The organism is Corynebacterium sp. p3-SID1194 (genome assembly GCF_025144155.1).
In the GTDB taxonomy this organism is placed as follows: Bacteria; Actinomycetota; Actinomycetes; order Mycobacteriales; family Mycobacteriaceae; genus Corynebacterium.
Genome location: NZ_JALXWY010000004.1, coordinates 57,099 through 114,769, shown reverse-complemented (window position 1 = coordinate 114,769; position 57,671 = coordinate 57,099). Strand labels below are relative to the sequence as shown.

The 57,671-nt window shown below is 60.9% G+C and carries 47 protein-coding genes and 1 pseudogene (2 of these 48 cut by a window edge); 26 read left to right on the top strand and 22 right to left on the bottom strand.

The features are described 5' to 3' along the window. A protein-coding gene (locus M3G19_RS04855) for an NAD(P)/FAD-dependent oxidoreductase (protein ID WP_259901075.1) crosses the window boundary here: on the bottom strand, window positions 1–1,324 show its 5' portion. 173 nt of this gene lie to the left of the window's left edge; the window shows 1,324 of its 1,497 coding nt (coding positions 1–1,324); the start codon lies at window positions 1,322–1,324; the stop codon falls past the left edge of the window. Window positions 1,325–1,437: 113 nt separating this feature from the next. On the opposite strand from M3G19_RS04855, the gene M3G19_RS04850 reads away from it, so the two are divergent. After that, window positions 1,438–2,112, top strand: coding sequence for a TetR/AcrR family transcriptional regulator (locus M3G19_RS04850; protein WP_259901074.1), 675 nt, complete (start codon window positions 1,438–1,440; stop codon window positions 2,110–2,112). 6 nt (window positions 2,113–2,118) lie between these two features. Here M3G19_RS04850 and gabT read toward each other — a convergent pair whose 3' ends face one another. Then, window positions 2,119–3,447, bottom strand: coding sequence for a 4-aminobutyrate--2-oxoglutarate transaminase (gabT, locus tag M3G19_RS04845; RefSeq protein WP_259901073.1), 1,329 nt, complete (start codon window positions 3,445–3,447; stop codon window positions 2,119–2,121). Between the two features lie 142 nt (window positions 3,448–3,589). Between gabT and M3G19_RS04840 the strand changes: the two genes are divergently transcribed. From M3G19_RS04840 to M3G19_RS04830, 3 genes are all read left to right on the top strand, one after another. Beyond that, window positions 3,590–5,143: a PucR family transcriptional regulator gene (locus tag M3G19_RS04840; RefSeq protein ID WP_259901071.1), complete on the top strand. Its 1,554-nt coding sequence runs from the start codon at window positions 3,590–3,592 to the stop codon at window positions 5,141–5,143. A gap of 153 nt (window positions 5,144–5,296) precedes the next feature. After that, window positions 5,297–6,787 (top strand): NAD-dependent succinate-semialdehyde dehydrogenase, encoded by a 1,491-nt coding sequence (locus M3G19_RS04835; protein ID WP_396121746.1) that lies wholly within the window; start codon window positions 5,297–5,299, stop codon window positions 6,785–6,787. A gap of 104 nt (window positions 6,788–6,891) precedes the next feature. Beyond that, window positions 6,892–8,136 carry an amino acid permease gene (locus M3G19_RS04830; protein ID WP_259901062.1) on the top strand — a complete coding sequence of 415 codons (1,245 nt, stop codon included), beginning with the start codon at window positions 6,892–6,894 and terminating at the stop codon, window positions 8,134–8,136. Between the two features lie 68 nt (window positions 8,137–8,204). Here the strand turns inward: M3G19_RS04830 and M3G19_RS04825 are convergent, their stop codons facing one another. Continuing rightward, window positions 8,205–9,977: an acetyl/propionyl/methylcrotonyl-CoA carboxylase subunit alpha gene (locus M3G19_RS04825; RefSeq protein ID WP_259901061.1), complete on the bottom strand. Its 1,773-nt coding sequence runs from the start codon at window positions 9,975–9,977 to the stop codon at window positions 8,205–8,207. 60 nt (window positions 9,978–10,037) lie between these two features. Beyond that, entirely contained in the window at window positions 10,038–10,910 is an 873-nt protein-coding gene (locus M3G19_RS04820; RefSeq protein WP_259901060.1) for a sulfurtransferase, read from the bottom strand. A gap of 277 nt (window positions 10,911–11,187) precedes the next feature. On the opposite strand from M3G19_RS04820, the gene M3G19_RS04815 reads away from it, so the two are divergent. Continuing rightward, entirely contained in the window at window positions 11,188–12,249 is a 1,062-nt protein-coding gene (locus M3G19_RS04815) for a Cj0069 family protein (RefSeq protein WP_259901059.1), read from the top strand. Window positions 12,250–12,346: 97 nt separating this feature from the next. On the opposite strand, the pseudogene M3G19_RS04810 reads toward M3G19_RS04815, so the two are convergent. Then, window positions 12,347–12,664: pseudogene (locus M3G19_RS04810) on the bottom strand (GMC oxidoreductase); the annotation flags it as partial. Between the two features lie 162 nt (window positions 12,665–12,826). Between M3G19_RS04810 and M3G19_RS04805 the strand changes: the two are divergent. Next, window positions 12,827–13,786, top strand: a complete 960-nt coding sequence (locus M3G19_RS04805) for a DUF4282 domain-containing protein (RefSeq protein WP_259901057.1) — start codon at window positions 12,827–12,829, stop codon at window positions 13,784–13,786. A 118-nt stretch (window positions 13,787–13,904) separates the two neighbouring features. Further along, window positions 13,905–15,716, top strand: coding sequence for a sodium:proton antiporter (locus tag M3G19_RS04800; RefSeq protein ID WP_259901056.1), 1,812 nt, complete (start codon window positions 13,905–13,907; stop codon window positions 15,714–15,716). A gap of 35 nt (window positions 15,717–15,751) precedes the next feature. Here the strand turns inward: M3G19_RS04800 and M3G19_RS04795 are convergent, their stop codons facing one another. The 8 genes from M3G19_RS04795 to M3G19_RS04760 all read right to left on the bottom strand — a co-directional run bounded on the left by M3G19_RS04795 (window position 15,752) and on the right by M3G19_RS04760 (window position 21,665). Then, on the bottom strand, window positions 15,752–16,129 hold the full coding sequence (locus tag M3G19_RS04795) for a hypothetical protein (RefSeq protein WP_259901054.1): 378 nt from the start codon (window positions 16,127–16,129) through the stop codon (window positions 15,752–15,754). 20 nt (window positions 16,130–16,149) lie between these two features. Further along, the gene (locus M3G19_RS04790) at window positions 16,150–16,740 is read right to left on the bottom strand and encodes a nucleoside triphosphate pyrophosphatase (protein WP_259901052.1); all 591 of its coding nucleotides are present in this window, start codon (window positions 16,738–16,740) and stop codon (window positions 16,150–16,152) included. Window positions 16,741–16,769: 29 nt separating this feature from the next. Then, window positions 16,770–16,988, bottom strand: coding sequence for an acyl-CoA carboxylase subunit epsilon (locus tag M3G19_RS04785; RefSeq protein ID WP_259901050.1), 219 nt, complete (start codon window positions 16,986–16,988; stop codon window positions 16,770–16,772). A 49-nt stretch (window positions 16,989–17,037) separates the two neighbouring features. After that, on the bottom strand, window positions 17,038–18,555 hold the full coding sequence (locus M3G19_RS04780) for an acyl-CoA carboxylase subunit beta (RefSeq protein WP_259901048.1): 1,518 nt from the start codon (window positions 18,553–18,555) through the stop codon (window positions 17,038–17,040). A 168-nt stretch (window positions 18,556–18,723) separates the two neighbouring features. Then, window positions 18,724–19,200 (bottom strand): carboxymuconolactone decarboxylase family protein, encoded by a 477-nt coding sequence (locus M3G19_RS04775; protein ID WP_259901046.1) that lies wholly within the window; start codon window positions 19,198–19,200, stop codon window positions 18,724–18,726. 117 nt (window positions 19,201–19,317) lie between these two features. After that, window positions 19,318–20,028 carry a hypothetical protein gene (locus tag M3G19_RS04770; protein WP_259901036.1) on the bottom strand — a complete coding sequence of 237 codons (711 nt, stop codon included), beginning with the start codon at window positions 20,026–20,028 and terminating at the stop codon, window positions 19,318–19,320. Between the two features lie 73 nt (window positions 20,029–20,101). Continuing rightward, window positions 20,102–20,839 carry a hypothetical protein gene (locus M3G19_RS04765; protein ID WP_259901034.1) on the bottom strand — a complete coding sequence of 246 codons (738 nt, stop codon included), beginning with the start codon at window positions 20,837–20,839 and terminating at the stop codon, window positions 20,102–20,104. Window positions 20,840–20,870: 31 nt separating this feature from the next. After that, the gene (locus M3G19_RS04760; protein ID WP_259901033.1) at window positions 20,871–21,665 is read right to left on the bottom strand and encodes a hypothetical protein; all 795 of its coding nucleotides are present in this window, start codon (window positions 21,663–21,665) and stop codon (window positions 20,871–20,873) included. Window positions 21,666–22,036: 371 nt separating this feature from the next. Here M3G19_RS04760 and M3G19_RS04755 point away from each other — a divergent pair, with 371 nt between their 5' ends. The 11 genes from M3G19_RS04755 (at window position 22,037) to M3G19_RS04705 (ending at window position 38,896) form a co-directional block, all read left to right on the top strand. Beyond that, window positions 22,037–23,440, top strand: coding sequence for an aromatic amino acid transport family protein (locus M3G19_RS04755; RefSeq protein WP_259901031.1), 1,404 nt, complete (start codon window positions 22,037–22,039; stop codon window positions 23,438–23,440). Window positions 23,441–23,526: 86 nt separating this feature from the next. Beyond that, window positions 23,527–23,886, top strand: a complete 360-nt coding sequence (locus M3G19_RS04750; RefSeq protein WP_259901029.1) for a DUF2200 domain-containing protein — start codon at window positions 23,527–23,529, stop codon at window positions 23,884–23,886. Between the two features lie 206 nt (window positions 23,887–24,092). After that, window positions 24,093–24,308 carry a helix-turn-helix transcriptional regulator gene (locus M3G19_RS04745; protein WP_259901027.1) on the top strand — a complete coding sequence of 72 codons (216 nt, stop codon included), beginning with the start codon at window positions 24,093–24,095 and terminating at the stop codon, window positions 24,306–24,308. Window positions 24,309–24,486: 178 nt separating this feature from the next. Next, window positions 24,487–27,372 carry a DEAD/DEAH box helicase gene (locus tag M3G19_RS04740; protein ID WP_259901026.1) on the top strand — a complete coding sequence of 962 codons (2,886 nt, stop codon included), beginning with the start codon at window positions 24,487–24,489 and terminating at the stop codon, window positions 27,370–27,372. Window positions 27,373–27,385: 13 nt separating this feature from the next. Continuing rightward, window positions 27,386–31,996 (top strand): DNA methyltransferase, encoded by a 4,611-nt coding sequence (locus M3G19_RS04735; protein ID WP_259901024.1) that lies wholly within the window; start codon window positions 27,386–27,388, stop codon window positions 31,994–31,996. A 98-nt stretch (window positions 31,997–32,094) separates the two neighbouring features. Next, window positions 32,095–33,153 carry a CHAT domain-containing protein gene (locus M3G19_RS04730; protein WP_259901023.1) on the top strand — a complete coding sequence of 353 codons (1,059 nt, stop codon included), beginning with the start codon at window positions 32,095–32,097 and terminating at the stop codon, window positions 33,151–33,153. A 109-nt stretch (window positions 33,154–33,262) separates the two neighbouring features. Then, window positions 33,263–33,610 (top strand): hypothetical protein, encoded by a 348-nt coding sequence (locus M3G19_RS04725; protein WP_259901021.1) that lies wholly within the window; start codon window positions 33,263–33,265, stop codon window positions 33,608–33,610. A gap of 173 nt (window positions 33,611–33,783) precedes the next feature. Next, window positions 33,784–34,005 carry a hypothetical protein gene (locus M3G19_RS04720; RefSeq protein WP_194559883.1) on the top strand — a complete coding sequence of 74 codons (222 nt, stop codon included), beginning with the start codon at window positions 33,784–33,786 and terminating at the stop codon, window positions 34,003–34,005. Next, window positions 33,992–34,711, top strand: coding sequence for a hypothetical protein (locus M3G19_RS04715; RefSeq protein WP_259901018.1), 720 nt, complete (start codon window positions 33,992–33,994; stop codon window positions 34,709–34,711). The genes M3G19_RS04720 and M3G19_RS04715 overlap by 14 nt, the downstream gene beginning before the upstream one ends. A gap of 25 nt (window positions 34,712–34,736) precedes the next feature. Continuing rightward, a complete protein-coding gene (locus M3G19_RS04710) occupies window positions 34,737–35,138 on the top strand; it encodes a hypothetical protein (RefSeq protein ID WP_259901017.1) in 402 nt (133 codons plus the stop codon). Further along, on the top strand, window positions 35,135–38,896 hold the full coding sequence (locus M3G19_RS04705) for a hypothetical protein (protein ID WP_259901016.1): 3,762 nt from the start codon (window positions 35,135–35,137) through the stop codon (window positions 38,894–38,896). Before M3G19_RS04710 ends, M3G19_RS04705 begins: the two co-directional genes overlap by 4 nt. Window positions 38,897–39,110: 214 nt before the next feature. Here M3G19_RS04705 and M3G19_RS04700 read toward each other — a convergent pair whose 3' ends face one another. Continuing rightward, window positions 39,111–39,884, bottom strand: coding sequence for a TIGR02391 family protein (locus M3G19_RS04700; protein ID WP_259901014.1), 774 nt, complete (start codon window positions 39,882–39,884; stop codon window positions 39,111–39,113). Between the two features lie 72 nt (window positions 39,885–39,956). On the opposite strand from M3G19_RS04700, the gene M3G19_RS04695 reads away from it, so the two are divergent. From M3G19_RS04695 to M3G19_RS04680, 4 genes are all read left to right on the top strand, one after another. After that, a complete protein-coding gene (locus tag M3G19_RS04695; protein WP_259901013.1) occupies window positions 39,957–46,307 on the top strand; it encodes a DEAD/DEAH box helicase in 6,351 nt (2,116 codons plus the stop codon). Window positions 46,308–46,312: 5 nt separating this feature from the next. Further along, window positions 46,313–48,703, top strand: coding sequence for a 3'-5' exonuclease (locus tag M3G19_RS04690; protein WP_259901010.1), 2,391 nt, complete (start codon window positions 46,313–46,315; stop codon window positions 48,701–48,703). A gap of 117 nt (window positions 48,704–48,820) precedes the next feature. Beyond that, the gene (locus tag M3G19_RS04685) at window positions 48,821–49,045 is read left to right on the top strand and encodes a hypothetical protein (RefSeq protein ID WP_259901009.1); all 225 of its coding nucleotides are present in this window, start codon (window positions 48,821–48,823) and stop codon (window positions 49,043–49,045) included. 12 nt (window positions 49,046–49,057) lie between these two features. Further along, window positions 49,058–49,864, top strand: a complete 807-nt coding sequence (locus tag M3G19_RS04680) for a hypothetical protein (RefSeq protein WP_259901008.1) — start codon at window positions 49,058–49,060, stop codon at window positions 49,862–49,864. A gap of 33 nt (window positions 49,865–49,897) precedes the next feature. Here the strand turns inward: M3G19_RS04680 and M3G19_RS04675 are convergent, their stop codons facing one another. Together M3G19_RS04675 and M3G19_RS04670 are read right to left on the bottom strand one after the other, a co-directional pair. Further along, window positions 49,898–51,187 (bottom strand): hypothetical protein, encoded by a 1,290-nt coding sequence (locus M3G19_RS04675; protein ID WP_259901194.1) that lies wholly within the window; start codon window positions 51,185–51,187, stop codon window positions 49,898–49,900. A 241-nt stretch (window positions 51,188–51,428) separates the two neighbouring features. Further along, window positions 51,429–51,776, bottom strand: a complete 348-nt coding sequence (locus M3G19_RS04670) for a helix-turn-helix transcriptional regulator (protein WP_259901007.1) — start codon at window positions 51,774–51,776, stop codon at window positions 51,429–51,431. Between the two features lie 81 nt (window positions 51,777–51,857). Here M3G19_RS04670 and arsB point away from each other — a divergent pair, with 81 nt between their 5' ends. Continuing rightward, the gene (gene arsB / locus M3G19_RS04665; RefSeq protein WP_259901003.1) at window positions 51,858–52,961 is read left to right on the top strand and encodes an ACR3 family arsenite efflux transporter; all 1,104 of its coding nucleotides are present in this window, start codon (window positions 51,858–51,860) and stop codon (window positions 52,959–52,961) included. A gap of 12 nt (window positions 52,962–52,973) precedes the next feature. After that, a complete protein-coding gene (locus M3G19_RS04660; RefSeq protein ID WP_259901193.1) occupies window positions 52,974–53,396 on the top strand; it encodes a low molecular weight phosphatase family protein in 423 nt (140 codons plus the stop codon). Here M3G19_RS04660 and M3G19_RS04655 read toward each other — a convergent pair. The 3 genes from M3G19_RS04655 to M3G19_RS04645 all read right to left on the bottom strand — a co-directional run bounded on the left by M3G19_RS04655 (window position 53,393) and on the right by M3G19_RS04645 (window position 54,727). Beyond that, a complete protein-coding gene (locus M3G19_RS04655) occupies window positions 53,393–53,797 on the bottom strand; it encodes a hypothetical protein (RefSeq protein WP_259901002.1) in 405 nt (134 codons plus the stop codon). The genes M3G19_RS04660 and M3G19_RS04655 overlap by 4 nt on opposite strands. 54 nt (window positions 53,798–53,851) lie before the next feature. Then, window positions 53,852–54,286, bottom strand: a complete 435-nt coding sequence (locus M3G19_RS04650) for a DUF488 family protein (RefSeq protein WP_259901000.1) — start codon at window positions 54,284–54,286, stop codon at window positions 53,852–53,854. A gap of 87 nt (window positions 54,287–54,373) precedes the next feature. After that, window positions 54,374–54,727, bottom strand: a complete 354-nt coding sequence (locus tag M3G19_RS04645; protein ID WP_259900998.1) for a hypothetical protein — start codon at window positions 54,725–54,727, stop codon at window positions 54,374–54,376. A 223-nt stretch (window positions 54,728–54,950) separates the two neighbouring features. On the opposite strand from M3G19_RS04645, the gene M3G19_RS04640 reads away from it, so the two are divergent. After that, window positions 54,951–55,682, top strand: coding sequence for a biotin--[acetyl-CoA-carboxylase] ligase (locus tag M3G19_RS04640; protein ID WP_259900996.1), 732 nt, complete (start codon window positions 54,951–54,953; stop codon window positions 55,680–55,682). 10 nt (window positions 55,683–55,692) lie between these two features. Further along, window positions 55,693–56,136 (top strand): hypothetical protein, encoded by a 444-nt coding sequence (locus M3G19_RS04635; protein ID WP_259900988.1) that lies wholly within the window; start codon window positions 55,693–55,695, stop codon window positions 56,134–56,136. A 25-nt stretch (window positions 56,137–56,161) separates the two neighbouring features. Here the strand turns inward: M3G19_RS04635 and M3G19_RS04630 are convergent, their stop codons facing one another. The 3 genes in view from M3G19_RS04630 to budA are tightly spaced (at most 35 nt apart) and all read right to left on the bottom strand, a layout consistent with a single transcriptional unit that may run on beyond the window. After that, window positions 56,162–56,581, bottom strand: coding sequence for a hypothetical protein (locus M3G19_RS04630; RefSeq protein WP_259900987.1), 420 nt, complete (start codon window positions 56,579–56,581; stop codon window positions 56,162–56,164). 4 nt (window positions 56,582–56,585) lie between these two features. Beyond that, on the bottom strand, window positions 56,586–57,005 hold the full coding sequence (locus tag M3G19_RS04625; protein ID WP_259900984.1) for a YbjN domain-containing protein: 420 nt from the start codon (window positions 57,003–57,005) through the stop codon (window positions 56,586–56,588). A 35-nt stretch (window positions 57,006–57,040) separates the two neighbouring features. After that, window positions 57,041–57,671 carry the 3' portion of an acetolactate decarboxylase gene (gene budA, locus M3G19_RS04620; RefSeq protein ID WP_259900982.1) on the bottom strand. 95 nt of this gene lie beyond the right edge of the window, so the window shows 631 of its 726 coding nt (coding positions 96–726); the start codon falls outside the window, past its right edge — the gene reads right to left on this strand; its stop codon occupies window positions 57,041–57,043.

Genomic DNA, 57,671 nt, shown 5'->3' with positions numbered 1-57,671 from the left:
AGGCACCACGGGTCCACTCCTCAGCAGCCATGTCGGAGAGGTAGAACGCGATCGGCTCCATGGTCTCCGGCCCCAGGTACTCGGCCATGGCGGACAAAATGCGCTGCTTGCGCTCTTCCTCCGGCAAGTGCCACATCTCCTCGGCGTAGACATCGGAGACGAAGCCCACGAGCGTGCCGTAGGTGTCCTCCTCGCCAGCGGTGCCACCAGCGATGTTCTGGCCGCGGTTGGTGTTGTCGTAGACCTCCTGGACCAGACGGCCGCCGCCGAAGCCGGTGCCGGACAGACCCTTGTCGCGCCAGAACGGCGTCTCGTAGATGGCGTGCACCTTGATGACCAGGCCCATGGAGATGTGCTGGTGAGCGATATGCAGGTCGCGCGGCATCGGCGGGACGTAGGAAATGCGGTTGTACAGGTTCGGCGGAACAGCGATGACGACGTTCTTGGCGCGGACGGTCACCTGCTCGGAGACGACGGTGACCTCGCCCGGCTCGCCGTTGTTCGGGATGCCGTTGCGCACGTCCGGCTTGACGTTGTTCAGGCTGTCTTCGGTGGACGGGTCAGGCTGGGCCCACTGGATCTCGCGGACCGGGGTGCCCAAGAAGACATCGTCGCCGAGCTCTGCGGCCAGGGTCTCGGAGACGGACATCATGCCGCCTTCGATACGGCGGTCGAGGATGAAGTCCTCATCCACGAGATTGGAGAAGGATCCGGCGGAGGCGGCCATCAGCACGGCCTGCAGGGCGGAGAATGTGAAGGACGGCTTGGTCAGCATGCCGGAAGCGACGTAGATGGAGATGTTGTCGATCGCCTCTTCGTCGTCGGACTGCTGCTCGAGCCAGTGACGGAAGGAGATGGAGTCGAGCTCCGCGGCCTTCGGGTGTGCCCACGGCTCCTTGGCGCCGATCTCGGCTGCCAAATCGTCGAGAATCTTGATCAGTTTGTCCATCTCGGCCTGAGTGCTGTCGGCAGCCGGAAAGACCGGGCCCTCGTACTCGTGGCGCTCACCGTTGGGGGAGAGGTAGATGGACTTGCCTTCGCGGTAACGCTGGAAGGTGGACAGGCCCAGCTCGTCGACAAGCTCGATGAGGCGGGTCTGGTCGGGGGAGATCCACTGACCGCCGAGCTCGACGAAGTGGTCGACACCGTTGTCGTCGCGCACGCGGCCGTTCCACGTGCGGCCACCAACTCGCTCGCGCGCCTCGAGGACGGCAACGGACTTGCCGGCCTTGGACAGGGTGCGTGCCGCCATCAGGCCTGCAGGGCCAGCGCCGACGACGACCACGTCGCGCTCGATTTCTGTGCGTTGTGCGCTAGGATTCATGCTTCTGCTCCTGTTCTTGAGGCCGGATGGATCCGACCGTCGCGGGTAATGAACGCCATTCATTAATGGTGTGATTCAGGATACATTCGAGTACGGGTCGAAGAAAGGGTCACATGGGAAATGAACGCGGTCGCCCCGCCGAACCCCTGGTCAGCCGCGAAAAAATTGGTTTCGCCGCACTAAGTATTGCCTCCGAACGGGGCTACGAGGCGTTGACAATGGCCGCGGTAGCTCGCGAAATCGGGGTGGCGCCCAGCGCTTTGTACAACCACATCGCGGGCAAGGGAGAGCTGCTCTACTTGCTACAGGATGCGGTCATGCAGCTTGTCGACGTCACATCGCTGCAGCAGGCCATCGCCGCAGGCGAAGGCTACCGGGAGGCGCTCGAGGTGTGGGCGCACTCTTACCGCGATGTGTTCGCCGGGCATACCCCGTTGATCCCGGTCATCGCACGGCAGCCCATCGGCGATTCGCCACGTACCCAGGAAATGTACGAGATCGTCGCTCGCGCAGTCTCTGCCGCCGGCTGCCCGCACGAGAAGGTGATGGAGCGCATCATCGCTCTCGAATCCTTCATCTATGGCTCCGCATGGGATGCCACTGCGCCAGCGGATCTCTTCGATCCTGCCGCGATTTCCCCGGAACACGCGGAGCTGCGCCGAGCGGCGGATGCCATGCGTGCCCGGGCAGCAAAAAAGGGTCAGCATGACGCTAACCCTTATGCCGACCAGCCCTTTGAAGCCGGTCTGAAAGACCTGTTGGACGGAATTACGGATCCGTCCAACTAGCTGTTATTAGGCGTTGTTGCGCACGGCCTCAGCCATGACACGCAGGCCGTCGCGGAGCAGCTCCTCCGGGATGACCAGCGACGGCAGGAGGCGGACGACGTTTCCGTCGAGGCCGCAGGTGAGGATGAGCACGCCAGCAGCCTTGCATTCGGCGGCGACCTTGGCGGTCAGCTCGGCGTTCGGCTTGCCGTCCTTGGTGACGAGCTCCATAGCGATCATCGCGCCACGGCCGCGGATCTCGGCGACCTCGTCCAGCTCGGTCAGCGGGTCGAGCTCCTCGTGGATGATCTCGGCGATCTCCTTGGCGCGCAGAGCGAGGTTGTGCTCCTTCATCTCCTCGATCGCGGCGATAGCGGCTGCGCAGGCCACCGGGTTGCCGCCGTAGGTGCCGCCCAGGCCGCCGGCCATCGGGGCGTTCATGATCTCGGCGCGGCCGGTCACGGCGGACAGCGGCATGCCGCCGGCAATGCCCTTTGCGGTAGTGACCAAGTCCGGCTCGATGCCTTCGAAGCTGGAGGAGAACCACTCGCCCGAACGGCAGAAGCCGGCCTGGATCTCGTCGGCGACGAAGACGACGTTGTTCTCGCGGCACCAGTCGACGATGGCGGGCAGGAAGCCTTCAGCAGGCTCGATGAAGCCGCCCTCGCCCTGGATCGGCTCGATGACCACGCAGGCGAGGTTCTCGGCGCCGACATTCTGCTCGAGGAAGCGGATGGTGCGCTCAGCGGCTTCCGGGCCCTTCAAGCCGTCGCGCAGCGGGTATGACATCGGAGCACGGTGCACCTCGCTGGCGAACGGTCCGAAGGTCGACTTGTACGGCTTGTTCTTCGCGGTCATGGCCATCGTCAGGTTGGTGCGGCCGTGGTAGGCGTAGTCGAATACGGCCACGCCCGTCTTGCGGGTGTGGGAACGGGCGATCTTCACGGCGTTCTCCACTGCCTCCGCGCCGGAGTTGAATAGCACGGTGCGCTTCTCGAAATCGCCTGGGGTCAACTCGTTGAGCAGCTCAGCGACCTGCAGGTAGCTCTCGTAGGGGCTGACCATGAAGCAGGTGTGAGTGAAGTGGCTGGCGGCGTCGGCGACTGCGCTCGCAACACGCTCATTGGAAGCGCCCACCGAGGTCACAGCGATGCCGGATGCGAAGTCGACGAAGGAGTTACCGTCGGCGTCGACAAGCACGCCACCGTCTGCATCGACGATGTAGCCGGGCAACCCCGGGTTCAAGGCGGAGGCGACGCTCGCTGCGCGGCGCTTGTCCAGTTCCGCGCTTGCCGGTCCCGGCAGCTCGGTTTCGATTCGACGGACCTGGGGGAGGCGGTACTCGAGATCCTGCATGGTGCGGGTTCCTTTCCAATTCAATCCAGCGGGGCTGCCCGAAAACGGACAGTGGTTCATGGCTGTAGTATCCGTCCCCCGCCCACCCTCAAAGCAACCGACACAGTGTCGATCTTCTTTGTGGAACTTCTACACTGTGTCCATGAGCAAGGATGTGCTTGACGACGCACGAAGCGGTCATCCCGAGTGGGAGACCGCCGTTGATCTGCTAGATCTCAGTTGGTTGTACGGAATCAGAGCTTTAAACCTCGTCCCGGTCGGAGACCTCAGGCGGGGGCGATTCGAGTCCGTCCAAGCCAGTGAGATTGTGGAGACCGCTGAGTTCTTCCGGCCTTTCTCTGTCATCCTCACGTTGGGCCTGCGCATTCAGCCGGACGATGAAGCAGGCATCGCTCACTACGTGGAGCAGTTGAAGGATTCCGGCGTGGCCGCGCTCGGCTTCGGCACCGGCCTCCAGCACGCCGAGATACCCGGCACGCTTGTCCAGGCGTGCGCCGAGGCAGAACTGCCGCTCTTCGAGGTGCCGCGCGCCACCGCGTTCGCCCTGATCTCCAAGGTGGTGGGGGAGGAGCACGCGCGATTGCAGGCAGTCGCGGCCAACGAGATACTCGAGGCGGCGGAAGGCCTCAACCGCGCCGCGTGGAACGGCGGTGTCGATGCGCTCGTTGGGCGCACCAGGTCCGCAGTGGGAGCCGATGTGCTGATCGGCGACAACACCGGCCGAGTCATTTCCTCGGCACCTGCGAAGCCAACGGAGCGCGCGTTGAAGGCCCTTCGTCTGGCCGTTGCCGACAACGGGCGGAGCCGCGCGTACCGGACGGAAAACCGCACCATGATCGTGCAGCGCATGCGGGCCATGGGCGGGAAGTACTTCGTCGCCGTGGTGGACTCCCCGCGCCCACTGCCGCCGCTCGCGCGCAGCGCGGTGAAGCATTTTGTGGGGTTGGCGGAGATCGTGCTGCGCGACCCGCTGGCCCTCCGCAGTGCGGAGACGCAGCTGCACGGCTCGGCCCTCGAGATGTTCCTCGAGGGGCCGGAGGCAACACCGGGGGCGGCGCGGCTGCTCGACCGCGTCGCGGATGCTGACGGCGCAGTCGTTCCCGTCGCGATCGCCGCCGCGAATAAGGCGGCGTCCAACCGCGCGCTTTCGCGTCTCGACGAAGGACTCAACCTGCGCCAAAACCCCCTCGCCCACGCGCGGCTCGCCCCCGACGGCTTCGTTTTCCTGTCCCGCCGGGCGGTCACGGAGGCGACGGCCGCCGACCTCTTCGGCGGTTTCGGCGCGCGCCTGAGGATCCTGTCCGGCCAGCGGCAACCGTGGCGCGAGCTGGGCCGCGACGATCTCCACGCTCTGCTCGAACGGGCGCAGTCATTGCCGCCCGGCACCGTCGACGAGTATCTCCCGCGCCGGCTCGACTGGGCGGAGGACACCGGGGTTCAACTCGCCCTCTCACGCCGCTACAAGGAGGTGCTCGCACCGCTTGCCGATGATGACCCGGCCCTCCTCGAGGCCGTGCAGGCCTACCTGGTGCACGGCTGCGAGATCCGCGGCGCCGCGGAGTCCCTCGGTGTGCACCGGCACACGCTGAAAGCTCGCATCGACCGCGCCGAACAGCGCTACGGGCTGCCGCTGGGCGACCCGCTCGGGCGCGCCGAGATTCTCGTGCTGCTCAGCACGTCCGGGGCGAACCGATAGCACACGGTGCCGAGGTTTTCAATGCCCCAAAACGGGGGCGTGCGGCCGGCGCTGTCTGAGTAGCCTGCGGCGGTATAGCGTTGTTCCAAAAGGAGGCTGGCGTAGGCCAGTCAGTTGAAATTCAACGAGAAACAAACCACGAAAGGCATGATCATGGCTGATTCCAACGGCACCGTCGACACCGGCAAGCTGCTTGAGTCCCTGCCCACCGGGCTGTTCATCGGCGGTGAATGGCGTGACGCGTCCACCAACGAGACATTCGATGTGGAGAACCCGGCCACCGGCGAAGTCCTGGCGACACTCCAATCTGCGAATAGCGACGACGCGGTTGCAGCGCTCGACGCTGCGGTCGAGGTGCAAAAGGACTGGGCACGCACCCCGGCCCGCGAGCGCAGCGAGATCCTGCGACGTGCGTACGATCTGGTCACCGAGCGCTCCGAGGAATTCGCCACGCTCATGACTCTGGAAATGGGCAAGCCGCTGGCGGAAGCGCGCGGTGAGGTGAAGTACGGCGCGGAATACCTGCGTTGGTTCGCCGAGGAGACCGTCCGCCAGTACGGCCGCTCCCAGGAAGTGCCGGAAGGCGGCATCCGCATGGTCACCCGGCGCAAGCCGGTGGGCCCGTGCCTGCTGATCACCCCGTGGAACTTCCCGCTGGCGATGGTGACCCGCAAGATCGCCCCGGCAGTTGCCGCTGGTTGCACGATGGTGCTTAAGCCTGCGGAACTCACTCCGCTGACCACCCAGTACTTCGTCCAGACCATGGTGGAAGCTGGCCTACCGGCCGGTGTACTCAACGTTGTCTGCGGCACCGACCCGGCAGCTATCTCCGAGCCGCTCATCGCGGACCTGCGTCTGCGCAAGGTCTCCTTCACCGGTTCAACGGCAGTGGGCAAGATCCTGATGAAGCAGGCAGCTGATTCAGTGTTGCGCACCTCCATGGAACTTGGCGGCAACGCGCCGTTCATCGTCTTCGAGGACGCGGATATTGAGCAGGCGATCACTGGCGCAATGGCAGCGAAGATGCGCAATATCGGCGAGGCCTGCACCGCGGCCAACCGCTTCCTAGTGCACAAGGACGTCGCCGACGAGTTCACCGCGAAGCTCGTCGAGGCCATGGAGGCCCTCACCGTCGGCAACGGCCTCGACGAGGGCGTCAACGTCGGCCCGCTGATCGAGGAGAAGGCACGCAAGAACGTCGCCAGCCTGGTCGAAGACGCGAAGCAGAACGGTGCCGAGGTTCTCACCGGCGGTGAGGCAATTGACGGCGACGGCTTCTTCTTCCAGCCGACCGTCCTGCGCGGCGCAAGCACCGATTCCCGCATCTTCCGCGAGGAGATCTTCGGCCCCGTCGCCTCCATCTACGAGTTCTCCGACGAGGCCGAGGCGATCGAGCTGGCTAACTCCACCGAGTACGGCCTAGCCTCCTACATCTACTCCGAGAATTCGGACCGCATGTGGCGCTTGGCCGACGGCCTGGACTTCGGCATCGTCGGCTTCAACGCCGGTGTCGTCTCCAACGCGGCAGTCCCGTTCGGCGGCGTGAAGCACTCCGGCTTGGGCCGCGAAGGCGGTGCAGAGGGCATCGACGAGTACACCGAGGTGCAGTACATCGGCGTCCGCGACCCGTACGCCAACCAGTAGAACCAGCGCGTTCCGCGCAGTTGACGACGCACGGACCGGGGTGACACCTGGGCCACATAGGACCTCAAGTGTGACCCCGGTCAAGTTGTTGCTACATTCTCGCTATGTCATCAACCACTTCTGTGCACGCGCCGTTGCGCGACGACGAATCTGCCCCTTCCGATGAAGCGGGTCACGCCCTCGGTTTCTGGAAGGGCGTAGCCCTGATCTTTGGCACCAACATTGGGGCCGGAATTCTCTCCCTGCCGTACGCGGCCCGCAACGGCGGCTTCCTCGCTCTAGTGGTGGCGCTCGCGATCGCAGGCACCCTGACCACTATTTCCATGCTCTACGTCGCGGAAGTCTCCCTCCGGACAAAAGAGCCGCTCCAGTTGTCCGGCTTGGCGGAGAAGTACCTGGGCCAGACCGGCCGCTTCCTCGTCTTCACCGCGATCATGGTCAACAGCGTCGGTGCATTGATTGCGTACGCATCCGGCTCCGGCAAACTCATGCACAACCTGTTTAACCTGCCTTCCTTGGCGGGCACCTTGATCTTCTATGCCCTGGGTGCCTTCATCATGTGGAAGGGTCTGCAAGCCACAGGGAAGGTGGAAGGACTGATCACCAGCGGCATGGCGATCATCATCTTCACGCTGGTGGTGTGGACAATCGCCGGTCCCGGCATTGAGCCCGCGAACCTTTGGGTGCTCAAGCCCTACTTCATCATCCCGATCATGAATCTGGCCGTGTTCACATTCCTGGCCCAGTACGTGGTGCCGGAGATGGCGCGCGGCATGGCAGCCACCAAGCCGGAAATGCTGCCGAAAGCGATCATCGCGGGCATGTGCATCACCGCGTTCACCCTCGCGGCTGTGCCGTTCGCGGCGCTCGGCCTGCTGGGCACCGAGGTGACTGAGGTGGTCACCATCGCCTGGGGCGAGAAACTCGGGACTGCGGCTTACTACATGGCCAACTTGTTCGCGCTGCTGGCCATGTTCACGTCCTTCTTGGCCATCGGCTTCACAGCGATGCGCAACGTGCTGGACATCTTCCACTGGCCGGAACACGGGTGGCAGCGTCTCGCCGCAACTGGACTGACGGTGCTTCCGCCTCTCGTGATCGCCGTGGCGGGCCTTGGCGGCTTCGTCTCCGCGCTGACGTACGCCGGCGGCTTCGCAGGTGCCATAATGTCGGTCGTTCCCGTGTTGCTGCTTCGCCGCTCCCGGGCGAACGGGGATCAGGCTCCGGTGTGGCAGGTGCGCGGAGTAGACAACACCGTCATCCAGGCGCTCATCATCGTCGTCTACGTGGCGGCGTTCATCTACTCGATTATTTCGCTGCTGGGGCTTGTCCCGGCTGGCTGGGCATAAGGAAACCCCCGGGGGAGGAGCCCCAGCTTTCCCCCGGGGAGCGGTGCGACCCGTACGCCAACCAGTAGTTAGCGGATTTCAAGGAGCACGGCGGTCTTATTCACCTGATCGCCCTGCTCAACAGCGAGCCCCTTCACGGTGCCGGACTTGTGCGCCTTGACGGGGTTTTCCATCTTCATGGCCTCGAGCACGAGGAGGATATCGCCCTCGTTGACGGTGTCGCCCTCGGCGACGTTCACCTTGACCACCGTGCCTTGCATCGGGGCGGGCACGGCATCGCCGGACAAGGCTGCTGCGGAATTGCGGCGCTTCTTGGCCTTGCGCTTGCCGCTGCCGCCGATCACGAGTGAAGCAGGAAGAGCGACCTCGACGCGACGGCCGTCGATCTCCACGGCGTAGGTGCGCTTGGCGCCCGGCTCGTCGCCTTCTTCCTCATCATCGGTGTACGGCGGGATCTCGGCGGTGAACTCCTCCTCGATCCAGCGGGTGTAGACGTCGAAGCCATTCTCGTCGCCGATGAAGGCCGGGTCGTTCAGCACTGCGCGGTGGAAGGGGATCACAGTGGGCAGGCCGTCGACGATGAACTCGTCGAGAGCACGGCGGGCGCGTTGGATGGCTTCCTCGCGGGTCTCGCCGGTGACAATGAGCTTGGCCAGCATGGAGTCAAACTGGCCGCCGATCACATTGCCGGTGCGCACGCCGGAGTCGACGCGGATGCCGGTGCCGGCGGGCTCGACATAGCGGGAGATCGTGCCCGGTGCCGGCATGAAGTTCATGCCCGGGTCCTCGCCGTTGATGCGGAACTCGATGGAGTGGCCGCGCGGGGCCGGGTCCTCGGTGTGGCGCAGCTTCTCGCCGTTCGCGATACGGAATTGCTCGCGCACCAAGTCGATGCCGGCGGTCTCCTCGGTGACCGGGTGCTCGACCTGCAGGCGGGTGTTGACCTCCAGGAAGGAGATGATGCCCTCCGGGTTCTGCTCGTCGGCAGGGCTGACCAGGTATTCGACGGTGCCAGCACCGTGGTAGCCGGCTTCTTTCACAATGGCCTTGGCAGAGGAGTGAATCGCCTCGCGCTGAGCAGCGGACAAAAACGGGGCAGGAGCTTCCTCCACGAGCTTCTGGAAGCGGCGCTGCAGGGTGCAGTCGCGGGTGCCGGCGACGACGACGTTGCCGTGGACGTCGGCGATCACCTGTGCTTCCACGTGGCGGGCGCGGTCGAGGTAGCGCTCGACGAAGCACTCGCCGCGGCCGAATGCGGTGACAGCCTCGCGGGTCGCGGACTCGAACAGCTCCGGGATCTCCTCGCGTGTGTGAGCGACCTTCATGCCGCGGCCGCCGCCACCGTATGCGGCTTTGATGGCCACGGGCAGGCCGTGCTCGTCAGCGAAGGCGATGACCTCGTCGGCGGAGCTCACCGGCTCCTTGGTGCCCGGCGCCATCGGTGCGTCGACCTTTTCCGCGATGCGGCGGGCCTCCACCTTGTCGCCGAGCAGGGCGATCGCCTCAGGCGAGGGGCCGATCCACGTCAGACCCTCGTCGATCACGCGGCGCGCGAAGTCAGCGTTTTCTGACAGAAATCCGTAGCCCGGGTGAATCGCGTCCGCGCCGGAGGCTTTCGCCGCACCGATGATCTTGTCGAAGTTCAGGTAGGAATCTGCGGCGGTGTTTCCGCCAAGCGCGAATGCCTCGTCGGCAAGCTCCACGAACGGACTGTCCGTGTCCGGTTCGGCATAGACGGCCACCGACGCAATGCCAGCGTCTTTGGCGGCACGGATGACGCGCACGGCGATCTCGCCGCGGTTAGCAATGAGAACCTTGGAGATGGTCGACGGTGAAGACACTCTCTACAACGCTTCCTGATCGGTGTGAATAATTCGTGGAGTCAGATTTCAAGAACTCTACTAGTTCCTATCGATCGGCATTCGCACCATGTTTCCCCACTCGTACCAAGAACCGTCGTAGAGGGAAACATTTTCCAGGCCGAGGGCGTAGCGGAGGATGTACCACGTGTGCGCGGCGGACTGGCCGTTGCCGGAATACGTGATCACCGGGGCATCCTCCGGAACACCAGAATACGCAGCAGCGATGGAGGCGTGGTCCTTCACGCGGCCGTTCGGGTACACCGCATCGCCCCACGGGTGGTTCACCGCGCCCGGAATGTGGCCGTGGCGCAGAACAGGGGAGACGCGCAGCCGGTCCGTCTCCAGCTCGTTTTCGGAGCCGGAGAAGAATTCCGGACCGCGGACGTCGATAAGCAAGCTCTTGTCGTCGCGGTCGCGCACCTCGTCCACGAACGTGCGCCACGGCTTATCCTCGCGCTCCACGACTGGGTAGTTCTGCGACGGGTACTCCGGAACCGCAAAGGAGGTGTCGCGCTCCTCGCCCATCCACGCGTCGCGCCCGCCGTCGAGAATGCGCACGTCCGGGTGGCCGAACAGCTCGAAGACCCACGCCGTGTACGCCGCCCACCAATTGTTGTGGTCGCCGTAAATGACCACCGTGTCGTCGCGGCCGATGCCGCGGGCGTTCATCAATTCAGCGAATGCCTCGCCGTCGATGAAATCGCGCACCACCTCATCGTTGAGGTCCTTGTGCCAGTCAATGCGCACCGCGCCCGGGATGTGGCCGATGTCGTAGAGGAACGCGTCCTCGTCCGACTCCACCACGCGCAGGCCCTCGACGCCCAAGCGGGCGGACAGCCAGGAAGCGGACACGAACTTTTCCGGATGCGCGAAGTCCTGGAACAGCGGGAACGGATCAGCGGGAATTCCCATGCAAATAACCTCTTCGTGCAGGCGTACGGCGAAAATGAATATCGGGGTAAATGTGGCTACACGTTTCGTGTGGCCGGTCACCGCCAACACTACCTGTGAACCCCTGGGGACTGGTCAAGTAAATGTGAAGTTTCGAGCGTGTGAACTTAATTACTATCCATTTCACTTGCACGGCGGGACCGTGAAAAACACCTTAATCTCAAAGTGGGAACCTCCGGGAAATTGGGACTGGGTGTTCCTCTCCGCATTGAAAGCACTTATCTTAAGGGGATTCACCGTGCACAAGGCAATCGTCGTCTTCGAGGTCGAAGGCGGTTCCGACAAGTACTTCGACGGGCACCGTAAGGACACCATGCCCATCGTCAACGCCATCAAGGAGAAGGGCTGGAACTCGGAAGTCGTGTTCTTCCGCCCCGAGTGGTCCGACGACATCTTCGAGTACGTCTCCAATAACTTCGACGCCTACATCTCCCGCGTGAACCCGGGCAATATCCCGGGCGGCGAAAAGGGCTACTTCGACCTGCTCACCCGCCTGTCCGAGGCTGGCCTCGTCGGCATGTCCACCCCGGAGGAGATGGTCTCCTATGGTGCGAAGGACGCACTGGTGAAGCTGAACAAGACCGACCTGGTCCCGGAGGACACCGCCGCGTACTACGACGTCGAGTCCTTCCACGACACCTTCCCGACCTCCCTGTCCTACGGCGAGCGTGTGCTCAAGCAGAACCGCGGCTCCACCGGCTCCGGCATCTGGCGCGTCCGCCTCGCCGACGAGTCCGTCGTCGAGTCCGTCGAGCCGGGCACCGCGCTGCCGCTGGACACCAAGCTCAAGTGCACCGAGGCCGTGGACAACCACACCGAGGACCGCGAGCTGGGCGAGTTCATGGACTTCTGTGACCAGTACATCGTCGGCGACAACGGCATGCTCGTGGACATGCGCTTCATGCCGCGCATCGTCGAGGGCGAGATCCGCATCCTGCTCGTCGGCCCGCACCCGGTCTTCGTCGTGCACAAGAAGCCGGCCGAGGGCGGCGACGCATTCTCCGCCACCCTGTTTTCCGGCGCGAAGTACACCTACCAGAAGCCGGAGGAGTGGCAGGAGCTCGTCGACATGTTCGCCGAGGCTCGCCCGGTCATCGCCGAGAACCTCGGTGGCGACAACATCCCGCTGATCTGGACCGCCGACTTCATGCTTGCCGACGATGATGAGACCGGCGAGGACACCTACGTCCTCGGCGAGATCAACTGCTCCTGCGTCGGCTTCACCTCCGAGCTGGACATGGGCATCCAGGAAATGGTCGCTGAGGAGGCCATCGGCCGTGTCGAGGCGAAGCACGCCTAAGGCGGCTAGCTCCTAGCTGACAAGAGCCCCGGGCTCTTCCTCCCTTAGATGGTGTGGGGGAAGCCCGGGGCTCTTGTGCGTGTCCGGTCGGCGGGGGCTATGCCTCGCCGGCGATCAGCTGAGCGGCGCGCTCACCGATGACGTAGCAGGTGATATTCGGGTTGATGGCCACGATCTGCGGTATCACCGAGGCGTCGGCGACGCGGAGACCCTTGACGCCCTTGACGCGCAGCTGCGGGTCGAGCGGGGACATCTCGTCGTCGTCGGAACCCATGCGCACGGTGCCCACCGGGTGGTAGACGGTGTTGTGGGTCTTGGAGATGTAGTCGGCGATCTCCTCGTCGGTCTGCGGGTAGCCCTGGCAGGCGGTGTGCATTTCGAACGGGGTGCAGCCGTAGTGCGTCATCAGGTCCGGCTCACTGTTGCTCTTTCATATTCATTTGGGAAACGGAAAAAGACTGGTGTTTCGTGCCGAAAAAGGGCACAAGTCCACCACGATAGCGATAAGACGAGCGCTTATCCGTGCTGAACCGTAGACTGTCTTAGGTCTGACCGCGAAATTTGAAAAGGATTGCACATGTCTACTCCGTACAACCCTGAAAATTCCTCGAACCCGGATTACGGCTCCACCCCGGATTACGGTTCGACTCCGTCGTCCTCTGGTGCGGAGAACACCGGCTCCGGCGCCCACAGCGCCCCGGGTAACTACGGGTCCTCCGATTCCTTCGGTTCCTACGGCGCATCGTCTGCCGGTGCTTCCAACTCCGGCTTCGGCGCGTCCAACAACTCTGGCTTCGGTGCATCCAGCCCCGGCTCCACCGGCGCTGCTTCCACCGGCCAGAACACCACATCCACCGGTGCAGCCAACACCAACTCCGGCTTCGGTGCGTCCAACAACTCTGGCTTCGGTGCATCCCACTCCGGCTCCACCGGCGCTGCTTCCACCGGCCAGAACACCACATCCACCGGTGCAGCCAACACCAACTCCGGCTTCGGCTCCTACGGTGCGACCGACTCCAGCAACGCTTCGGCCGCAACTGGCAGCTTCGCACAGACCTCCCAGCAGCCGAACTACGGCGACCAGTACGGTCAGCAGCAGTACGGCCAGACGCAGAGCAGCCAGGCACAGGGCGCTCAGTTCGGTCAGGGCCAGGCTCAGAACCAAAACTTCGGTGCTGGCGCTTTCCCGCAGGACGCACAGGCTGCTGTGGGCAAGAAGAAGGACGGCTTCTTCGGTGCTCTCTTCGACTTTGAGTTCCGCCGCTTTGTCACCATTGACTTTGTCAAGATCATCTACATCATCTACCTGGTCTTCGCTGCCCTCATGTGGGTCGGCGGCCTGATCGCCGCGTTCGGCGGCTTCTCTAAGGGCGCGGGCATCGGTCTGCTGATGCTCATCGGTTGGCTGATCTTCGGCACCCTCTGGGCGCTGCTCCAGGTCGTGATTTCGCGTGTGATGCTCGAGGTCCTCGTCTCGGTGATCCGTATCGCGCAGAACACCACCGAGCTGGTGGATCAGGGCGAGGCACGGAAGTAGCAGCCTTGCGCTGAACCGCAGCGCATCAAACCGAGCCGCCCCGCACCCCCGTAAGGACAAACAGTCCGCTCACGGGGGAGCGGGGCGGTTTTCGTGTGCGCCACTAGAATTTGTGACCGTGACGTTCATCATCTTGCTCATCGTGATCATGCTGTCGGTCATCGCGCTCGCGGAACCGTTGGGGGAGCGCATCGGGGTGGTCGCTCCAGTACTTCTGCTTGTCCTCAGCGCGGCGGTGGCATTCGTGCCGCAGGTGCCGGAGGTGGTCATCGACCCGGAGATCATTCTGGAGTTGATCCTGCCGCCGCTGCTGTTCGCGACGGCGATGCGCATGCCGGTGCACGATTTCCGCCGGAATTTCAGTTCGATCTTCCTGTTGGCGGTCGTGCTCGTGGTGCTCACGGCAGTGTCGGTGGGCTGGGTGATCCATCTGATCGTCCCGGCGATCCCGCTGCCGATCGCGATCGCGGTGGGTGCCGTGGTCAGCCCGTCGGACGCGGTGGCTGTGGGCATTGTGAAGAAGGCGGGTGTGAATAGGCGCATCATCGCGATCCTGGACGGCGAGGGCTTGATCAACGATGCCTCCGCACTGGTCACCCTTGGCACGGCGCTGCTGGCGGCGCGGTCGAAGGTGACGGCGGGGGAGGTGCTGGCCAACTTCTTCTGGGCGGTGGCCGGCGCGGTGATCGTGGGCCTGCTCGTCGGTTACGGCGCGATGTTCCTGCGCCGGTTCGTCCACCATCCGACATCGAACACGGTGCTCTCGCTGGCCATCCCGTTCGCGGCGTTCCTCCCCACGGAGGAGATCGGCGCGTCGGGCCTGGTGGGCACGGTCGTGGCCGGTCTCGTGGTGGCGCGAAAGAGCGTGGGGGTGCTGGGGCCGTCGGTGCGCATGTCCGACGCGCAGACTTGGGACACGCTCGGCCTCGTCCTGGAGTCGCTGGTCTTCGTGCTGATGGGATTGCAGATGCCGCACCTGATTGACGACGCACGGGCATCCGGCTACACGTTCATGATGTCGTTCACCGTGGCCATGGCGTGCTGGGCGACGGTGCTCGTCGTGCGCACGCTGACGGTCACCCCGATGATGTACGTGATGCGCTCGCAGGCGGAGCGCACGCTGAAGCGCATGGAGCGCCTCGACGTTCTCGATAGCCACATCCAGGAAGTCTCCGCCGACCCGCGGATGCAGGACGAGCGTGCGCAGCGGCGCCTCAGCTCAGCGCAGCAGACGGTCAGCCGCCGCTACGGTGATGCGCGCTATTTCGCGGAGAAATCGCTCGGTTTCCGCGCCGGCTCCGTCATCGTGTGGGCGGGCATGCGCGGCGCGATCACTCTGGCCGCGGCGCAGACGCTTCCGCACGACACGGAGGGACGCGGTTTCCTCGTGCTCGTCGCGTTCATCGTCGCGGGTGCGTCGCTCATTGTCCAGGGCGGCACACTGGGCTTGCTTGTCGACGTAGTCAACCCCGGCCAGGACGAGCCGAGTTCGTGGGAGGAACGCCAGCGTCAGCGCACGCTGCTCCGCGACGCGGCGACTGCCGTGCCGGTTCCGGCGGATTTGGAGCGCGCTTTGCGCTACGGCGGCCTGTCGGAGGAGGAGATTCACGCGGCGAAGGTCGAGGACCTACTCGGCGTGCTCCGCAATCCACACGGTTTCAGCGCGGCCGCCGACGAGGAGGAAGAGGTGGACCTCAAGGCGATTCCGCAGCAGCTCGCGGACTACGGCATCGCGCGCGTGAAGGCCCAGCGCGAGGCACTCGTCGCGGACCGCGACGCCGGGCGTATCGACGCCGACGATTTCTCCTACCAGCTCCGCCGCCTCGACGGTGCTCAACTGTCCATCGAGGCCCAGTCGGAGAGCTTCCTGCGCACGGGCATCATGGGCGGCAACGAACCAGCCCGGGAGGGGGAGGAGGTCAGCGGTTAGGATCATCCGCCGAAGGCGAGTGCCAGACACAGCGGCTAGACGCCCCGGGCGATGTCGATTCCGGCGCGGATGAGTGGAATCTGCAGCGGAAGCCGGCCCAGCGAGATGATCTGCCTGTGCCAGGGCTTGTCCCGCCACAGATAGGCCATGTAGAAATTGCCCGGCCACACCAACGTGAACAGCGTGGCGGCCGCGAACCCGCCTGTCTGACGCGTTGCCGGGTTGGCCAACAGCGCAGCGGTGGCAAGCTCAGCTGCGCCGGAGGTATACGTATAGGTGCGTTGGCTACCGGGCAGTTGCGGCGGCACGATGCCGTCGAAGGACGCAGGCTTGAGGAAGTGAAGGGCGCCCGCACCGGCGAGCAGCGGGACGAGGGATTTCTTCACAAGGTGGCCAGGACTTTCAATATTCATGCTGCCCAGCCTAGGCCCGTTCACCGCCACAGATCCGAGGCATTCACCCCGAAGGAATAAAGGGCCTTGCGCAAAAGTGGCAGGGATAGGCCGATGACGGAAGTCTGGTCGCCCTCGATGGAGTCGATGAACCAGCCGCCGAGGGCCTCCAGGGTGAAGGCGCCGGCGCATTCGAGGGGTTCGCCGGAGCGGGCGTAGGCCTCAATATCGGCGTCGCTGGCGTCGCCGAAATGGATGCGGGTGGACACGGTGTCTACGACCCATGTGCCCTTGTAGCCAATGGCGTGGCCGGTGACCAGCTCGGCGGTCTGCCCGCGCTGTGCCCGCCAGCGACTGATGGTGGCCTCCACGGTGTGGGGCTTGCCCTGCAGCTGGCCGTTCAACAGCAGCATGGAATCGCAGCCGACCACGATGTCGTCCGGATACTCCGGCGCGACCGCATCGGCCTTGGCACGGGCCAGCGCCGAGACCACTTCCGCCGGGGCAGAACCCGCCAGAGAGGAGATGATCGCGTCCTCGTCGACATGCGCCGGGTGCTGGACGAGATCCACACCGGCGTTATCCAAGATCATCCGGCGCGACGGGGACTGGGAAGCGAGAACGAGGCGCATAAGCAGGCAAGAACCTAAAGCAGAGAAACCTAAAACAGCGTCTGCGAGTTGAATGCGGACGGGTTGTACACCACCGGGCCGTGGTCGCGCGGGGTGGGGCGGCCCCAGAGGTTGCGGTGGCCGCCGGAGGTGCGTGACTTGGCTGCCTGCTGCAGGTCGGTGAGCACCTGGGTCAGTGCGGCGAGCTCCTCATCAGTGGGCTGGCCTTTGACGACGGTGAACAGGGGTTGTGCCGTGGGCTGGGACATCGCAGGTGTGACCTCCTAACAGGGTGGGGGGAACAGACAGAACGAGGAACTAGAGCGGGATATTTCCGTGCTTCTTCGGCACGGAGTAGACGACCTTGCGCTCGAGCAGGCGCAGCGCTTCAAGCACCTGGGTGCGGGTCTGGGACGGCTCGATGACGATGTCGACGAGGCCGCGCTCGGTGGCCACGTACGGGGTCATCGTGGTCGCGGCGTATTCATCGGCGTCGACGGACAGGAGCTCAGCGGCAGTGGTCGCGTCGGCAAGCGCGATCTGCGCGGTCGGCCATGCCAGCACGATGTCGGCGCCCAAGTCCTTCGAACCCATGGTCACGTACGACGGGCCGATCGCGCGGCGGGTGATCACGGTGATCTTGCCCACCTGGGCCTCGGCGTACGCGAAGGCGAGCGCCGCGCCGTGGGTGGCGGAGCCCAGGTGCTCTTCTTCCTCGGACGGGAAGAAGCCGGGGGAGTCGACGAATTCGACGATCGGGATATTGAAGGAATCGCACACGCGGATAAAGCGCGCGGCCTTTGTCGCGGCAGCGTGGTCGAGGCAGCCGGCGAGCACGCTCGGCTGGTTGGCCACGATGCCGACGGCGCGACCGGAGATGTGCGCGAAGCCGGTGACGATATTGTCCGCGTAGCCACGGCTCAGCTCGGTCAGGCCCTTGTCGGTGACGCGGGTGATGATCTCGCGGACGTCGTAGGACTCCGCGTCCGAGTTCGGGATGAAGGTGTCCAGATCACCGGTCTCCGGCTCGGTGGAGCTCTCGTTGATGGGGGAGGCCGCGCGGTTATTCTCCGGCAGGAAGCCGACCAGGTCGCGCACCGTCGACATCGCCTCCACGTCCGTCGGGGCGACCAGGTGCGCGATGCCGGTGACCTTGGAGTGCACGTCGGAACCACCCAGGGACTTCGCGGTGGCCACGCGGCGAGTCACCTTCGTCACGGCACTCACCGACGTCAGATGCATGGTCGCATTCTTGACCATCACGGTGATGTCGCTGACCGGCACGAGCAGCGCCGCCAGGGACGCGACCTCGCCCGCCACGACGGAGATCTGCGGCACGACACCGGATGCTTCCGTGGCCTTGCGCAGGATCTTCGCGGACATCGCCGCGGTGACCACGCCTTCCTGCAGGCGCCCGCCCGTGGAGTCGTGGATCGCGATGACCGGCACACCCGTCTTGATAGCCAAGTCGTAGATCTTCAGGATTTTCTCGGCGTAGACCTCGCCCATCTGACCGTCGAAGATCGAGGCGTCGTGGGCATAAACGGTGACCCGTCGGCCGTCGATAAGCCCGTAGCCCGTGACAACGCCGTCGGTCGCGGGCTTGGTGCGTCCCATGCCGTATTCCTCGACGCGGTGGCGTGCGAGCGCGTCCGTTTCGAGGAAGCTGTCGGTGTCCAGCAACGCCTCGATGCGCTGCCGTGCGGTGGAAATCCCCGCTTCTCCCGCAGCCCGGGTTGCTTCGCTTCCCATCGGCTCGCGCGATTCAGCGAGCCTGTTGCGCAGGTCCTCGATTTTGCCAGCGGTCGTGGTCAGGTCGGGCTTTTTGTCGGTCATAGCGCTCCACTTTACGGGCTCACAGCCTCTTCATCAGGTTCCACACCGCCTATCGGTCGGCGCGTCCCCAATGTTTCGCGAAGCGCTTATCGACGCCCACCCTGCACCCCGAATCCCCTCATCCCCGCCAGGAGAAACTGAAATCACAGGGCAAACCTCCAGCGAACGCTATTTCTGGCCGAGGTCGAAAGGCGTGACACCGGAAAGGCTGTTCGGATCGAGCCGCGTGGTGATGCCGATCCTGTTCCACGCGTTGATCGTGACAATCGCCATCAGCAGATTGCGCGCGCCCTTTTCCCCGTGCAGGCGCTCAACGCGGTTCCAGAGCTCATCTGGCACGGATTCTTCGCCGTGGATCTTCGTCACCGCATCTGTGAGCTCTAGTGCCGCGCGCTCTTCGTCGGAGAAGACGTCGGGTGTCTCCGTCCAGTTCTCCACACGGCTGATTTTCTCTTCCGTCCAGCCGTCTTTCCTAGCATCGCGGCGGTGCATGGCAAGGCAGTATGTGCACTGGTTGATTGCAGAGGCCCGTAACTGCACGAGGTGCGAGTCATCCTTGTCCACACGGGCCCGCACGTACGTCTCCATGCCGAGCATGGGCGCGTAGGCGACTTTCGGGATTGGTTTCCGGTTATTCGGTGCCATGCAACAACTCTATGCCTCGTCCCGACCACTCGCAGCAGTCAATCTTCCAGATCAGTCGATGCCTAGCGTGGGAAAGCAACGGCAGAAAAGCGCCGTTTGTAGCTCCTGTCCGAGCATCTAGTCGTAGTGGCCGAGCATGTACTGGTCTTGTCCGTGCCAGTACTGGTTGAAGGCATCCACATCTCCGTCGACAGCTTCAATGTGCCCGTTGTCGTAAGCAAGGGTGACGCTGTTTTCCAGCTTCACGCTGCCCATCAGGTCTTGTTGCCGTTCGTGCCAGTCGAAGCTGATGGTGTCACCGTCAAGGGAAACGTTGTTGATCTGACGGAATGTGCGCATCTCTCCGTCCGGCTCGCCGTTGATGTAGAAGGCGATGCCCTGCGAAACGGAAGCACCGGTATTCGCCGGGCCGTCCATACCGCCGCGCCCACCGTAGAAGATGATCCAGCTGACGGGTGCGCACGGGTCGTAGAAGTTGTCGATGTCCTCGATCCAGTAGTGGGTGTCGTAAGGGTTTTCGCCCGCCTGGGGCATGCGCCCCGGCGCCTCCCCGTCCGGATATTGGTCGCGCGGGTCCTTGGGCAGGGAGGCGCACTTCTTGTCCTTCTTCGGCTTGTCTGACTTCGTTTCCTTCTCCGCTGGCGCTTCCTTGGTCACCGTCTCCGTGACTATTTCTTCTTCCGCCGCCTCATCTGCTGACGGTGCTGACACCGTGCTCAGCGGCGCTGGCTGCGACTCGGGCTCCGCAAGGTTCTCGGAGGAGCAGCCGGCGGTGAGAGCAGCGATAGCAGCCACAGCTGCCAAGACAGAAGCGCGACGGGATCTCATGGTGTTCGAGTGTAGTGTTCGGCCGTGAAAACGCACGACAACCGGCCAATTACATGAAAGGCCGGGGCACCGCCTAGTCGTACGTGCCCAGCATGTACTGGTACGACGGGTTATCCCAAAACGAGTTGAAACTGTCCACGTCACCGCTTACTGCTTCAATGCTTCCGCTTGCCGTGCTGAGAGTGACCGAACGGTGCAAGAGGGGGCCATCGGCGTTAATACCGGTGTGCTCACCCCAGGACAGATAAATGGTGTCGCCGTTGACGTGAATATCCTCGATGACCCCGAACCAGCGCATCTCGCCATCAGGCGCACCGTTGATATAGAAGGCTACACCGTCTTCACGTGTGCCCTGCCTCATTGATGGCCGTTCGGCAGTGCCGGTCTTTCCGTGGAAGAGGATAAAGCTGACCCTTGCGCATGGGTCGTAGTGGTTCTCGATGTCCGAGATCCAGTAATTGAAATCGAAGGTAGGGTCCACGATTGGCATCCGCCCTGGTGCGGTATCGTCCGGGTACTGTTCCCGCGGATCGTTCGGCAGGGCTGCGCACGAGCCGGTCTGATTGTCGGACTCGCCCGACGAATGGGGCTTGCCCAAGAAACCGAACTGACTGGAATCGAATGAACTCTTCTTTTGCGCTGCTTCGTACGACACCGCTTCGGTGACCACGTCGTCGGCACCAGCTTCAACCGGGGAAGGGGGCGCGGCGGTGTTCGTTGTCTGGTCGTCCGAGCCGACCGATGAGCAACCGGCGGCGAGTGTCGCTACTGCCGCGACAGCGGCAAGGAGAGGTGTGCGATGGGGTTTCATGGCTGCAGTGATCCTTTCGTCGTAAGTAGGCCTAGCCGTGGCCCAATTGGTATTGCTTGCGGGGGTCATTCCATTTCCCGTAGAACTGATCGACGTCGCCGTCGACAGCTGTGAGCTCTCCGTTTTCGATGCGCAGCGTCACCGAGTAGTGGTCGGTGATGCCCGCGGCCGTCGTCTCGCCGAGTTCGCCCCAGGCGAAGTTCACCGAGTCGTCCGCATTCCTGGTGACATCCTCGACGGCGGTGAAGAGCTGCATTCCCTTCACGGGTTTGCCGTTGATGTAGAACGCGATGCCGTCGGTCATGGATGCGGCGGTTCCCGCCGGGCGGTCGACGTGCCCGAGGCTGCCGCGGAACACGATCCAGCTGAGAGGCATGCACGGGTCGTAGTTGTTCTCGATGTCTTCGATCCAGTAGCTGTCCTCGCCGGTCTCGTCGCCGAGGCCTGGCATGCGTCCCGGCGCGGTTCCGCTGGGGTATTGCTCCCGCGGGTCCGTCGGCAGTGCGCCGCACTCTTCGCCGCCGCCGGGCGCTGCCTCGCCCGGCGCGCCAGGTGCCTGTTCATCGCCGTTGCCGTCGGCAGGGGGGTTGGCCGGGTCGTCGGCGACGACTTCTTCGGTGACAGGTTCGATTGGGGCACTGCCATCTGCCCCCTCGTTCGCCTCCTTGCCCGCGCCGTCGCCCGCGCCGTCGCCCGGGGCGGTATCGGCGGACGGTTCGGCGATTGCGGTCTCGTTCGGTTCGGTGATCTCGTCGGTGGTGGCACAGCCCGTCGCCAGTGTCGCGACGGCTGCGATGCTTGCGATTGCTCTGGTGGTGTGTCTCATGCCACGAAAACTAATTGCAAGGGGAACCATTGTGAATGCCTAAGGAGATACCGTTACCCCTTCGTCACGGATCGTCACATCGCCGTCACACTTGAAGCTTTTATCGCTCAAAACATCAGACCGTTAACTATTTCCTCAGTAACTGCAGGTCAGCGAGCCAGAGCCAATGCGCTCTCCGAATCCGCCACAACAGTCAGAAAATCCGCGAACCAACGGCAACCGCGTGGCACCCATGTGACAACCACACGGCACACTCCGACCCGCCCCCAGCATCACAGCCGAGTCGATGAAACAAAAAGCGCGGGCAAATCGGGAATCACGGCACAAGAGGCATAAAGTTTTACTAATCCACCCATGAAAGGCCGCCGTCTATGTCCACCGCTTCCGGTACACCGACCCCTAATTCGCCTGACAGCGACGCCGACGAACTGCCGGAGCTGCACAGCGACGAGCACCTCGAGCAGGCCCGCGACGAGTTCGAGCTCGACCATCTCTCCGATGCCGACCGAGAGCAGTACGAGGAGCAGGTAGCTAGCGACGAAGTCCCCGACGGGACCGTGATGGCCTGGGCTATGACGCTCTTCGGCACCGGTGTCGGCGCGGGCATTTTGTTCCTGCCTCTGGATGCCGGAACGTTCGGCTTCTGGCCGCTTCTGGTCGCCACGTTGTTCATCGGTCCGCTGGTGTTCTTCTCGCACCGCACCTACGCTCGCATCGTTTCCGGCTCGCCAATGCCTGGCTTGGACGTCCTGCAGGTCGTCACCGCTCTCACTGGCCGCACACGCGGATTCATCACAGCCCTGGTGTATTGGCTGGCGGTCTATCCGACGGTGTTGATCTACGGCGTGTCCATCACCAACACCATCGACAGCTTCATCGCCAACCAGTTCGGCGGCCCGGAGATCAGCAGATGGGTGCTGGCACCCATCTGCGTGGGCATTCTCACCGGCGCATTCGCATTCGGGCAGAAGGTCACATTGGCCATTGCGAATTTCCTCGTCTACCCGCTCATCGTGTCGCTGGCGGGTGTGTCGCTCTACTTGATCCCGCGGTGGGACATCCAGAGCTTCATGTCGTACGAGTCGGATACCCCGATCTGGCAGTCGCTGCTGCTGCTCCTGCCGGTCCTGGTGTTCTCCTTCAGCCACATGGCGGCGCTGTCCCAGTTCGCCCGCGACGTGCAAAAGAAGCATGACGACGACGTGGCCAAGACGGAGAAAGACGTGACCAAGATCGAGCTGATCGCGGTCATCGCACTGGTGCTATTCACCATGTTCTTTGTCTGGTCGTGCGCATTCGCACTCGGCGCGAACGGTCTGGATGAAGCATCTGCGCAGAACATCCCGGTGCTGTCGTACCTGGCGAATGAGACAGGTACCCCGATCATGGCGTGGTTGAGCCCCATCGTGGCGATCTGCGCGATCTCTTCGTCCTACTTCGGTCACATGATGGGTACGGAAGAAGGCACGACCTACTTGCTGCGCGTTGCCGCCCCGAATTTCGCTCAGCGTGTCAGTGAGAACACCATGCGCTGGGTCATCAACGCCTTCATTTTCATCACCGGCACCCTAGTTGCGGTGTTCAACCCGTCGATCATGACCTTGATCTCCGTCGTCGGCGGCATCTTCGTCGCCTTCCTCGTGTACCTCGTGCCCACGCTTCTCTTCCGCAAGGCCACCGCCTACAAGCACTACGCCAACCGCCCCGACACCATCTTCGTGGGCGTGATGGGCGTGCTTATCGTCGGCGTGACCATCTGGAATATGTTCCGCTGACCAGTGCCCGCCGGCGGGTATCCACGCCGCGTACGTTAGTGCATGACCAGCACCAACACGAAACCATTGGTTGTAAGGAGCGAGCCATGGACGAGCAGGCAAGGCTGGAGCGGGTGTTCGGCTACCGTTTCGGCGACATCTACGGCAACTACGTGGCCAAGGTGGAGCGCAAAGGGCACACGGTAGACGAGCTTGACGACGTGCTCGGGTGGTTCACCGGGCTGAGCCCCGACCAGCTTCATGCTGCCGCCGAGTCCGACCGGACCCTGCGCGATTTCTTCGGCGAAGTGACGCTGAACGCGAATGCGGACCTCATCACCGGCAAGGTGTGCGGCGTGCGCGTGGAGGACGTCGATGATGGGCTCATGCGGAAAATTCGCCGAATGGATTTGCTTGTCGACGAGCTCGCCCGCGGCAAGAAGATCACCAGCATCAAGCGGGGCTGAGACGTCCACCGCATCGCCGTAGTGCCGTAACAGGTCGATGGGCCCCTCCCATGCGGAGCGAACGCACCGAAAAGTGGGGTCCGGCAAGAGGGTTCGACTGCAAAGCACAACAAAAAGGAACGTTCGCACCGAAATGGCGGGCTTGGTGGGTAGGATAGGGCGCTGAACGAACATTCCGGAACGATCGATCCGCTAAGGGGGCCCTTATGGACACCGCGGCCTTGGGTGCGTTCGTGCGCCAGCAGCGCAAGGACCGTGGGCTAACACAACTGGATGTAGCGGAGCTTGCGGAGGTGTCGGATCGTTTCCTGCGCGAGTTGGAGCATGGCAAGCCGTCCGCTGAGATTGGGAAAGTCATCGACGTACTCGCAGTGCTTGGATACGATCTCGAGCCTGTGGTGCACAGGGGTAGCGCATTGTGATCGCTGCGGACGTCTACGTGGGTAGTGACCTGGTAGGTCATTCTTCCAGGCGCGGCGATGGTGTGGTGGGCATTTGCGTGTCTGACGTACGGAGAAAGACGGAGGCGTACTGTGGCGCTTTAAAGCAGGAAGCAGGAAGCGATCTCAAAACGCGATGAGCGACAGTACCCTTTGACACATGCCTACTCCTGCATCGTCAACAGCGTTCGCACCAGGCCTCATGGTCCGTGTCCGCGATGAACTTTGGCTGATCACCCACGTGACGCAGTCCGTAGACGGCTATCTGTTGAAGGTGCGCGGGCTGTCGGATTACGTGCGCGACACCACGGCGAGCTTCTATACAGCGATCGACGATGTGGAGGTGTTCGACCCAGCCAAGGTAGAGGTGGTGCCGGACCACTCACCGGGGTACCGGACCACGCGGTTGTGGCTGGAGACAACCCTGCGGCAGACGCCGGTTCCGCTGTACCAGGAGGAGCTCTCCGTTGCCGAGGACATGCTCATGGATCCGCTCGATTACCAGCTCACTGCTGTGCGCAAGGCGCTTTCTGATGACAACCTTCGTCCCCGCGTGCTCATCGCCGACGCCGTTGGTCTGGGCAAGACCCTTGAGATCGGCATGATCCTCGCGGAGCTGATCCGCCGTGGTCGAGGCGACCGCATTCTCGTGGTCACTCCAAAGCACATCATGGAGCAGTTCCAGCAGGAGATGTGGTCGCGTTTCGCCATTCCATTGGTTCGTCTTGACTCAAACGGAATCCAGCGCGTTCGCCGAATCCTTCCGGCTAGCCGAAATCCGTTCACCTATTTCTCCCGCGTCATTGTGTCGATGGACACCCTCAAGAGTCCCAAGTATCGCGCGCAGCTGGAAAAGGTCCGTTGGGATGCGGTGGTGATCGACGAGATCCACAATGCCACCAACGTGGGCACACAAAACAACGAGCTTGCTCGCACGCTGGCGCCGACCACCGAAGCGCTCCTTGTCGCGTCGGCAACGCCGCACAACGGTGATCCCGAGTCCTTCAAAGAGATTCTCCGTCTGCTCGACCCGACCGCAGTCATGCCGGACGGCACTATCGACAAGAGCGCGGTTCAGAGGTTGCTCATCCGCCGTCACCGACACAGTGATGAGGTTGCCACGGTGGTGGGGGAGAAGTGGGCTGTCCGCAAGGACCCACTGAATATCCCGGTGGAGGCATCGAAGGAAGAGAACGCCGTGGCCGGCGAGCTCGAAGCCACCTGGATCCACCCAGAGAGCGGCCGGATTCCAGCGCAGGACCGGCTCTTCCCATGGACTCTGGTGAAGGCATTTCTGTCCTCGCCTGCTGCACTTGAGGAAACGGTCACGAACCGCCTCAAGCGCGTTTCTGACAGCGACTCAAAGCAGCGTGACGCACTGGAGCGTCTCCATCAGCTCAATCAGAAGGTCACCCGCCAGAATTCCAATAAATACGCGGCGCTCGTCAATTACTTGAAAGACATCGGGGTGAAAAAGGGGAGTGATACCCGTGCGGTGATCTTTTCGGAACGCGTTGCCACCCTCCATTGGTTGCAGGAGAACCTCACCAAGGACCTCAAGATGCCGAAGGACTCCATTGCGGTCATGCACGGTGGTCTCTCCGACGAAGAGCAGATGAGGCTTGTCGACGAATTCAAGCGCGAGGACTCCAAACTGCGCATCCTCGTCACCGGCGATGTCGCTTCGGAGGGCGTCAATCTGCATACGCTGTGCCACCACTTGGTCCACTACGACATTCCGTGGTCGCTTATCCGTATCCAACAGCGAAACGGCCGCGTCGACCGCTACGGCCAGACTGAGCCGCCACAGATCACGGCGCTTCTCCTCGACACTGCGCAAGGCGGATATGTCGGTGAACTTCATGTGCTCAAGAAACTCATCGAGCGTGAGCACGAAGCGCACGAGATTCTCGGTGATGTCGGCTCTCTCATCGGTCAGCACTCGGTCAAGGGCGAAGAGGATGAGATCCGCAAGATCATTCAGAACCAGGCCGGTTTCGATGAGGTAGTGAAGGCTCCGGAACAGATCGCTGAGGATTCTGCAGAGACTGAAGAAGATCTCATCGATCAGTGGATGGCTGGGTTTGGCATCGAACTCGATGAAGACGGAAATTTGGATACTACGCCTTCGAGTAGTGCATTCATCGGCACCGCGTCCTCACATCCAGGCGGAATCCGCAGCAGCCTCTATGCTTCCGAGGTCGCCTACTTGGAAGACGCGTTGAGTGAAGCCTTCCATGGCGCACCGGAAAAGGACCTCGCCGCAAATGGCGTGGGCTACGTCCGCCACCAGAACCAGGTCGCGGAGCTCACTCCGCCGGAGGATCTCCGCCGACGCCTTGAGGTGCTGCCGCAGGACTACCTGGCAGCCCGGAAAGTGAGTGAGCGCTTCCAGCTGGCCACAAACATGGACATCGGCAACGAGGTCATGCGACGCGCCCGCACCGGCCAGGACGGTTCAACATGGCCGAAGGCCCACTTCCTCGGCCCGTTGCACCCCGTGACAGATTGGGCTACCGACCGTGCGCTCGCGTCGCTTTCCGCCGGCCAGATCACCGCTTTCAGCGGCGACGTCGCTGCGCCGACCGTGTTGCTCATGGCGACCTTGACCAACAAGCGGGGCCAGGTAGTCTCCCGAGCTTTCGTGGCGGTAATGGACGGCATGATCCCGCAGGATGTACCGGACCCCATCGCGTGGCTGCGCGCAGCGGGATTGACCGAGAGAGCGATCAATCCGGGCACGCTCACCTTGCCCGACAACGCCCAGGAGCTCATCGCTCAGTCAGTGCAGGTGGCCAGCGGCCAGCTGCAACCGATGATGTCCGCCGCGCGTGCTCACGCCCACGACCGCATCGGATACTGGGTGCAGCGTGCTGAGAACTGGGACCAGGCGAGAGAAGACGTGACTAAGACCGCCAAGGTCGGCCGCTCGGCGTCGCTCATTAGCGAAGAGAAATCGCTCATCTCCTCACTCGAACCCGACCGCGAGCTGATTCGCCCACTCGTGCTCATTCTCCCCGCTGACGCCAGCGCCGATACCAACTAGGAGACGTTTACCAATGGCTGCATACGAATCCATCCTCAATGTCGACGAGTGGATCAGCGACCACTATTTCACCACCGATGAAACCAAGGGTGAGTCCTTCACTAAACGCGTGAAGAACCGCACCAAAGAGTGGGCCGAGCTCGAGGGAGAGACCGGAACGATCTCGCCGGTTAAACGTTTCCAGCAGTACCGCGGCGATCTCCAAAAAGCATTTGCGACGAACGCCGATGCCGACGTCACCTATTCGCTCATCCGCACAGCTTTCGGGTACGGGACACCATCGCAAAAGACCTACACGCGCGCCGGTGAGGAGCTGTCCTACGACGGCTGGCACGGTAATGCTGGCACCCTAATTGTCATCAGTGCCACGTCCGGAATCGACGATGAAAACGAAGGGGATAGCGGGACTGACGAAGACGTAACGGAAGACAATCTGTTTTCTCTTTCGGCCGTTGGGGGAGTGACCCCCGCGGGCAAGGACCCGCAGCCGACCCAGGTGTCCAAACTGATCGGCGACCTTTTCCTCTCTCAAGACCCGCCCGAGTTCATCGTGGTCATCGCAGAGACGTGGGTGGCCGTTGCAGAGCGCGAGACTTGGCCTCTCGGCCGATACTTGGCGATTAACCTGCAACTGGCCGTCGAACGTAACGACACGAAGAAGGCTGGCGAACTGGAACGCGTCGCTGTCATCCTTGCTCGAGAGAACCTCGAGCGTGCCGCCGACGGCACGACCTGGTGGACTCAGACCCGCGAAGAATCCCAGCAGCACGCGGTGAAGGTCTCCGGCGACCTGCGCGACGCAGTGCGTGAATCCATTGAGATCATTGGCAACGACGTGCTCGACCGTCACCGCGAACAGGATCTGCCCATTGACGACCTCGACGGCAACGAGCTCTCCCGCCAATCGCTGCGCTACCTCTACCGCATCCTCTTCCTTCTCTTCGCGGAGGCTTCCCCGGAGCTTGCCATCCTGCCCACCGGTGCGCCCGAATACGTCGACGGTTATGGGCTAGACCGACTGCGCGACCAGATCCTCAATCCACCTGTCACCGATAAAGCACGCCGCGGAACACACCTCTACGACTCCCTGCAGCTTCTATTTACTCAGGTCAACCATGGCCACGACCCGCTGGAGGCCGTCGGCGCAGACAAAGATGCGCAGAACGAGGGCCTGACTTTCCGCAACCTTGAAGCGGACCTGTTCAAGAGCGAATCGACCTCGCTTATCGATGCGACGAAGCTCTCCAACGACGCCCTCACCCGCGTCCTGCAGAACCTGCTTCTGTCCAAAGTATCCGCAGGCAAAGACCGCGGCTTCATTTCGTATGCCACCCTCGGCGTGACCGAACTGGGCCAGGTGTACGAGGGCTTGATGTCCTACCACGGCTTCATCGCCCAAGAAGATCTGTACGAGGTAGCGCCGAAGGGCGATGCCTCCAAGGGCTCGTGGGTGCTTCCTACTGACCGTGCCGATACCGTCCCTCAAGACAGCTTCGTCATGGAGACGAAGGAGATGGAGGAGGGCGGCACCGCTAAGACCCGTCGCCTGCACCCCGAGGGCTCCTTCGTCTTCCGTCAGTCCAGCCGTGACCGCGAACGTTCGGCGTCCTTCTACACCCCGCAGGTGCTCACCGAGTTCACCGTCGGCCAGGCCATCGAGGTCCTTCAAGAGGAAGGCCGCATCGAAACCTCTGAGGACGTGCTCAGCCTCACTATCTGTGAGCCCGCCATGGGCTCCGGTGCCTTCGCCGTGGAGGCCGTACGTCAACTCGCGGAGCTCTACCTCGAGCTCAGGGAAAAGGAACTCGACCAGCAAGTCGATCCCGAAAACCGCACCTTGGAACTCCAGAAGGTCAAGGCCCACATCGCCCTGCACCAGGTGTATGGCGTGGATTTGAACCCCACCGCGGTGGAGCTCGCCGAGATCTCCCTGTGGCTGGACACCATGACCAGTCAGCTCAAAGCCCCCTGGTTCGGCCTCCACCTGCGCCGCGGCAACTCTCTCATCGGCGCACTGCGCTCCACCTATTCCACAGCCCAGCTGAAGAAGCGCGAGTGGCTCACCGCCGTCCCGCGCCGGGAGTCCGTCCAGAATCTCACCGAAGCTATCGATGCCGGCGAGCCCCGCGACATCAACGCCGCGGGTCGCATCCACCAGTTCCTCTTGCCCTCCGCAACCTGGGGCGCTGCCGCGGACGCGAAGGATCTAAAGACCCTGGCCGAGGATGAGATCGCCGCCATGAAAGCGTGGCGCAAATCCGTCACCGGCAAGGTGCCTACCAAAGAGCAGGCGAAGAGGCTGACCAACCTCGCCGTACGCGTTGAATCCCTCTGGGCCATCACGCTGTCCAAGATGCGCATCGCGGAAGACCAGATCCGCCGCGACATCGACCTTTGGGGCCGCAACACCGAGCACACCGCGAAGAACGTCCGCCGCGAACAGATCGAGCGCGAGTTACTTCACGACGCCGACGGTGCCTACCTCCGCCTCCGCCTCGCCATGGATGCGTGGAACGCTCTCACCTTCTGGCCACTGACCGAAGTGGATCAACTTCCCGACCTCGACGAGTGGCTCGCCACGCTTACCGACCTCATAGGCGTGGATACCCAGGCCCGCGACACCAACCAGATCCGACTGGCCAGCGCCACCAACTGGGACGAACTGGTCGAGCTGGAGCGCACCGAGATCGGCCTCTCCGGCGCTCGCAAGATCGAGACCGTGCTAGCGAACCACCCGTGGTTGCGCGTGGTGCAGTCCGTCGCCGCCGACCAAGGCTTCTTCCACTGGGACCTCGACTTCGCGGCAGTCTTCGCCCGCGGTGGCTTCGACCTACAGGTTGGCAACCCGCCGTGGGTGCGGCCGCGTACAGATCTTGACGCGTTGTACTCCGAAGCGGACCCCTGGTTCTCCCTTGCACACAAGCCGACCCAAGCTGCAAAGAACGACCGACGCGAGCAGTGGAACACTGATCTGTCTGCGCGCGAGGTTGTCTATCGAGGGCTTGGCGAATCGGTGGCTACTGCGGCGGCTCTCGCCGACACCACCCGCTACCCGCACCTCGTCGGTCAACAACCCGATCTCTACCGCGGGTTCATGGAGCGCACGTGGGGTAACGCGTCGGAGGATAGCGTCACCTCCCTCATCCACCCTGAGTCCCACTTCACTGAGAAGAAGGCTGCGCCGTTACGCCGTGGATCGTACCTGCGATTGCGGCGCCACTGGCAGTTCATCAACGAGATGGTGCTGTTCGACATCGACCACCACAATGCGTACGGCGTCCACGTTTACGGTCCCCAGCAAGATGCGCCCAGCTTTGGCCACGCCGCTTCGTTGTACCACCCCTTCACCGTCCAAGAGTCGCTCCCGCACGATGGATCCGGCAATCTACCTGGTCTGAAAGATGACAACGGGAACTGGGATCTAAGACCACACGGTGACCGTATCCAAACGGTTGATCTCAAGGCGCTCAAGGTGTGGCACTCCATTTTGGAGGACGAATCGGTTTCGCCCATCGAATCTCGCATGGTCTACACAGTCAACACCGAAGCCGCGGCAGTGCTCGAGAAGCTCGCCGCCGCACCCCGTATCCGCGAGCTCGGACTTCAATTCTCCCGCGGTTGGGACGAGTCCATTGATAAGAAGAAAGGCTACTTCGATACGGGATGGGCGCACCCAGAGTCGTGGAACGATGTCATTCTTCAAGGCCCGCACCTCGGCGTATCGACACCGATGATCAAGCAACCCAACCCCACCCTGAAGCACAATCAAGACTGGGCCGAGGTCGACCTCGAGGCAATGCCTGCCGACTTCATTCCTGCAACGGCGTACCAGCCGGATCGCTCAGGCAAGCCAACCTACGATTCTGACTACCCGAAATGGTCAACTCCGAACGGATTCAGATCGGCTAATGACTTCTACCGAGTGGCCTGGCGTCGAATGGCTGCAACTACCGGGTTCAGAACTTTGTATCCGGCTTTGATTCCACCAGGGGCAAAGCATGTCCACCCGGTGCACTCTGCAGCGGTTGTAAATAGCGCTAGGAAAACGGTCGTTGCCGGTGCCGGAATGTCATCGCTGGTCTGCGACTTTTGGGCTCGGTCAACCGGTGCAAGTGAGATGTCTTATCCCTTGGTCGAGGGGCTCCCGCTAGGCGTAGATGTGGCCGAGGACCGGCTCACCGAAAATTACCTCCGGCTCAACTGTCTCACCGAGGCGTACGCGCCTCTGTGGGAGGAAGTTATGGGGGAGGCGTGGGACGTCGATAAGTCTTTGCGTAAGGATGAGGGGCGGCGTGCTGCGCAGGTGGAGATTGATGCGATTGTGGCGTTGTCGTTGGGTGTGACGGCGGATGAGTTGTGCATGATGTATCGGACGCAGTTTCCGGTGATGCGTCGGTATGACCAGGAGGATCGGTTTGATGCGAATGGTCGTAAGGTGCCGAAGGATGTGTTGAAGTTGCAGGCGAAGTTGCGCGAGGAGGAGGAGTTGTCGGTGGTGGATCGGATGTGGGTGCATCCGCAGTCGGGTGTGGAGTACGTCTACGAGTATCCGTTTAGGCAGTTGGACCGGGAAGCGGACATGCGTGAGGCGTACAAGAGGTTTGCACAAGCGAAGAGGGCCTAGGTCAACGGTCGCAAAGTATGCCGAAAATATGTGCGACATACCCCTGTCGGGTGTCGATCATTTTTGTAGCGTATGCACGAGTCGAAAGGAGTTAAGCGATGAGTGTTTCGCAGGTTCGTAGTCAGCTTGAACGCAAACGCAAGCAAAGGTTGGATGCCGAAAAGAAGTTAGGGGAGTCTCGAACCAAGGAGTCTTCAAAATTCTCCGAGGCAGTCAAACTTCGCCAACAAGCCGACAAAGCTGCAAGTGAATCGACCCGCAAGAGTAGATTGCGCGAGGCCGAACGCAAAGAAAAAGATGCTATTTCTGCTGGAAAGGAGGCATCTTCATGGCAGAGAAAACTAGATACCCTTCGTAAAGAGGAGGACCGGTTGCATACGAAGCTCAACAAAGAGGAGAATGCGGAAGCCGACGCGCTGGCGCGACAGCACCAGCGCGAGCAGCGGCAGGCGGCACAAAAGGCTGAACGGCAGCAGGCATCAATCTCGAGAAGGATTGAATCGACTGAAAAATCTTTACGGGAAATTGCGTCGAGAATACCTTCAGCTAAACCCGAAAAGCTCCGGGTCTTGCTATTGGGAGCCGCTTCGAGGGGCGATCTCCGCGTCTCACGTGAACAGAGCCGCATCCGCGCAGCGGTTGAATCAGCGTTGCACCGCGACCAGATTGAGATCGATGCGCGTCCTTCTGCGACACCGGATGACCTACTCGACGGGCTGAGCAAATTCCGACCCCATGTTGTCCACTTTTCTGGGCACGGAAACTCCAGCTTGATCCAGTTTGAGGATGATGAAGACGGCCTGCATGACGGCGTGGTGGTGACAGCTAGAGCTTTTTCAAGCGCGATACAGGCAACCGATTACTCACCTACCCTTGTTGTTCTCAATTCCTGCAGCTCGGCCCCCCAAGCCGCGAAGCTAGTCGAGGAGATAGTCCCTTTTGCTATCGGAATGGCCGAAAGTATCGAAGACGCTGATGCCATCAGCTACGCCGCGCGTTTTTACGCGTCTGTTGCGAATGGTGAAAGTATCAGATCGGCCCACAGTTTGGGAAAGGCGGCTCTTAAACTGGCTGGACTATCGGGTGCTGAACTACCGACTTTGTGTTGGGCCGAAGATAGGGAGCCCCAGAAGGCCCTTCTTGTCAAGCCTATTTAAAACCCCAATCGGTATCATTCGCATAGCCCGCTGTGCGAGTGGTCGACCGAGGCCTATGCCCCGTTGTGGGAGGAGTTGATGGGGGGGGACGTGGGGCGTCGATAAGTCTTTGCGTAAGGATGAGGGGCGGCGTGCTGCGCGGGTGGAGATTGATGCGATTGTGGCGTTGTCGTTGGGTGTGACGGCGGATGAGTTGTGCATGATGTATCGGACGCAGTTTCCGGTGATGCGTCGGTATGACCAGGAGGATCGGTTTGATGCGAATGGTCGGAAGGAGCCGAAGGAAATTGTGAAGGCGGACGCGAAGTTGAAGGACGGTGCGGAGTTGTCAGTGGCGGATCGAACGTGGGTGCATCCGCAGTCGGGTGTGGAGTACGTCTTTGAGTATCCGTTTAGGCGGTTGGATCGTGAGGCGGATATGCGGGCGGCTTACGCGCGGTTTGAGGGGATGGGTTAAACGCCCAGCAAGGAGAGAAGCACGAGCGCATCTGGCTCGTCGAGATCAGTGTTATGGGCGAGCATCTCGACCTGCACTATCGAACAAGCGTTCTGCAGTGCAGGTCGTTGGTGGCGCGCTGTTGGCTATTATTCGGGACTAGAACGATAACCCAGCGAGCTGAGGTGATTGAGATGGCAGTTGAGATTAAGACCACCAACAACAAGGAACTCTGGGAGAAGAAGCGAGACTATCTCGCTGCTCTCCGCAGGTCTACACGCCAGCCTTCTGCGAGCATTGAAGAACTACGTACGCTCGCCCACTCGGGCATGCTAGATAAGTCCGAGCGGGCCCTGTACGACGATTTAAGCGTCGTATTGATGCTGTTGGGTGAGGGACAACTTGAATCTGCGTGACGAGGCTGAGCTGTTTCTCGATGAGGTGAGAAGCACGCTTCTAGATGCTCTCCCACTCGCATCTGAAGGGGATATCGAAACGGAGGCGTGGCTTAACGCCGATACGAACATCGTTGTCGGTGAATTTGATGCCCCGGTTATCCACGGTGCCGGTCAGCTGGAAAGCGAAGTTGAAAGCCAAGACTACAGCCAGCTATTCCGCGTCATCGTCCGCTACGAATTAACTTCCGATTCCACCGGCAAGTTCCTCGCCGTGGAAAGAAGCAAATTCGAGCTGCGGGTAGCTACGTCCCCAGGCATTCGGTTTGAATACGAACGGGGGTACACCAGCGCTCCATGCGCCCACATTCATTACTCGGGAGTCACTGGATTGCTGAGTCCGGCTCTAATGCAAAACTTCCAAGGGAAGTCTGGAAACCCGCGGAAGAAAGGACGGCTGGAAGAACTGCACTTACCGGTGGGTGGCAGACGGTTTCGTCCGTCGCTCGAAGAGTTCCTTTACTTCGTTATCGCTGAGTGCGGGTTTCGGGGCAAACCGGGCTGGGAGCCGACCTTGCTGCGACGGCGGCAAGAATGGTTGTTCAAGCAAACGGCTGCCGCAGCACGGGACTACCCGGAAGCCGCGGCAACGTCGCTGGAGGAGCTCGGATTCTCAGTCACGCCTCCGGCAGGGTTCTCTCCACGAGTGATTGACGCAAAGTGGTAGGGAAATCTCGGTCTGAGAAGAGTAGATGATGTCGGAGGAGGTTGTGGGGGCGGCGTGGGGCGTCGATAAGCCTTTGCGTAAGGATGAGGAGCGTCGAGCCGCGCAGGTGGAGATTGATGCGATTGTGGCGTTGTCGTTGGGTGTGACGGCGGATGAGTTGTGCATGATTTATCGGACGCAGTTTCCGGTGATGCGGCGTTATGACCAGGAGGATCGGTTTGATGCGAATGGTCGTAAGGTGCCGAAGGGGATTGTGAAGGCGGACGCGAAGTTGAAGGACGGCGCGGAGTTGCCGGTGGCGGATCGGACGTGGGTGCATCCGCAGTCGGGTGTGGAGTACGTCTTTGAGTATCCGTTTAGGCAGTTGGATCGGGAGGCGGATATGCGGGAGGCGTACGCGAGGTTTGAGGGGATGGTGGAGAAATGAGAGGTTCGTTCGAAAACGGCACAGGTTTGATTACCTCAGGCCATTTGGTGAGGTGGGTTGAACTGAACAAACGGGAAGCAGAACAGGTCTTCCCCGAACTGGTTCGGCGTTTGTTAGACGCTACCCCTGAGGCATCGGAGATCCATATGCGAGCTGGCGATAGTGTCGCGCTGAGTGGGTACGATGGCTCGGCTTTCCTGGCGGAGGGGAGCAACTTGCTCCCATCGGGAAAAATCGTGTTCGAGCTCGGGACGAACAAGAAAATCGGGCAGAAAGCTACCGCTGATTTCCAAAGCCGGCGGGCTAAAGCGGACGCTGATGTAACTTTCGTTTTCGCAACGCCTAGGAGGTGGCAGGGAAAGGAAGATTGGGCGGCGCAGCGCCGTTCCGAAGAAGTGTTCAAGGACATCCGGGTCCTCGACGCTGACGATTTTGAGCATTGGCTGCAACTAGCACCAATGACGCAAATTTGGTTCTCGGAGTACTTAGAAATCGATCCCCAGGGAGCTGAACAGCTGTCAGGTTGGTGGACTCGTTTCAGCGGATCCGCACAGCCAGGCTTGCCCAAGTCACTCTTCGTCGCGGGCAGGGAACGCGAGGCTCACCAGCTTCTTGAATTCGTTAAGGAAAGGCCAGGTCAACTGGTGATTGAATCGCCTTCATCCGACGATATCCTCGGTTTCCTGGCCTCCGTGCTGGATCAGGAGGATCAAGACGGGTTGGTTGATCCTGTGATCGTCGAAAGCAAGGCTTTGTGGAAGCATATTTGCAGTCTTCCGAGCCGCGGAATATTGATCCCGATGTTCAAAAACCCTGATGTGCGACTCGCCGTCGACAGTGGAAAACATGTAGTCATAACGAAGGATTATTCGAAATCGCGGATCCAGATGCCGGGATTATTCTTACCGCGTGTCAATCGGACTGCAGCCGAGGATTCTCTAGCCTCGGCTGGTTTTGACGCTAAGGAGGCGAAAAAGCTTGCCGTTCTTGCGCGCAGAAGTTTCCCGGCCTTTAAACGGCGTGTTTCGCTCGTACCCGAAGACCGGGGCTCGGTTTGGGCTGAGCCTTCTAGTGCCTCCGTTTTGAGCGGACTATTCATTGCGGGGCGATGGCGCGAATGCCCCGGTGATTTGGAAGTTTTGGAGAAGCTGACTCGCTTAAGTGATGTTGAAGTGGCCGAGCAGTTAGCGAGTTTTAAAGACGGAGCCGACCCCGCCCTCTGGAACTCTGGTGGAGTATGGAGTTTTGTTTCCGCAGAGGAAGCTTTCGTAGAGCTGCTTCCACGGTTCAATCCCCGCTTACAAGAAACGTGGGTTGCTATCGCTACCGAGGTCCTCGCTGAGCCCGACCCACTTGAGGGCTTGGATCAAATCCAGCGGGCCTTAAGCAGCGACCCTGGCAGAAGGTTTTCGAAAGACCTTCGCCGGGGGGTAGCGGAAAGCCTCGCGATCCTAGCGTCTGTTCGGGATGGAGATGCTGGGGCATCTGAAAGAGTGACAGTTCCAGACTCTGTGATTGCTGAAACCATGCGACGAGTACAGGATCCGAATCACAGGTTGAGTTGGCTAACGATCACCGACGTTTTGCCAGCCATGGCCGAAGCCAGCCCAGACGCATTCTTACTAGCGGTGGAGAAGGACCTCGCTAACGATGAGCCGACTCTAGCCATCCTATTTGAGGAGTTCGATGACTCGCTTAGATTTGGGCCGAAAGTCCATTACCCTGCACTCCTTTCAGCTCTCGAGTTACTTTGCTGGAACCCGGAGTACATCGCGAGATCTTTTAGGGTACTCGCACGACTCGCAGCTTTTCCCGTCCCGGTTAATCTAGCGAATACACCCTTGGCGTCCATGGGTGCGGTGATGTCTGGTTGGCTACCAGGAAACCCACTCGATTCTGGAATGCGTCGTGAGTTCCTGGACGTTTGTTTCCAGATCTCCCCGGAAACTGCGCGCCATTTACTTATGGAACTCTGGCCATCCCGTCGCTCGATGGTTTTTTCACCGTACCGACCGCGATTTCGAGATTGGCCTGAAAGTTCAGTGAAAGTGACTTACGGCCAGCTATATGAATTCGTCGATTCTCTTGCCGAGAGGGCAATCGCGTGGTCGACGGACGAACCGTCGTACCTGACATGGATGATTGAGGCTGTAGAGACGTCTGCATCACTTAAAGCGGCAAACAGCTTGGTTGATTATCTCGCAGGTCAAGTGACAGTAAATGCCCTTGGGTCGTCAGGACGGTTAGACCTTTTAGCTTCAGTTTCGGCAACCGTCGTGAAACATGACCGGTACAGCGATGCAAGCTGGGCGATGCCTATTGAGTTGCGGGGGCGACTCAGGGATCTGCAGACACTCTTGGATCCGTCAGGACTCTACTCGCAATCGCTGTATATTTTCGACTGGGACCCGGTACTTTCCGGAATGGATCGCCCGGATTCGGAGTACCGTGAAGAGCTTGATCAGAAACGAGCCGAGGCTGTCAAACAGGTTCTTGCGAAGCCGAACGGATGGAACGACCTCAAGGAAATTACTAAGCGTGTGGGGGACTCGGGAAGTGTTGGTAGAGCGATATCTTTTGAGGGAGGGTTCAAAACTCTGGACCGCATGACTCCTTGGCTCGAATCGGATGACAGGCAGTTGCAGTGGGCAGCAAGAGTTTGGATTCACTCATGGCTGGAGTCCGGCGGGCCGGAGACGATCAGGGCGGTCTTGGAGCAAGAGACGCTAATAGATGAAGCCAGAAAAAAATTTGTTCATTGTGTGCCTCATTCAAGTGCCTTTTGGGATGTCCTCGCTGCGTGGCCCGATGAGTATTCTGAGTATTGGCAGCATGGCCGGTTCGACATATTCGATGTCGAAGATCTGAACCGGGCTGTGCAAGAGCTTTTGCGTCACGGGAGAGGGAATACCGCGGCTATCGCCGTCGCACGCGCGCTTCATTCACCTAGGTCAAAGGGGCGGGAAGAGGTCGACGTAGATGTCGCTATCTCAAGTCTGCATGCTGCGCTTTTGGCGAAAGACGACTTGCAACGACTTGATTCGTACGAGGTTGAGGAGATATTGAATTATCTCGAAAATAGGGCGGTCGATCAGGACATTCTCGCGGGTCTTGAGTATGCGTTCTTTGCTTGGCTGGGCGAGGATTATGAGCCGAAGGCATTGAATCAATACCTGGCGGCAAACCCCGGCTTCTTCGTCGAACTGACTTGTCAAGCGTATCGCGGCGGCAGTGAAGTGGAGCACGAAGCAACGCAGCAACCAAACCCGGCTAAGGTTCAAGCGGCTTGGTCGATCCTAAACCATTGGGGTGGTCTACCAGGTCGCGATGACGACGGATCTGTCAATCCACAGATACTGGAAGATTGGGTGGCAGCAGCCCGTAGAATGCTACGGGAATCAGGGCGCGCTGACATCGGGGATCAGCTAATTGGCAGAATTTTTGTGAATGCTTCCACGGGCAAAGATGGGATCTGGCCCGAAGAACCAATACGGGATCTAATTGAGACACTTTCAAGCCCTCACATTGAAACCGGCATGATTCTAGGTCAATTGAACAGCCGGGGAGTGACCTCGCGGGGCATTTATGAGGGCGGTGGGCAAGAACGCGATTTAGCGAATCGTTATCTAGCAGACTCTAGATCGATCGGAATTAGATGGCCTAGAACGGCCGCAGTTCTCAGAGAAATAGGGTGGCGATATGAACAGGATGCTGCACGTGAGGATACCCAAGCCGAGGTGGCCCAAGATTTCGACTAAAAGACTTGATGGTGGCGTTCGTAGCGACGCCAATAGTGCTGGCCGGTGCGCTCTCAGTAACGTTTCCTGGGGTTCTGAATCGGGTCGATGGTGTCGACGTTACTTTCTCGAACGCTCATTGTTTTGCCAGCTATGAATCACGCGAGCGGGCGGGCGCTTTGGTTAGCCCAGATCTAGCGTAGTCGCCCCTCGACACCCAAGGCGATAACTGGTTTTACTGCAAAAATATCCCTGGATGCTCCTCTTTCAATTGCGTGAGGAGCAAACTTCCAAGTCCCAGCACTCCCATTGCATATCGTTTGGCGTCTGACCGTTCTTGGATCCTATGGCGGTCTACGTTGCTTAGCGCTTGCGTGAAGCCCATAGCGAGAAATCTCCAGCCTTCGGTCTCGCTAGCACCATCGCCCAGCTTCAAACTGCTCTTTTCGCCAAAAACGCGAGCCATTAGAGCCTTACCGACCAAGGTTTCACCTTTGCTCCCTTTAGGATTTCCAGCTAGTAATCGAATCCTATCTTCTACAAATATCGCGACTTGAGAAGCAACCTTTCCCCAATCTTCTTCAGCAATTAAACCCTCCACGTGGTTAAGCAAATGGGGTTCGAAACTCCCGCCACCTACGGAGGTGACCTGGGTGGTTTCAACGCTCATATAGAACAACGCAGCATCGATGAGTCCCACTGCCTCTTCAATCCCGCGCGCGGAATATCGCCGAAGCTCCTCGGATGTTGTTGACGAAGTCCAAATCGAAGGAGAGTACTTAACCGATTTAAAAGTTTTGACGATGCTATGTTCGGATCCGAGTGAGCTTTCCAGAACGCTGTGAACCTTAGCTTTCCACGAGGATAGCTGCGCTCTATTGGGAGCAAGAGCCAATTCGCTTGCCTGATCCTTTAACATTTCGAGCGCTATTATTGGCGGGTTGGAGCTCGTTTCAATGTGGGTTATATGCTGAACGGAGCTTTCGTGATCTGAACTTAAAGAAGCCATTGCACGATCCTACTTTCTGATCGGCGTTTGATCCGTACGGAAGATGGGATCTTCAGATACTAAACTAACCCCGTGTCCTCGCTCATTCCCGTTTATGCATCGGAGCATGTCCTTGGTGGTGTGTCCGAGTACCTTGCCACTGCGTTTTCGCTTGCGAACCCTGAAACATCTAACGCTCTGAAAGCGTTCCTGGAGGATACGGAGCGCGGCATGTTCCACGGTCCGTACGTGCGGGTGCGGTTGCCGTATGCGCGGGCGTTGCGGTGGGACGGGATTCTGGATTGGATGCCGTCGTGGTTCACGCCGTATCACCACCAGGCTGAAGCATTCCGACGCCTGCGGAGCAAGGACGAGAACGGGGATAGGCGACCGGAACCGACTCTGGTGATCACGGGTACTGGTTCCGGTAAGACGGAGTCTTTTCTTTACCCCGTACTGGATCACGCGGCGCGTACACGGGCGCGCGGTCGCACGGGTGTAAAGGCATTGCTGTTGTATCCGATGAACGCGCTGGCAAATGACCAAGCGGATCGTCTTGCGAAGCTGATTGCCAATGAGCCGGCGCTCGCTGGCGTGACGGCGGGCATCTATACGGGTGAGGCGAAGGGCAATGTCAAAAAGGTCACTGAGTATTCGCTGATCAATGACCCGGATGAGATGCGACTGAATCCGCCGGATATTTTGCTCACCAACTACAAGATGTTGGACCAGCTTCTGCTGCGCTCCGAAGACCGGGAGATCTGGAAAAAATCCGCGACGTCCTTGCAGTACTTGGTGTTGGATGAGTTCCACACATATGACGGTGCGCAGGGCACGGATGTCGCGTTGTTGCTGCGTCGGTTGGGGTTGATGCACAAGGCGCACCAACCGGACGGATTCTTGGGTGAGTATTCCTCCAATCCCCTGGGACGGGTGACACCTGTTGCGACGTCGGCGACTCTCGGTGGTGAGGGGGACCGCCAGAAGGTGCTTGACTTCGCGGGGACGATCTTTGGGGAGGTGTTCACGTCGGACGCGGTGGTCGGGGAGCGGACGCTCACGTATGAGACGTGGGTTGAGGAAATCGCTTCCAGGTTTGGAGCACACGACGTACAGCCGTATCCGGACATTGAGCAGTTGCGTGAGGTTGTAGACACGATTGCTGGCGATGTATCTAAGCGTGATCATGCAGACGTGGTCTTGAACGTTTTCCGCACGCAATTGTGGGACGCTGGCGAGAGCCTCGAGGAGATGATCGCGGCCTACGCAGTACATCCGCTTACCCACGCGCTGCTGATCACCGAGGATCCGTTCGCGCCGCTCATTGAGCGGGAGGGTGAGGATGCGAAGACTCTCTCGCAGCAGGTTCTGGGGCCCATTGTCGAGCGCAGTCTTGGTTCAGAGATCGCGCGGGAGTTCGTCACTCACCTGCTCACCGCAGTTGCTCATCTGCGTGCTCTTGCAGGTGATGCGTACGGCTTCGGTGGTAAGCGCTTGCCCGGTGTGGAAACGCATCTATGGGTGCGGGAGGTCTCCCGCATCGAGAGGGCAGTGACTCCGAACGACAACGGGGAGGTCTTCCGTTTCGCTGATGATGGCCACTTGGAATGGGACGACGCGGGAGTCTGGTTGCCGGCAATCTACTGCCGGGAGTGCGGTCGCGCCGGCTGGATGACTGCATTGGAACCGGGCACCGATGCTGTGGTGCTCAGCGGATCCGAGATCCGCAATGCTTCCATCAACTCACGTGAGAGAACACGGCCACTTATTGATGCCACTAACGAATACCGTCGTGCACTCGCTGACGGGGCAGAGCTGTCCAAATTCGGCGACGAGGATGGCAAACGGGCACTGATGTGGTTCCACACGGGTAGCCGAATGCTCAACACCTCAGAACCTAGTGAGGAGGAGATGGCGGAGGGAACGTCTGTTCCGGTACTGACCTACACCGGACTGAACTCGGAAGACTACGCGCTCGATCAGGTGTGTCCCTCTTGTGGGGAAACGGACACGATTCGGTACATCGGATCCCGTGTAGCAACTTTGTTGTCCGTCGGTTTGTCCAACCTATTCGGAATGCAGGGTCTGGCCCCCGAGGAGAAGAAGACTCTCGTATTCGCGGACTCGGTGCAAGACGCCGCTCACCGCGCGGGCTTCGTTCAGTCACGTGCCCGAGCATTCGGAATCCGCACGCTCATGCGCGCAGTCGTGGCTGAGCCGGCGGCCGAAGACAGTGGGGAAGTGACGCTTGCGCAGTTGCCGTACAGCATCCTGGAACATGCGGATGCCGATGTGGATCCGGCACGCGCGCGATTCGAGCTGCTTCCACCAGAGATCGCTGAGACTCCGAGATTCACCCCGTTTTGGTCCGAGGAGGCTTCGGACATCGAGCGCCGGCATGCGACCACTGCGGTACTCAACCGCCTTGAATTGGACGTGGCGCTAGAGTTTGGGCAACGTGCGCACCTGCCACGTTCGTTGGTCTCGACCGGCGCGCTCGTACCGTCCGTGGACATCGATGAAGGTTTGCTGCTCGAGGCCGCAGAGACTGCGCTGCGCAGTGTGGATGAGGGTCTCTTCGATGTCCAGGACCTGTCATCTCCCGAGCTTCGTGTGAAGTGGATGCGGGGGCTGCTCGAGCAGGTGCGCGAACGCGGCGGCATCGCTACTTCGTTACTTGAGAAGTACCTGCAGGATGATGGGAACTCATGGCGCTTGCATAACCGCTATGCCAAGGCGGAGGGCGTGCCGAGCTTCCCTAAGGGCGGTGCGCCGGAGTTTCCGCGATCTGGGGCTGCATTGGATGACAAGGACCGAGGCATCACACCGCTAGGCAGCCCGCGGGGGCGATACGCGCGATGGACATCGAAGGTACTCGGTATCTCCACCCACGACGCCACCACGGTTCTCACGAAGGTGTTCAAAGAGCTGAACAATCTCGGCGCGATCACTGCAGTCACAACCGGCAGCGGTGGCACGATCTACGCGCTCAAACCAGAACAGGTGGTCGTGCGCCACGAGGAGGGGGCGCGTGCTCTCCAGTGTGGGGTGTGCCATGGGACTCTGGGCGTCGATAAGCAAACGTGCATCTTGCTTGCCGGTCTGCCCTGCCCAACTCCCGGGTGCCCTGGCGAGCTTGATCCCACGGAGATCGAGGAGAATTACTATTCGCGCCTGTACACCGCGACATCTCCTCGCGCGGTGGTGGCACGGGAACACACCGGGTTGATCCCCAAAGAGGAACGCCTAGCTCTCGAGCGAACATTCAGGGGTGCTGAGACTGCGCCGAATGCTCCGAACGTTCTGGTGGCGACGCCGACTCTGGAAATGGGCATTGATATCGGCGATTTGTCGACGGTCATGTTGGCATCGCTTCCCAAGTCTGTGGCCAATTACGTGCAGCGCGTGGGACGCGCCGGACGATTGACCGGTAACTCGCTGGTGCTGGCCTTCGTGCAAGGCCGAGGGACGACACTGCCGAAGCTGAACGATCCGCTTTCCATGATCGCGGGTTCGGTTGTGCCGCCTGCAGCGTTCTTGTCGGCGACGGAGATTCTGCACCGGCAAGTGACGGCGTACCTGGTGGACACCATGGACTTCGGTGCAGAGGGACTGTCGGCAAAGGACGCACAAAGCGTGTTCTCTACTCGAAAGCGTTCTGTAGTCGAAGTGCTCACCGAGGAGATCTCAGCTGGCGTTAGTGACCGAGTGGAAGCCTATTTATCCACTGTCGCTAGTGCAGTCGATGAGGCGACCGTCGAAGGCGTGCGCGACTGGGCCACGGGCCAAGGTCCCGACTCGCTCATGGGTGACCTGCAGAGAGCACAGGAGTTGTGGGACAGCGAGGTGAAAACATTCACCGCGCGCCGCGATGTTCTGCAGGATCGTGTGCTCGAACTGGATGCGAAGGCTGATCCTAACGCCGGAACCGACAATGCGGATCAGGAACTGGAGCGTGAGAAGCGAAGCACCAAGGCGGCGTTGAAACGCACTCAACGCGACTTGAGCACCATATTGCTCGGAGAGTATTGGATCTCATCGATGGAGCGCTACGGATTGCTCCCCAACTTCACCTTGTTGGATGACGCCGTGGAGTTGGCTGTGGTGGTGTCGCAGCTGAACCCCACCACGATGCAGATTGACCCGGAGACCTTCGAGCTCTCCCGTGGTGTTTCGTCTGCGCTAATGGAGCTCGCGCCGGGCAACACCTTCTACGCCCGTGGCATCGCAGCCACTGTCGATGCAGTGGAGATGGGACATAACGGTGCGGATATTGAACAGTGGCGGCTGTGCCCGGCTTGTTCTTACGGTGAGAGGGTGGTCGCTGGTAACACGCCTGTTGCATGTCCAATCTGCGGTGCCTCTGGCTTTGCCGACAAGGGGCAAGTGCTGGAATCGGTACGAATGCGGCGCGTGTCTGCTGAGGTCGATCGGGCGCGTTCGCTCATCGACGGCACGCATGAGGAACGCCGCGAGCTGCGCTTCACCTCGACCCTCAGCTTTGCGGTACCAGACGGCGGCCATGGTTGGCGATGGTTCACCTCGTTGGGGTTCGGCGCGGAGTACCTGCGCTACGTGAATCTCAGTTGGTTCAATCTGGGCCGTGGGCCGAGCGCGAAGAAGATCTACGCCAACAAGGAAACCGATGCGCCGCTATTCACCGTGTGCAGCTACTGCGGTCACCTCGACTCCCAAAAGGGCTCCAACTCCAAGTGGGATCACCGCCCCTGGTGCCCGAAGCGGACTGCCCGAGAAGAGGAGTCTGTGACCGTCGCATTGTCCCGCACGTTGCAGACCCAGGGGGTTCTGCTGCATGTGCCGGTACAGCTGACCGCGGGAGATAACTCCACGATTCCGAGTCTCACTGCAGCGATAAAGCTCGGCTTCAAAGAGGTACTTGGCGGTGACCCGGAGCACCTCAACGTGGTTACGGTGCGAGTGCCCGATCAAAAGGGTGAGACTGTCGAAGCACTCTTGATGCACGACAACGTGCCTGGCGGGACCGGTTACCTGTCGCAGTTCGCGTCCCCGGAGGATGTGCGTCGTTTGCTGGAGCGAGCTTTTGTCCGAGTGAAGGATTGCTCATGCGCCGCAGACGAGCGCATGGCCTGCCCCGACTGCCTTTTCCCGTACACTCACTGGAACCAGGTCGAGGTCACCTCACGCGCGGCGGCAGAGCGTGCCTTGCGCGCGATCTTGTCTGATCAGGATCGTCCCGCACCGGAAACGGACCCATTGTCAGTCGTCTGGGAGACGCAGGCCGAGGCACCCCTTCTCGACAATGCGTCCAACCTCGAAGTGAAGTTCCGTCAGGTGCTGCGTCAGGCTCTCGAAGACCGCCACGCCACCGTCAAGGATGTGCCCAATGCCGGCCAAGTGGAGTGGCAGATCGCATTCACTAACGGAGAAGAGTGGAAGATGCGTGAGCAAGTGAACAAGGGCTACACCAAGCCCGACTTCCTGTTCACCCACCGCACTAATCCAGGCATCCGCCCGGTTGCTGTTTTCACTGACGGTGCGGCGTTCCACATTTCGCATGCGCACTACCGGTTCCCAGATGACATCGCGAAACGTAACCGCCTGCACTATGAAGAGTCCTGGTTGCCGTGGGCCGTCACTGACGCGGACATTGAGTGGTTCAAGGATGAGCAGAAGCAAGTAGCGGAGCCGCCGGCGTGGACGAAGGTTGAACGGCCTCCGCGACTCGATGGATTCAGCGCAGATGGGTGGAGATTCCTTTCTTCCTCTCCGGTGACCCAGCTTCTGGACTATCTCGCGTCTCCTCAAACAAGCACGTACGAAATGTCGGCAAAAGCACTGCTCACACTTCTACGCGGTAAACTGCGTCCGAGCACGGCTCCGGAGGGCGCGCGTCTGACTTTCCGCGAGGAGATCCACGTCATCGGCTCCGTTACCCGTGACGGCTTCAAACCGAAACGCTTCTACGTCGATGCTCCGGATGCCGACTCGATTGCGGAAGACAATTGGCGAGACTTCCTCCGTTTCGCAAACATACTTTGGCTTGCGGATTCCCCAGTCATCATCGCTACCAGCGCATCTGACGAGCAAGTCGAGCCGGAAGCGGCGACCGTTGCCGGCACAGACTCGCTTACTTCTGAAGAGCCTGCGGCGACTACAGACCGTGAAGCCGTAGCGGGCGCGTGGGCGGAAGCGATTGAGGAGTTTGAGGACGAAACGGCTGTTCTCGCGGCATTGAGGATTTTGGCGCGGGCCGGTGCGGAATCCACCGAGGAGATAGGCGAGGAGATCGGTACTCTGCCAACGGCTCTCGTGTGGCCGGACCACAAGATTGCGATGTTGATTGAACGCGACGAGTCGTACGCCGATGCCGAAAGCGAATTGCGCTCTGAGGGCTGGACGCTGATCTACCCGGATACACTCGATGAGCAAACAATCCCGGCAGTGCTGTTGGGCAAGGAGTAGAACAGATGGTGACGTTTAGCTTCTACAGTGGCCTGAAACTGGATGGCGCACTGTACAAGCCGGTGATGAACTTCCTGCAGAAGCTGGCGGAAGACCCCACCAACCCTTCGCTTCGGGTCAAGACGCTCACCAACGCTGTTGACAAACGTGTTCGTACTGGTCGTGTGAATGATCAGTTCCGTGCCGTCCTCTTTGAGATCAAGGATGCGGAGACGCACCACTTCGTGCTCGTCGATGTCGACTCGCATGACGAGGGCAATGCGAAAGCTGAGCGGCTCGACCCGTCTCGTTTGCGACTAACGGTCAATCCAGTCAACGGCCTGACGCAGCTCATCCAGGAAGAGGCCCCTGCTCCTGAAGACGCCAATTCTTCTGAAAGTGAGTCGGAGTCCGAGCGTAAGGCGAAGGCTGCGGCGGAAGCGGCGAAGGAACTGGCTGAACAGCAACAGCGCCGGGCAGCTCAGCTGTCGGAGGAGAAAGGGGTGGATGCGGTTGTCGTCGATAAGCAAAAGCCTGCGCCCCGGACGGAAATGGAGCGTAACGGTTACACCCCGGCGAGCCTCTATGAAGAGCTCGGTATTGAAGCGCCGCTCGCCGAAGCCGTTTGGCGCATCGAATCAGAAAAGGAGCTCGAACTACTCCTTGATGGGCGTCCCACGTGGGAACACGATGCCATCCTTGGTCTCGTAGCTGGCTACACCGTTGAGCAAGTCCGTGAATCGCTCGGCCTGCAGAAGCTCGATCCGCACGCGGAGGCCACTGACGAGGACACGCGCTTGCTCGCGGGCCTCTGCCATCCGGCTGCCGAGCTGGACTTCGCGTACGTGGACGACGTGGATACCGATTCGCTCCGCGCGGTTATCGATGCCGGTTCCTTCGACCAGTGGCGCGTGTACATTCATCCCGAGCAGCGCCGTATGGCTGAAGGCGCCCGCAGCGGATCTTCGCGCGTGTTCGGCGGTGCCGGCACAGGCAAGACAGTGGTGGCTGTGCACCGCGCGAACAACCTCGCGCGGCGTGCGATTCCGAATCAGGATCAAGGCGAGCGTCCGCCGCGGGTTTTGCTGACCACATTCACGAAGGGACTTGGCCAGGGGCTGAAATCTCAGCTGAATGCGCTCAACCCGCACTTCCCGGAAGCTCAGAATCCTGGGGAAGACGGCATTTGGGTGGACAACGTTGATGCCGTTGTGCGTCAGGTCTTGAATCTCGCATCGCCGACTGAGGTCGAGGAGGCTACTAGGCGTGTGCTGGGGCACCCCGCGCCTCGAGTTCGCCCCTACCTGGAGCGCGACGCCGAGCAGGTCTGGGAAACGGTACTGGAGTCTGCGAGCGAAGAGCTTCCGCGTTCCATTGCGAATCTGACCTTCCTCCAGCAGGAATATGAAGGCGTTGTCCTGGCTAATGGCATTACTGACCAGGCCGGGTATTTGAAGGTTGCGCGCACCGGGCGCGGTACACCGCTGAACCGCAAGCAGCGAAAGCTCGTCTGGGAGATCATGCAATCGGTCATGCAGACCCAAGCTGTGGATGGACAGCTGTTCTGGCCCACGATGTCTGCAATCGGGGCAGAAGTATTGAATGTGCGCTACGAGAACGGCGGTGGCTCACTCTTCGATCACGTCGTGGTCGATGAGGCACAGGATTTCAATGCTGGCCACTGGCGCTTCCTCCGGGCATGCGTCGCCGAGGGGCCCAACGACATCTTCATTGCCGAGGATTCGCACCAGCGCATTTACGGACAGCCGCTGCGACTGTCGCGGTTCGGTATTTCCACGCGCGGCCGTGCCTCGAGTCGTCTGACGCTCAACTACCGCACGACTAAGGAGAACCTCGAGTACGCGCTGAGGATCTTGGCAGGGGAGGAAGGTCTCGCGTACCTAGACGGCGAAGGGGAGGCTGACTCCGTTGCGGGCTACCGTTCTGCGCGAACGGGTCCGCAGCCTTACTTGGTGCGTGTGGACTCTGAGGAGCAAGAGTTCGACGTCGCGGACCACTACATTTCGCAGTGGTTGGACTCTGACCGCGACGTACACATCGGTGTCATGTGTCGCACCCGTGGTCAGATTTCACGAGTCGTGTCAGGGCTTGCTGACAAGGGCATCGATGCCGTAGCTACCCGCAACGCGGAGCGAGCTTCCCATGAACAAGTCTCCGTGATGACCATGCACGGCGCTAAGGGCATGGAGTTCACTCACGTGCTCTTGATGGGCGTGGGCAAGGATCTCATGCCACTCCGATTCCGGTTGAAAGACCTCTCCGAAGAAGATGCCCAGGAAGCACTGCAGCGCGAGCGGTCTCTGCTCTATGTCGCAGCATCGCGTGCCCGTGACGAGCTGGTCATTACTGCTACAGGTGAGCCGTCGGATCTGCTGCCGGACTCAGCGGAGAGCTGATTTCGGGGGTGGTCCACAGATTGTTTCTCCAGTTAGGAGACTTACGTGATGGTTTGTCGAGGTGGGACGCTAGTATGGGTAACACCTAAACGCCTACGATCCGCTGAAGGAGGACCAATGACCGCTGGATACGCTCCCAACAATGTTCGCCATTGGACTCTGGAGGAAATTCAGGAGGCTCTCAACGAGGCCGCCGTCAAGATTGAATCGCACGGTAAGAGTGTCAAGGAGCTGCGCTACCGGGCATCAGAGTGGGCGTTGAGCGCTGAAGAGCTTGATCTTCTGACCGAGTACGAGCGCCTCGAACGTATGGTGAATTTCGCTACAGGCGAATCTGCTTAAGACACCCCACCTATGAGTGAGAACGCGAAGCCGATTGACCGCCAGGCTTCGGAGTTCGCGGCAAAGATTTCACGTATCGCTCAGATCTTTGGAGGAGCGGAAACGGCGGACTATCAGTCCGATATCGTTCCCGGCAAAGCTGGCTGGTGGGTTGAGATTCACAACAACCAACATGGCTTCACTCTTAGCGCCGATGAGAAAGATGTTTTCCTTGTGAAGGCTCTCTGGACTTGTTCATCAGATTGGACCGGTCAATGGTTGAAAGTCGAACGGTCCAGGTTCGGAGTTTTTCTCGCTGAACGACCTGGCCGCCCACTTTTCAGGTACGACTTCGATGCCGACTACTCACGTCGGCTGCCTAAAGCGCACATTCACTTCCAGGCTGACCATCCCGATATGAACCCCACGCAGCCAATGAAGGACACCCAAGAATCTCTAAGCCACCTCGGGGAAGGAAGTAAGCGGGCAAGGAAGCGAGTGAGGCACAAAAAGCAAACAAAAGTGTCCGATCTTCACTTTCCAGTAGGCGGTACTCGCTTCAGGCCAGCACTGGAAGACATACTCCTCATGATGATCGAGGAGTACGGGGTAGAGCCACAGGCTATGGACCCTTTTGAAGCAGTCAAGGAATTGAGAAGGTCCCTCGAGGAATGGAGAATTTCTCAGGCCAAAGCAGTGATCAGGGACATGCCACTGTTGGCCCTCGCGCTCTTTGAATCAGAAGGCTTCCAAGTCGTAGCGGATCCTGAGGCTCATGGCTCGACTGTCGATCCGCACGACTATTTCAAGAACCGGACTGACAAACTGTTTGACTCTTGATTCACCTTCGCTCAATTGAGCGGGCTAGCGGTTCTAATGCCACCGCTCCTGGTGCTCGGCGTGGGTGGACAGGTACGCGCCGGGGTTGAAGATCTCGTCGTAATAGTCGGTGTCGAGGTGCTGGGCCTGGAGGTAGTTCATGATCCAGACCGTGGGGATGGTGCCGGGGAATTTGCCGAAGGTGTCCCAGATGTAGGTGGCTTGGAGCTTCATCAGTTCGGTGAAGCGCTCGTCGGGCTTGGCGGCCTGAGAGCGGATGGCGCGGCTCTCGGTCCACGGGCCCGGAGTGTCTGGGTGGAAGGGGCCGCCGGGACCGTATTTGCGCTCGAAGAAGGCATCGACAGCGTCGGCCATTGTGTCGTAGTAGGGCGGGCGGTAGGTCTCGAAGACGTCCTTCTTGCCGATGGCGTTCGGCAGCGACCAGCGTTCATCTTCTTCGATGTCGAAGCCGAGGCCGGGGACATCCTCACGCCCGGAGCCGCCGAGGAATGTGAGGCGGTCGATACCGTCGAAGCTCCACCCGCCGAGCCCCAGTGCGCCGAGGACGAGGTGGCCGAGCAGGGTAGACGACATGAGCTCAGCGGTGGCCTCGGTCTGGGAGTACTGCTCGAGGAAGGTGAGAGGCAGGGGATCGTCGACACGCGCGATGTCGCCGAATTCCTTGATGCCGGGGATCTCGCGGCCGTTGATGTCGTCGTAAATGACGTATTTGTTGCGGGTGAAGAAGGCAAGGTTGGCCAAGGTGTGCTGCGCCAAGTCGGAGACCGGCGCGATGAGCAATGAGCCGGGGTGGTTGGCGATCCACGTGTTGTGTCCCTCTAGGTAAGGCTCTTCGCGGGGGATGTGGAGGCGGTCGTCGCTAAGCTTGCGCACTCGACGTAGGACGGAGTTGAGACGGGCTTCGGTGAATCCCTCGTTCTCGTTGAAAGGTACCTCCGGTGTGGCGTCGCGCGTGGACAGTGCGTAGGTGCCGGACTCGTCGGTGAAGAAGAAGTCAGCGATGTGGAAGCCAGCCGCTGACGGGAATGTGCGGCCGGCGGCACTGCCCGAATAGTCCGGCAGTTTCGGCGCGTAGCCCGGGTGGTGCGTGATGCTGTGGTGCCAGCCCGTCACGCCAGCGACGGTCGCCAGAACGATTGCTCGCTCGAGATCGCTGAGCGGTTGGATGTCGTGCTTGCTTTGATATGCCAGTGGTCCGGCCGGCACGTGGCCGCCGAGAGGGAAGCGGCGGGAGCGACGGCCGTTGATGGCGTCTAAAAGAGGGAACTGGGCTAAGCGGTCGAGGTTTTCGCGGTCTTTATCGGTCAGTGTGATCAGGGGGATGTCAGCCATGAAAGTAGACCTTTCAGTCTGTGTCGGGTTCGGTTGAGTGAATTCCACGCTATGTGCGCTGGTTTTTCATGGCTAGGGTTTAAATTCATTTGTGGTCTTAAAATGTAGACCGATCGGTCCGCTATGTGATCGGCGGGAATGCGGCGCCCACGGGAAAACCCCCAGGAACTCCGCAGTGCGGAGTCCCCGGGGTCGTGGTGGCCGGCGTGGACGAGGTCGGACGGGTGGCTGGCTAGTCCATCTGCAGCACCGTGCGCAGCTCCGCGAATGGTGCGGGGCAGACGCTGTGGGTGACGGTTTTCCCTCGGCGGGTTTTGTGGAGGAGGCCGGCGTCGGTGAGCTTCTTCAGGTGGTGGGAGACCGTGGGCTGGCTCAGGCCGGATTGCTCGGCGAGTTCGGAGACGCTGATAGGACCGCAGCCGTCCTCGGCGAGCTGGGAGAGCAGTCGCAGGCGTGCTGGGTCGGCGAGCACTTTGAAGAGCTGGGCGTAGCGGTCGGCTTCCTCGTCGGTGAGTGGGCCGGCGCTCAGCGAGCAGCAGGCTGTTGGGTCTGCTGCTGGTGGGGTGTTCGGGGCGGCCATGATTCTCACTCTCTCATATTGACAGGGATCAATAATAGTCTTACGTTTCGTATTGATAGTCGTCGATACGAAAGGTGGACTATGTCCGACCCGGTTGCGGCGCGGGAACCTGCGCGCATGTCATTTCTCGACCGATTTCTGCCTGTGTGGATCATTCTGGCCATGGCGCTGGGGCTTGGGCTAGGGAACTGGTTCCCTGGGCTCAGCGGGGCGCTGCAGGGCATGGAGGTCGGTGGAATTTCTCTGCCGATCGCGCTCGGCTTGTTGGTGATGATGTACCCGCCGCTGGCGAAGGTGCGCTACGACAAGACGAAGGAGATCACCAGCGACAAGAGGCTGATGACGGTGTCGCTCATCCTCAACTGGGTCGTCGGCCCAGCGGTCATGTTCGCGCTGGCATGGATCTTCCTCGCTGATGAACCGGAGCTGCGCACGGGTCTGATCATCGTCGGCTTGGCGCGTTGTATCGCGATGGTCCTGGTGTGGTCGGACTTGTCGTGCGCGGACCGGGAAGCGACAGCGGTGCTCGTGGCGATCAACTCGGTCTTTCAGGTGCTTATGTTCGGCGTGCTGGGCTGGTTCTACCTGCAGATCCTGCCTAACTGGCTGGGGCTGTCCACCACGTCGGTGAACTTCTCCTTCTGGGCGATCGTGACCTCCGTGTTGGTTTTCTTGGGCATTCCATTGCTTGCCGGCGTGCTCTCGCGCATCATCGGGGAGAAGACCAAGGGGCGTAATTGGTACGAGGAGAAATTCCTCCCGGCGATCTCCCCGCTGGCGCTGATCGGCCTGCTGTACACGATCGTGCTGCTGTTCTCCCTCCAGGGTGAGCAGATCATTGCCCGTCCGTGGACGGTGGCGCGGGTGGCGTTGCCGTTGCTGATCTATTTCGTCGGCATGTTCGCGGTGGGACTCATCGCATCCAAGATGTCGGGGATGGGATACGCGCAGTCGGCATCGGTGGCGTTCACCGCTGCGGGCAATAACTTCGAGTTAGCGATCGCGGTGGCCATCGGCACCTTCGGTGCGGAATCGGCGCAGGCGCTGGCCGGCACGATCGGCCCGCTGATCGAAATCCCGATCCTGGTCGGTCTTGTTTACGTCATGCGGGGGATTGGCCCGAAACTGTTCCCTGGTGACCCGACGTTGCCTAATCGGACGACCGCGGTCAGCACTGCGGCGTAGAAAGGACTCATGATGGCAACCACTCCGAAGATTCTGTTCGTCTGTGTCCGCAACGGCGGTAAATCTCAAATGGCTGCTGCATTGGCGGAAAAGCACGCGGGGGACAAGCTCGACATCCACTCCGCCGGTACTGAACCGGGGACGTCGATCAACGCTGAATCGGCCGCTTCCCTGGAGGAGGTCGGTGCAGACATGTCGGGCGGTCACCCGAAAGCGATCGACCCGGAGCTACTCCGCACCGCGGACCGTGTGGTGGTTATCGGTGAGGAGGCGCAGTTGGAGCTTCCCGACGATGCGCGCGGGACTCTCGAGCGGTGGGTGACGGACGAGCCGTCGACACGCGGCATCGAGGGCATGGAGCGCATGCGTTTGGTCCGCGACGACATTGACGCGAAAGTCCGCGCACTCGTCGGTGACGTGCTTGGGAACGACTAGTTTTCCCGCCGACGCAATCCCTGCCAGGTATTCCTCGGCGTTGCGCGGATCTCCTCTGCAGGGATCGGCTCCCTTTTGATCTTCGGGCATCCCGGGATCGGCTCGTCGGAGAGTTGAACGACCCCGTGGGGAAAGTCGTCGGCGAAGACCGCATCAGTCCATCCGACTGGGGCTGATCCATAGAACACAACGGAGTTGTCGCGGGTATCCACGATCGCGGGGCCGTGGCCGATGACTACGAAGTCGGGTTCAGTGTCGAATTCTGGACACCAGTAGCGGACGACGAGAAAGTCCTTGTACCACTTCGCCTCGGGCTGGAAGCCAGGCCAATTGACATTCGCGTCTTGGAGCGCCTGAATTATGGCCTGTTTTTCTTCGTCTGTCAGGTCGGGCAGTGGCATGGGTGTTTCCCTCGTCTCGGTTCCTTGAACTCACTCTTCCACAGGTTCGGGGCGTTAGAGATGGACGACGTCCACCCCAGACCATTTCTCCGCCAGATACTCCGCAGCCACGATGCGGTGGCAGGTGGAGGGGTCGGCCTCGGAACACAGCAGTGCCGCGTGGTCGAAAGTGGCCTTGGTGGGCATCTCCCGGTCGTCGAATTGTGCGCGGAGCTTGTCCGCGAACTCGTCGAACGGCAAACCTTCCTTCCTGTACGCGTGCATGAGGTCCTCACTCGGCGCGAGTTCCAGAACGTGCTCGTAGTCGATGTTGGCGATGGTTTTAAGGAACCATGCGAGATCGTCTTTCTTGGTGAAGCCGGCGAGCTGATTCGTGTTGTGCCGCCGGATGTCCACCACCCGCTTCACGCCGTTATCGCGCAGCAGGTCAAAGAACTCCTCGGCGCTCTTCTGTGAATAGCCGATGGTGAAAAGCTTCAGGTCCGACATGACGCCCAGTGTAGGGCTGGCGGTGTGGCTGCGGGGCGTCTGCGGAGTGGAAACGAACCTGCTGGGACTCCGCAGTGCGGAGTCGGATCAGGAATCGTCGTCGGGTAAATCGGAGGTGGGGTGGTCGGGGATCGGTTCGTCGGCAAGCTTGACGCGTCCGCGGGGCAGGCTGTTGTCGTTCAGCCAATCCGGCCAGTGCGTGGGGATGGAGCCGAGGAAGTCCACCGAGTAGTCGCGCGTGTCCACAATGACAGGGCCGGGGCCGATGACCTGGTAACCAGGAAATTCGTCCATCTCAGGGCACCAGTATTCGGTCACGACATAGGGGCCGTAACGTTCCGCATGATTATTGAAGCCGGGGTAATCCATACCGTCGTTGGACTCTTGAAGCGCTCGGATGACTAAGAGCTTTTCTTCTTTACTCATGCGTGGCAGGGCCATTGCGTTCTCCTTGGCTGCTGGGTGTTTCTGTAGCCACTGTCCCATTTCACCTCGACATCATTGTGGTGAGAAGGGGAACGGAGATTCGATTCAGCGCAGGTGATGTATAAAACCGCAGGGACTCCGCAGTGCGGAGTCGGCGCAGTAGCGGTTGCCGTTGAACTTCCTGAGTGCGGTGGTGACGGTGCACGCCTTGGTTCGATGTCTCGATATTCTGGTGCGCATGACAGTTCAGGACATTGCCCGAATTGAATCTGAAGTAGCCCAGTACTGGGGGCAGGTGCGCTACGTGGAAACGGCGTCCTCGACGAACACGGAGCTGATGGCGTCGGGGGAGCCAGGCCACGTACTCATCGCGGAGCAGCAGACCGGCGGCAAGGGCCGGCTCGGACGTGTGTGGGAAGCACCCGCAGGGGCGAGCCTGCTCATGAGTGTGGCGATCGAACTGGTGCACACCGACGATCTGGGGCTGGTGTCGTTGGCGGCGGGACTGGCCGTGACCGATGTGATCCCGAACGCGCAGCTGAAGTGGCCGAACGACGTGCTGCTGAACGGCAAGAAATTCGTTGGGATTCTCGGCGAGATCGACACGACTGCGGAGATCCCGAAGCTCGTCGTGGGCCTCGGCGTGAATGTGGCGTGGCGCCAGGAGGACCTGCCCACGGACTGGTCGACGGCGCTGAACCTCGAAGGCATCGATGTGGACTGGGACGAGTTCACTATCGATCTGTTGAAGGCCCTGGGGCGCCGCCTGGAGCAGTGGCAGGACCGTGACGAAGCGCTTCTCGACGACTACCGCGCGGTGTCAGCCACGCTTGGCCAGGCGGTGCGGCTCGACACGGTGGAGGGGATCGTGGAAGGGGTTGCGGGGGACGTCGATAAGCGTGGCGCGATTGTCGTCGATGGTGTCAGCTACTCCACGGGCGACGTGACGCACCTGCGTACGAGCGATTAATCTCTTGGCCGTGGCAAAGATCAAGCTCGGTAGGGGAGAAGTCGTCCTGGCGGACATGGCGCCGCCGCTGCGTGGCGTGATCTACCCCTTCCTTGAGCTGATCATCGCGACCGCCCTGTTCTGGATGCTCATCGGGTGGATGGATACCGCTGGCATGGACGCGGGTATCCGCAACGCTGTCGTCGGTATCTGGTTCCTCGTCGTGCTCTGGCGGTTTATCCTTCCGCTCATCCGGCAGCGGCGCCAACGCTTCATGGTGACCAATAAACGCGTCATGTTCGTCCCTGGTGGGCGCGGGCGAACCGAATCCATCCCCTTCGCCCAAATCCGCGACGTGCGCCGGCGCCGCGGCGGCATCGATATCGGCCTGCTCGGCTACGGCGAGGCCGTGCATTTCCCCGATGTCGGGCGCGCGAAGCGGGTTGAGGCGATGATCGCGGAGCGGTTGGTTTAGGCCGACTTGCCGGGCTGCCGCAGACTTACTGAGGGTGCTCCTCGCTGTAGCGCAGCAAGGTGTCAGCGACGAGCGTGGCCCCGAGCTCGGCTTCGTCGCGCAGCTGCGCTTCGGAGTACGCGATGCCCTTGATGATCCGGTGTTCAGCGTGAATGACGCTCGTGCCCTGCTGCTCAGCACGGAAGACGACCGGCCACAGCGCACGATTGTTGAAGTCGCTGATCCAGTTGAAATCCTCCCCCGCGGACTGACGCGCCTGAATCATCCCGCCAATACCAATGTTCTGGTCCTGATCCACAACGTAGACAGGAACCCCGTCGAACGACGTCAGCACCCCACCGGTGGGCAACGCCGAGAGCTCAAATCCCTGCGCGGCGAGCGCTTCCCCGATGGATTCGACGGATGCTTCGCGCAGTACCGGCTTCTTCTTTCCGAACAATCCCATGTCTCTACTCCGTTCCTTCCAGCAGGGTTTCAATCTGATCCAGCGCATTGAATCCGACTTGCAGGCTTGCGTCGATAAGCGTGTCCAGCTGCATTTGGGACACGCCCTGGGTGAAGTTGAAATGGTTGCGGAAAACGACTGTTGGGCGCCCCTCGATGACGTTGGGCACCACTTTGCCGAAGGCGAGGTTGTCGTTCATCGCGTTAATGGCGTTCATGGCCATCGGCATCGCGTCCTGGCTGACTGTCCCGTGGGACTCAATGCGGATGGTGAAGTAGTCGCCGTCGGGAACGAAGATGACGGTGCCTTGCGGGAACTCTGCGCCCCAGTCGCCGTCGTCCTCTGCGGCAGCAATCTGCAACTTCTCCAGAGCGTTGGCGAGCATGCGCGTGGAGAAAGCGGTGATGTCTGTGCTTGAGTTCATTGTGCTCCTTGTGGCTCGGTGCGGGCGAGCGGGCGTCAGCTCTTCACCTCTGTGGTGTGAATCTGCTCGTCGATGTCGTCGGGGGAGAGGTTGCCGGCAGCGAAGTCCGCGGTGAGCGGCAGGTGGAGCTCCATGTCGGTGCCGGGGCACAGCTCGATTGTCGCGTCGTCGACGGTGTAGTCGAGGACGTGGCCGCCGGAGGTGCGCTCCTCGTCGATGAAGTGGACGTGGCAGCCCGGGATGCCGATGCCCTTCGCGTACTTCGGGGTGCGGAAGCCGCCGATGATGCCGCGGGCGTTGTCGAACGTGATCTCCTTGTCGTCGCCCACCGCATCGCGCATCGGCTGGTATGGCTTGGACTGCTTCGTCACCGTGCGGGTGACAACGTTGGTGAACGTGCCTGAAATGCGCACCGCGTGGAAGTAATTGCCCGACGGCTCCAGATCGTCGATGAACGCGGAGAGCTCCTTGCGCTTCATGCCCTTTGGCGCTGGCTCCACGATCTTCGGCACGAAATTGGTCACCTGCGCGAACGGGCTCTTCTGGTCCAGGTCAGCGATAGTCGCCGTGCCGTCGCTGCGCAGCTGGTAGCACGTGCCGTCGAGGATGATCATCTCGCCGTCCAACCCATCGAAGGTGCCCAGGCCGAAATTGCCCTTGGACAGG

Excerpts from the sequence above, each read along its gene's own strand:
- M3G19_RS04780 (WP_259901048.1), bottom strand. The coding sequence starts at position 18,555 with ATGACCGACAAAAAGCCCGACCTGACCACGACCGCTGGCAAAATCGAG.
- M3G19_RS04630 (WP_259900987.1), bottom strand. The coding sequence starts at position 56,581 with ATGGGATTGTTCGGAAAGAAGAAGCCGGTACTGCGCGAAGCATCCGTC.
- M3G19_RS04690 (WP_259901010.1), top strand. The coding sequence starts at position 46,313 with ATGGTGACGTTTAGCTTCTACAGTGGCCTGAAACTGGATGGCGCACTG.
- M3G19_RS04705 (WP_259901016.1), top strand. The coding sequence starts at position 35,135 with ATGAGAGGTTCGTTCGAAAACGGCACAGGTTTGATTACCTCAGGCCAT.
- M3G19_RS04790 (WP_259901052.1), bottom strand. The coding sequence starts at position 16,740 with ATGCGCCTCGTTCTCGCTTCCCAGTCCCCGTCGCGCCGGATGATCTTG.
- M3G19_RS04785 (WP_259901050.1), bottom strand. The coding sequence starts at position 16,988 with ATGTCCCAGCCCACGGCACAACCCCTGTTCACCGTCGTCAAAGGCCAG.
- M3G19_RS04700 (WP_259901014.1), bottom strand. The coding sequence starts at position 39,884 with ATGGCTTCTTTAAGTTCAGATCACGAAAGCTCCGTTCAGCATATAACC.
- M3G19_RS04850 (WP_259901074.1), top strand. The coding sequence starts at position 1,438 with ATGGGAAATGAACGCGGTCGCCCCGCCGAACCCCTGGTCAGCCGCGAA.
- M3G19_RS04650 (WP_259901000.1), bottom strand. The coding sequence starts at position 54,286 with ATGTCGGACCTGAAGCTTTTCACCATCGGCTATTCACAGAAGAGCGCC.
- M3G19_RS04660 (WP_259901193.1), top strand. The coding sequence starts at position 52,974 with ATGGCAACCACTCCGAAGATTCTGTTCGTCTGTGTCCGCAACGGCGGT.
- M3G19_RS04820 (WP_259901060.1), bottom strand. The coding sequence starts at position 10,910 with ATGGGAATTCCCGCTGATCCGTTCCCGCTGTTCCAGGACTTCGCGCAT.
- M3G19_RS04730 (WP_259901023.1), top strand. The coding sequence starts at position 32,095 with ATGAGTGTTTCGCAGGTTCGTAGTCAGCTTGAACGCAAACGCAAGCAA.
- M3G19_RS04765 (WP_259901034.1), bottom strand. The coding sequence starts at position 20,839 with ATGAAACCCCATCGCACACCTCTCCTTGCCGCTGTCGCGGCAGTAGCG.
- M3G19_RS04680 (WP_259901008.1), top strand. The coding sequence starts at position 49,058 with ATGAGTGAGAACGCGAAGCCGATTGACCGCCAGGCTTCGGAGTTCGCG.
- M3G19_RS04720 (WP_194559883.1), top strand. The coding sequence starts at position 33,784 with ATGGCAGTTGAGATTAAGACCACCAACAACAAGGAACTCTGGGAGAAG.
- M3G19_RS04640 (WP_259900996.1), top strand. The coding sequence starts at position 54,951 with ATGACAGTTCAGGACATTGCCCGAATTGAATCTGAAGTAGCCCAGTAC.
- M3G19_RS04710 (WP_259901017.1), top strand. The coding sequence starts at position 34,737 with ATGATGTCGGAGGAGGTTGTGGGGGCGGCGTGGGGCGTCGATAAGCCT.
- M3G19_RS04750 (WP_259901029.1), top strand. The coding sequence starts at position 23,527 with ATGGACGAGCAGGCAAGGCTGGAGCGGGTGTTCGGCTACCGTTTCGGC.
- M3G19_RS04685 (WP_259901009.1), top strand. The coding sequence starts at position 48,821 with ATGACCGCTGGATACGCTCCCAACAATGTTCGCCATTGGACTCTGGAG.
- M3G19_RS04770 (WP_259901036.1), bottom strand. The coding sequence starts at position 20,028 with ATGAGATCCCGTCGCGCTTCTGTCTTGGCAGCTGTGGCTGCTATCGCT.
- M3G19_RS04805 (WP_259901057.1), top strand. The coding sequence starts at position 12,827 with ATGTCTACTCCGTACAACCCTGAAAATTCCTCGAACCCGGATTACGGC.
- M3G19_RS04795 (WP_259901054.1), bottom strand. The coding sequence starts at position 16,129 with ATGAATATTGAAAGTCCTGGCCACCTTGTGAAGAAATCCCTCGTCCCG.
- gabT (WP_259901073.1), bottom strand. The coding sequence starts at position 3,447 with ATGCAGGATCTCGAGTACCGCCTCCCCCAGGTCCGTCGAATCGAAACC.
- M3G19_RS04645 (WP_259900998.1), bottom strand. The coding sequence starts at position 54,727 with ATGGCCCTGCCACGCATGAGTAAAGAAGAAAAGCTCTTAGTCATCCGA.
- M3G19_RS04735 (WP_259901024.1), top strand. The coding sequence starts at position 27,386 with ATGGCTGCATACGAATCCATCCTCAATGTCGACGAGTGGATCAGCGAC.
- M3G19_RS04830 (WP_259901062.1), top strand. The coding sequence starts at position 6,892 with ATGTCATCAACCACTTCTGTGCACGCGCCGTTGCGCGACGACGAATCT.
- M3G19_RS04775 (WP_259901046.1), bottom strand. The coding sequence starts at position 19,200 with ATGGCACCGAATAACCGGAAACCAATCCCGAAAGTCGCCTACGCGCCC.
- M3G19_RS04740 (WP_259901026.1), top strand. The coding sequence starts at position 24,487 with ATGCCTACTCCTGCATCGTCAACAGCGTTCGCACCAGGCCTCATGGTC.
- M3G19_RS04670 (WP_259901007.1), bottom strand. The coding sequence starts at position 51,776 with ATGGCCGCCCCGAACACCCCACCAGCAGCAGACCCAACAGCCTGCTGC.
- M3G19_RS04745 (WP_259901027.1), top strand. The coding sequence starts at position 24,093 with ATGGACACCGCGGCCTTGGGTGCGTTCGTGCGCCAGCAGCGCAAGGAC.
- M3G19_RS04835 (WP_396121746.1), top strand. The coding sequence starts at position 5,297 with ATGGCTGATTCCAACGGCACCGTCGACACCGGCAAGCTGCTTGAGTCC.
- arsB (WP_259901003.1), top strand. The coding sequence starts at position 51,858 with ATGTCCGACCCGGTTGCGGCGCGGGAACCTGCGCGCATGTCATTTCTC.
- M3G19_RS04760 (WP_259901033.1), bottom strand. The coding sequence starts at position 21,665 with ATGAGACACACCACCAGAGCAATCGCAAGCATCGCAGCCGTCGCGACA.
- M3G19_RS04625 (WP_259900984.1), bottom strand. The coding sequence starts at position 57,005 with ATGAACTCAAGCACAGACATCACCGCTTTCTCCACGCGCATGCTCGCC.
- M3G19_RS04840 (WP_259901071.1), top strand. The coding sequence starts at position 3,590 with ATGAGCAAGGATGTGCTTGACGACGCACGAAGCGGTCATCCCGAGTGG.
- M3G19_RS04655 (WP_259901002.1), bottom strand. The coding sequence starts at position 53,797 with ATGCCACTGCCCGACCTGACAGACGAAGAAAAACAGGCCATAATTCAG.
- M3G19_RS04755 (WP_259901031.1), top strand. The coding sequence starts at position 22,037 with ATGTCCACCGCTTCCGGTACACCGACCCCTAATTCGCCTGACAGCGAC.